Below are 54,211 nucleotides of genomic sequence, written 5' to 3'. Positions count from 1 at the left end.
ACAGCTGGTCGTCCACCGGGAACGCCCGGTGCGCCTTGACCGCCCCGAGGCCCTGCCAGCCCGGGCTCGCCAGCGCCGCCTCCTCGCCGGCCTTCTCCGGATCGCCGTAGGTCGCGTACAGCAGCAGGTCGCCGTCCGCCCTGCCGATCTGGTCGAGCGGGATCTCGAAGTCGGACTGGTCGACGTTCTGCGCGTCCGGCCGCCCCACCTCGGCGTCGGCCAGCACGCTGCCGGGGAAGCTCTGCCGCCCGAACAGCCGGATCCCGCCGCCCTCCGTGAACCGCACCAGGCTCACCTTGCGCCCGGACAGCTTCGCCGCCGCCAGCGCCCCCGCCACCTGCCCGGCGTGCTTCTGGTACGAGGCGACGAAGGCCGCCCCGGCCGCCACCCGGCTCAACGCCTGGGCGTGCAGCTGGAAGTTCGCCTTCCAGGGCGCCCCGGTGGTCTGGGTGAGCACGGTCGGGGCGATCGCCCGCAGCTGCTCGTACCGGTCGCCGTCGCGGGTCTGGTTGGAGAGGATCAGGTCCGGCCGCAGCGCCCGGAGGGCGGCGAGGTCGGGCGCGCCGGCCGGGCCGACCAGCCGGACGCCCGCCGTGCGGGAGGCCGGCCAGTAGGCGGGGAAGCCGGTGTCGGCGGCCGGGAGCGCGGCCCCGACCGGGGTGATGCCCAGGGTCAGCACGGAGTCGAGCACGTCGGTGTCCAGCACGACCACCCGCAGCGGCTCGCCCGGCACCTGCACCGGCCCGGTCGCGGCGTTCACCGTCACCGGGGGCGGCGGGGTGGGGGAGGGCGTGCCGCTCGCCTCGAAGTCCGCGGCCGGCGGCTGCGAGCCCCCGGAGCCGCTGCACGCCGTGAGCGCGGCGGCCCCGCCGAGTCCGCCGAGCCCGGCGAGGAACGTACGGCGGGAGATCCGGGGCATCGGCGGGTCCTCGGGCGGTGAGGCTGCGGTGGGCCCGTCGATTATGTCCGAAATGGTGGCTAAAAGGTCGTTAAGCGTCCACGGCACCGGCGGTTTCCGCCGCCACCGTCCACGGCGCCCCCGGCACGACCAGCGGAGTGCCCGTCACCGGGTCGGGCACCACCACCGAGTCCAGCCCGAACACCTCGCGCACCAGCTCCGCCGTCACCACCTCGCCCGGGGGGCCCTCGGCGACCACCCGGCCGTCCCGCATCGCCACCAGGTGGTCCGCGTACCGGGCCGCCTGGTTGAGGTCGTGCAGCACGGCGACGACCGTCCGGCCGCGCTCGACGTTCAGCCGGCGCACCAGGTCCAGCACCTCCACCTGGTGCGCGATGTCCAGGTAGGTGGTCGGCTCGTCCAGCAGCAGCACGTCGGTGCCCTGGGCGAGCGCCATCGCGATCCAGGCCCGCTGGCGCTGCCCGCCCGACAGCTCGTCCATGCTGCGCTCGGCCAGCTCCGCCGTCGAGGTGCGCTCCAGCGCCTCGGCGACGGCCGCCTCGTCCTCCGCCGACCACTGCTGCCACCAGCTCTGGTGCGGCTGGCGGCCGCGCGAGACCAGGTCCGCCACCGAGATGCCCTCCGGCGCGGTCGGCGACTGCGGCAGCAGGCCGAGCCGCTGGGCGATCCGCTTGGTCGGGATCCGGGCCAGCTCCTCGCCGTCGAGCAGCACCGCGCCGCGCACCGGCTTCAACAGCCGGCCCAGCGCCCGCAGCAGCGTCGACTTGCCGCAGGCGTTCGGGCCGACGATCACCGTCACCCGCCCGTCCGGGATGCCGACGTCCAGGCCCTCGACGACCGTGCGCGCCTCGTAGGCCAGGGTGAGGCCCCGGGCCTCCAGGCGGTGCGGGCCCGCCGTCGTACGGTGCGTGCTCGCGGTCATCGGGAACCTCCACGGCGGGATCGGATCAACAGCCACATCAGGTACGGCGCGCCGACCATGCCGGTCACCACGCCCACCGGCAGCTCGGTCGGGGCGAGCAGCCGCCGGGCGATCAGGTCCGCCAGGACCACCACCAGCGCCCCGGTCAGCGCCGAGCACAGCAGCGGCACCTGCGCCGAGCGGGCCAGCCGCAGCGCGATCTGCGGGGCCATCAGCGCCACGAAGTCCACCGGCCCGGCGGCGCCCGCCGCGCAGGAGGCCAGCACGATGCCCAGCAGCGCCATGCCCAGCCGGATCCGGTCCAGCCGCAGCCCGAGGCCCACGGCCGTCGCGTCGTCGAAGGAGATCGACCGCTGCGCCCGCGCCGCCCACAGCGCCACCGGCAGGGCCGCCAGCAGCACCCAGGCCAGCCATCCGGCCTGGTCGAAGCCGGTGCCGTTCAGGCTGCCCGTCATCCACACCTTCGCGGCCTGCGCCTGGAAGCCGTCGCCCTTGGTCAGGAAGACGGAGGTCAGCGAGGACAGCGCCACGCTGATCCCGATCCCGATCAGCACGAAGCGCTGGGCGTGCAGCCCCCGCCGCCAGGCCAGCGCGTACACCAGCAGCCCGGCCGCCAGCCCGCCGCCGACCGCCGCGTACGGCGCCTGCCCGGTCGAGCCGACCACCCCGTACGCCGTCAGCCCGACCACGGTGACGGTCGCGCCCCAGGTCACGCCCACCACGTCCGGGCTGGCCAGCGGATTGCGGGCCACCGTCTGCACCAGCGCCCCGGCCAGCCCGAGCGCCGCCCCGACCAGCAGCCCCACCACCACCCGCGGCAGCCGGAACTCCCCGACCACCAGCTCGTCCGGACTCGGCTGCCCCAGCACCACCTTGACCACCTCGCCCGGCGAGACGGTCGACTCACCCAGGCACAGCGAGGCCACCACCGTCGCCGCCAGCACGACCAGCAGCCCGGCGGCGGCCAGCGCCGACCGCCGGTGCAGCAGGAACGAGGCCCGCCCGGCCCGCACCACCGAGTAGCCCCGGAGCGAAACCGACGTCATGCGCCCACCTCGCTGCGCTCGGCAGGGGCATGCCCCAACGCGCGCCTCTCAACGGTTCCCTCGCTGCGCTCGCTCACGCCGCCACCACCTTCCGCCGCCGCACCAGGGCCACCAGCACCGGCACCCCCACCAGCGCCGTCATCACGCCCGCCGGGACCTCCGAGGGCGGGAACAGCACCCGGCCGAGGGTGTCCGCGAGCAGCAGCAGGGCCGGGCCGAGGACGGCCGAGAAGGCGAGGATCCAGCGGTGGTCGGCACCGGCCACCGCCCGGGCGGCGTGCGGCACGGCGAGGCCGATGAAGGCGATCGGGCCGGCCGCCGCGACCGCCGAGCCGGTCAGCACGGTGGCGCCCAGCGCGCCGACCGCCCGGACCAGGCCGGTCTTCGCGCCCAGCCCCTTCGCGGTGTCCTCGCCGAGCGCCAGCGCGTCCAGCCCGCGCGCCACCGCCACCACCAGCACGGTGCCGACGGCCAGGAACGGCAGCAGCTGCCAGGCCACGTCCGCCGTCCGGCCGGAGAGCGAGCCGACGTGCCAGAACCGGAACTGGTCCATGGTGGCCGCGTCGGTGGTCAGCACCAGGGTGTTCAAGGAGGCGATGAACGCGGACATCGCCGAGCCGGCCAGTGCCAGCTTGATCGGCGTCGCCCCGCCCCGGCCGCGCCCGGCCAGGCCGTACACCAGCACGGTGGCGATCACCGCGCCCGCGAAGCCGAACCAGACGTACCCGGTGAGGGTGGAGACCCCGAAGCCCGAGATGGCGACCACCACGCCCGCCGCCGCGCCCTGCGAGACCCCGAGGATGCCGGGGTCGGCGATCGGATTGCGGGTCAGGCCCTGCATCACCGCGCCGGCCAGCCCGAGCGCGGCGCCCACGGCCAGCCCGACCACCGTCCGGGGCACCCGCAGCTCGCGGATCACCACGGCGTCGGCGGAGCCGCCGCCGTGCAGCAGCGCGTCGACGGTCGCCGACAGCGGCACCGTGCGGCTGCCGACCGCCAGGCTCAGCAGCACCGCGACGGCCAGCACGGCCAGTGCGGCGGCGAGCCACAGTATTCGGTGACGGGGAGTCCGCCGTCTGCCCGGCGGTGCGGTGGTGGTGCCGGTCGGTGCGGTGGTGTCGGTCATGAGCCCTCTCCGCGGAAAACTCAGGTAAACCTAAGTTCCGCCTCGGAGGCGGGGCAAATCGCCTCGTCCCGGCCCGGGCCCGTTGGGTAGCCTGGCGGCATGCCCGCGACCCCGCCCGCCCCGCTCACCGTCGGCTTCGACCTGGACATGACGCTGCTGGACACCCGGCCCGGCATCCACGCCACCTACCGGGCGCTCTCCGCCGAGACCGGCGTCCCCGTCGACGCCGACCTGGTGGTCACCCGGCTCGGCCCGCCGCTGCTGGACGAGATCCGCAACTGGTTCCCGGCCGAGGAGGCCGAGCGGGCCGTCGCCCGCTACCGCGAGCTGTACCGCGAGCACGCCTTCGCCCCGACCGTGCCGCTGCCCGGCGCCCACGCCGCCGTCGAGGCGGTCCGCGCCCACGGCGGCCGGATCGCCGTGATCACCGGCAAGTACGAGCCGAACGCCCGCCTCCACCTGGAGCACGCCGGACTGGACGCGGACGTCCTGGTCGGCGACCTCTGGGCGGAGACCAAGGGCGAGGCGCTGCGCGCGCACGGCGCGAGCATCTACGTCGGCGACCACCTCGGCGACATCGTCGGCGCCCGGCACGCGGACGCCGTCGCGGTCGCCGTGGCCACCGGCCCGTACGACGCCGACCGGCTGCGCGAGGCCGGGGCGGACGTGGTGCTCACCGACCTCACCGGCTTCCCGGAGTGGCTCGACCGGCACCTCGGCCCGAACCAGGACTCCCGGGGCCAGGACTCCCGGGGCTAGGACTCCTGGGGCGCGATCCGGGCGCGCTGGGCCCGGGCGTTCAGGAACAGCCCGGTCAGCGCGGACAGGAAACCGGCCGGCATCAGCATGCTCAGCCAGTACATGGCCGTCGGCAGCGGCGTCAGGTGCAGGAACAGCGGGACGAAGGTGACCAGGGTGGCGAGCGCGCCGACGCCGAAGACCACCGTCCCGGCCTTGACGTACACGTCGCCGGGTTCGGCGCTCTGGCTGCTCACGTCCGCTCACTCCTCCGAGCCGCGCCGGGCCGCCCGTCCGGGGCCCGGTCCGCGCCCCAGTCTGGCAGAACCGCCCCCGCGGCGGCCCACCGGAGCGGCTCGGTCACGTTGCGCAGTTTCCCGGCAGCGATGCGTTTTGATCCCTGCTGGGCGAGGGTATGCAGGGGGTGCCGAGGGGCGCTACAGGTGCGTCCCGTGTCCTCAGACCCGGGGGTGTGAGCCGATGGACTGCGCAGAACCGCGCCCCGGCCGTGCCAGTACCGGGTCGTCCGTGACCGCGAGATCCCCGCGCGCCCGTCGGCCCCTCCGGCCCTCGGAACGCGGAGCGATCGCGGACCGCTGACGAGGCAGTGACGGACCATTAGTCTGCTCCTGACAACGCGCCGGCCGTGAGCGCCCACGGGCTCCGAGTCGAGGTCGGCCGTCTTTCTCCCCACACCACCCAGTGATTCCCGGCCAGGGCCGGGATCCCTCACACCCATTCGAGGACTGTTCGAGATGCCCACCGGCCAGGTCAAGTGGTTCAACGAGACGAAGGGCTTCGGCTTCCTGTCGCGCGACGACGGTGACGACGTCTTCGTCCACACCAAGGCGCTGCCCGCCGGTGTCACCGTGCTGAAGCCGGGCCAGCGGGTCGAGTTCGGCGTGGTCGCCGGGCACCGCGGGGACCAGGCGATGGCCGTGCAGCTGCTGGACGCGCTGCCGTCGGTGGCCGCCGCCCAGCGCCGCAGCGCCGACGACATGGCGCCGATCGTCCAGGACCTGATCACCACCCTGGACGCGGTGCTGCCCGGCCTCCAGCGCGGCCGCTACCCGGCCAAGCCGACCGGCCAGAAGCTGGCCGGCCTGCTGCGCGCGGTGGCCGACCAGTTCGACGTCTGAGGCCCCGAGGGGTCTAGAACGCGAGCGCACCCGGGTCGAGCGGGGGCACCAGCCCCTCCGCGGCGGCCCGGGTGAGCAGTGCGCGGACGGCCTGGTAGCCCTCCTCGCCGAGGTCGGCGGTGAACTCGTTGACGTACAGCCCGATGTGCTGGTCGGCCACGGCCGGGTCCATCTCCTGGGCGTGCGCCAGCACGTACTCCCGGCTGGCGGCCGGATCCGCCCAGGCCTGCCGGACGGACGCGCGGATCGTCGCGGCGAGCTCGCGCAGCCGCTCGGCGCCCAGCGAGCGCCGGGCCACGATCGCCCCCAGCGGGATCGGCAGGCCGGTCTCCGCCTCCCAGGCCTCGCCCATGTCGGCCAGGCTGTGCAGGCCGTACTGCTGGTACGTGAAGCGGGCCTCGTGGATCACCAGGCCGGCGTCCACCCGGCCGTCCCGGACGGCGGGCATGATCTCGTGGAACGGCAGGACGACGATCTCGCCGAAGCCGCCCGGCACCGCCTTCGCCGCCCAGAGCCGGAACAGCAGGTAGGCGGTGGAGCGCTCGGAGGGCACCGCGACGGTGCGCCCGGCCAGGTCCGCGGGCGAGGCCACGCCCGGCAGGGTGAGCACCAGCGGCCCGCAGCCGCGCCCCAGCGCTCCGCCGCAGGGCAGCAGGGCGTACTCCTCCAGGACCCACGGCAGCGCGCCGTAGCTGATCTTCAACACGTCCAGCTCGCCGCGCTCGGCCAGGCCGTTGGTGATGTCGATGTCGGCGAAGGTCACCTCGGGGGCGTCCGCCCCGGGGACGGCGCCGTGCGCCCAGGCGTGGAACACGAAGGTGTCGTTCGGGCAGGGCGAGTACGCGATGCTCAGCCGTTCAGCCACGGCCGGCCTCCTCGATCAGTTCTCGGACGGGAAGCGCGGCGAAGGCCCGCTCCAGGGCGGCCAGCGCCTCGCCGATCCGCCAGGCGGCCCGGTCGCGCGGGCCCACCGGGTTGGACACGGTGCGCAGCTCGAAGGCCGGCACGCCGAACCGGGCGGCGGCCTCGGCCACGCCGAAGCCCTCCATCGCCTCGGCCGCGGCCCCCGGGTGACGGGCGGCCAGCGCGGCGGCCCGCTCGGTGCTGCCGGTCACCGTGGAGACGGTCAGCACCGGGCCGGTCACGGCCCGGACGTCGCGGTCCGCCAGGGCCCGTTCGGCCAGGGCGACGACGGCCGGGGGAGGGGTGTGCCGGGTGGTGCCGAAGCCCAGCTCGGTGACGTCGGCGAAGCCCTCGGGGGTCTCGGCGCCGAGGTCGGCGGCCACGACCGCCGACGCCAGCACGGTCGCGCCGACCGGCGCGTGCGGGGCGAAGCCGCCGGCGATCCCGGCGGAGGCGACCAGGCCGTACGGGCCGGCCGCCAGCGCGGCGCCGGCGCCCGCCGCGGCTGCCGCCGGGCCGACGCCCGCGGCCAGCACGTCCACCGGCGCGCCCGCGCAGCGGTGCAGGGTGCCGCCGGGCAGCGGCAGGTCGGCGGCGCCGCCGGGCAGGCCGCGCAGCACCGCCTCGGCCTCGGCCGGCACCGCGACGACCACGAGCAGCCGGGCCCGTTCGGGGCCCGGCTGCCCGGGGTGCGCTTCGGAGACCTGTGCGGTCATCGCGGGGAGCGTCAGTCGTTCTTGGTGTTCAGCTGGAAGTACCACACCGCGATCGGGCTCTCCGACTTCTTGTCGATCTCGACCACGGTGATCACGGTCTTGCCGCTGGAGTTCAGCACCTTGCCCGCGGTCTGGGAGCCGGAGAAGCTCGGGCCCTGGGCGTAGGAGAACAGGCTGGTCTGCCCGCCCTGGCTGCTGGCGCCACCGTTGCTGGAGGCCCACCAGCCGGTCTTGGCCACGTTCGGGCTGACGCCGACGCCGATCCGGTCGCTCGCCCGCACGTCGGACTGCGGGAGGTCGCCGCTGGCCAGGGCCTGCTTGGCCGCGGTCTGGCACTGGTCCTGCTGGTCGTCGCTCAGCGGGCTGCCGCCGTTCCAGCACAGCGGGTCCGCGACGGTCGACGTGGTGCCGACCTGGAGGGTGGCCCGGTGGGTGTTGTGCTCGGTCTGCCCGGCGGCGATCGCGACGGAGGTGCCCACCGTGGCGGCGCCGACCACGACGACGGCGCCGAGGGCGGCGATGACACGGGTATTGAGGCTCATGCGACAGAATCTACCGGGCCCGGGCGATCACGCGACGCGGGGGTCGGCCACCGCGTGTTGCCCCGTCGTGGAAACCGACCGGTTCAGGCCGTTTCAGGCCACCCTGGGCGCGGCCGGGTGCCGCCGCAGGCCCAGCCGCAGCAGCGAGCGGGCCGTCCACAGCAGCACCAGGCCGACCACCGAGGCGGCGATCGACAGGCCCAGCACCCCGTTCAGCGGCAGCACGATCCCGACCCCGCCGCCGACCACCCAGGACATCTGCATCAGGGTCTCCGAACGGGCGAACGCCGAGGTCCGCACCGCCTCCGGGACGTCCCGCTGGATCAGCGCGTCCAGCGCCAGCTTGCCGAACGAGGCCGCCATCCCGGACACCGCGGCGACCAGAACCACCGTCACCACGCCGTACCAGAGCGCCGCCGCCGCCGTCACACAGGTCGCCAGCAGCAGCATCGCGGTGACCGTCGCCTCCGGGCCCCGGGTGCGCAGCCAGGAGCCCAGCACCGAGCCCAGCGCGTTGCCCGTCCCGGCGGCCAGCGCCACCAGGCCCAGCGCCAGGGTCGGCCGCAGGCCGCCGATCGGGTCGGTGCGCAGCAGGAAGGCCAGGAAGAACACCAGGAAGCCGACCAGCCAGCGCATCCCCGCCATCGCCCGCAGCGCCAGCACCACCGAGGGGCCGACGGTGCGCAGCGAGGCCTTGACCTTCGGGGGCTTGTGGTGGATCAGGTGCGAGCCGCCGCCCGGGGCCTCGGCGGACACCTCGGCGTGCAGCACGGCCCGCTGCTCGCCCTTCGCCGAGTCCACCGCGTGCGGCAGGTGGAAGGCCATCAGGGTGCCGATCACGAACACCAGGAAGGCGCCGCGCAGCGGCCAGCCGGGCCCGATCAGGTGCAGCAGCCCGCCCACCGCGGCCGCCACCCCGGTGGCCAGCAGCCCGGCCAGGGTGACCCGGGAGTTCGCCTTCACCAGCGACAGCCGGCTCGGCAGCAGCCGGGGCACCACCACGCTGCGCACCACCCCGTACGCCTTGGACGCCACCAGCACGCCCAGCGCCTCCGGGTAGAGCGCGATGCCGCCGCCGGAGATCACCCCGGCCATCGTCCAGGCCAGTACGGCCCGGGCCAGCATCGACATCGCCATGGCGGCCCGGCGGCCGTGCGGCAGCCGGTCCAGCAGCGGGCCGATCACCGGGGCGAGCAGGGCGAACGGGGCCATCGTGATCAGCAGGTAGAGCGCGACCCGGCCGCGGGCCTCGCCGGTGGGGACGGAGAAGAAGATGGTGGAGGCCAGCGCGATGGTGATCAGCATGTCGCCGAAGGAGTTCAGCGCGTGCAGCTCGATCAGCTTCGCCAGGCCGGACTCGCCCGCGCCCTCGGCCGAGGTGGCCCGGCGGATCCGGCGGCCGGTGCCGTGCACCAGCTTGCCGGTGCGCAGGCCGGCGGCGGAGGCGGTGCGGACCAGGAAGGGGCGGTGGGGCTCGGGGGCGTCCTCGTCGGCTTCCTCGGCGGCTCCCGCGACCGCTTCCGTGACGGTTTCCTCGTCGGCGCCCGTGACGGCTTCCGTGACGGCTCCTGTGACGGCTTCCGTGACGGGGCGGTCGGGCTTCTCCAGGTCGACCCGGTCGGCTGCGGACGGCCCGCCGCCCGCCACCGGCCGCGGTTCGCCCGCATCGGGGAGGGGAGACTGTTGTCGCGGCGCGGCCTGCGTCTCGTCGGGGCTGCCGGCCTGCGAGGGGCGCAGTGCGTGCTGCGACGGGTTTTCGTCCGCCACAAGCCCATCCTGCCCCAGATTCGCCGGGGTGACGCGGGATTCGGCTCCGCTCGGCGCGGCCTCCGGAAGGCTCGGCTCCGCCCCGGACTGTGCCGGGGCGCCGACCGGCGGGTAGCCTGCCCCAAGGTCCGCCCGCGTGGGCGCCGGGGCGCCGGCAGGCCGGACGGGCGGCGCGGTCGGTACCCGTGGCGGCCCCAGGTCGCGCAGAATGGACGCGGGACTACCGAGCCGCGACGGAGAAGGCAACACGCCGTGGGCGACAGAAGAACTGGGAGAGAATCGACGCCGTGAGTGCTGCGATGCGAAGCCGTACCCCCGACCGGCTCTGTGCCGACGCCGTCGAACTCGCCCGCCAGGCTGCCGAGGAGGCCGTCGGGCCCGAGGCCGTCGGCCCGCACCTCGGTGCGCAGGCGGACGCCGACCGCGTCGTCACCCACAGCTTCGAGTGCCTGGACGCGGCCTACCGCGGCTGGCACTGGGCGGTCACCGTCGCCCGGGCCCCGCGCGCGAAGAACGTGACCGTGGACGAGGTCGTGCTGCTGCCCGGCCCCGACGCGGTGCTCGCGCCGGAGTGGGTGCCGTGGAGCGAGCGGCTGCGCCCGGGCGACATGGGCCCCGGCGACCTGCTGCCCACCGGCGCCGACGACGCCCGGCTGGAGCCGGGCTGGACCGGCGAGGACGAGCCCGCGCCGAACTCCGCCGTCGCCCTGGCCGCGGAGGAGGACGTGGTCCTCAGCGACCCGCACGTCCAGCCCGCGCCGGCCCGCGCCCGGATCAACGCCGTCGCCGAGGAGCTCGGCCTGGGCCGCAGCAGGGTCCTCTCCCGGCTCGGCCTGCACCTGGCCGCCGACCGCTGGGAGAAGGCCCACGGCTCGCAGACCCCGATGGCGCAGGCCGCCCCGGCGGCGTGCGGCAGCTGCGGCTTCCTGATCACGATCGGCGGCTCGCTCGGACAGGCCTTCGGCGTGTGCGGCAACGAGTTCGGCCCGGCCGACGGCCAGATCGTCTCCTTCGCGTACGGCTGCGGCGGGCACTCCGAGGCGGCCGTCATCCCGGCCCCGCCGGCGCCGTCCGAGCTGATCCTGGACGAGCTGGTGGTCGAGCCGCTGCAGCTCCACCCGGACCGGACCTCCGGCTCGGTCGAGCCGGACGCCCCGGCCGAGGAGCTCGGCCACTCCTGACGTTCCCCGTCCGCGGCCCGTCCCACTGAACCGGTGGGGCGGGCCGCGACGTTGTTGCCGGTAGGGGCGCCCGCCGGTGGCGGGGCCCCGCCCGCCTGCCGTCCGTGGGGACTCCCCCCAGCCCACGGGCGGCAGCAGGGCGGGCCGTCGGGCCCCGGCAGTGGGGTGCCGGCCCGGCGGTTCCGCCCCCTCCGACCCCCTCGGCCTCCCTCCGGTCCCCTCGGCCTTTCTCCGCTTTCGCCGGCCCGCTCCGCCCTCCGCCGGCTCCCGTGGTGCTCCTGGTCCCCCTGGGACGGGAGTGGCGGACCGTGCGGCCGGACGGTCCGCCGCCGACCGGCCCCCGCCTGCGGATTCCCGCGCCCGGCCGGGCCCTGCGCCGCCCCCGGACCGGGCGGTGGTCGGGAGCAGTCGGTGGGGCAGGGAAGAATGCCCTACGACGTACAGGGCGGCGGAAGGTGGCAGGTCCCGTGGAACCTCGGATCATCGGCAGCGGCACGGACGAGCACCTCGCGGACCCGTTCGGGAGCGCCGCGCTGCGCCGGCGGGTGCTGGACGCCTGGGCCGCCTCCCCGGCCCGGTTCCGGGAGGACGCCAACGCCGAGGAGGAGCTGGCGCTCGGCGGCTACCGCGACCGCCTGGTGGTCGAGTTGGCGCAGAACGCGGCCGACGCCGCGGTCCGGGCCGGGCGCGGCCCCGGGCGGCTGCGGCTGACCCTGGCCGACGGCGTGCTCGCCGCCGCCAACACCGGCGCCCCGCTGGACGCGGCGGCCGTCGAGTCGCTGTCCACCCTGCGCGCCTCCTCCAAGCGCGGCGAGGAGCCCGCCGTCGGCCGGTTCGGGGTCGGCTTCGCCGCCGTCCTCGCCGTCACCGACGAGCCCGCCGTGCTCGGTGCTGCCGGCGGGGTGCGCTGGTCGCTGGGCGAGGCCCGCTCGCTCGCCGAGGCGCAGCCCGCGCTGGCCGACGAACTGCGCCGCCGGGACGGCCACGTGCCGCTGCTGCGGCTGCCCTTCGCCGCCGAGGGCCCGGCCCCGGACGGCTACGACACCGTGGTGGTGCTGCCGCTGCGCGACGCCGCCGCCGAAGACCTGACCCGCCGTCTGCTGACCGCCGTCGACGACGCCCTGCTGCTCACCCTGCCCGGCCTGTCCGAGGTCGTGGTGGAGACTCCGGAGGGCACCCGCACGCTCACCCGCAGCGCCGCCGAGCCCCGCCCGGACGGCGTCACCGAGGTGACCGTCACCGACGACGGGGGCGGCCGGCTGCGGCGCACCCTCTGGCAGACCGCCGGCGCCACCGGCCGGCTGGCCGCCGAACTGCTCACCGACCGGCCCACCGAGGAGCGCGCCCGCCCGTACTGGACGGTGACCTGGGCCGTCCCGGTCGAGGAGGACGGCACTCCGCAGCGGCCCGCCATCGCGCCGGTGCTGCACGCGCCCACCCCCAGCGACGAGCCGATCGGCCTGCCCGCGCTGCTGATCGCCTCCTACCCGCTGGACTCCACCCGCCGGCACATCGCCCCCGGCGCGCTCACCGACTTCCTCACCGAGCGCGCCGCCGACAGCTACACCGACCTGCTGCGCGCCCGCGGCGCCGACCTCGGCTCGCTCGGCCTCGTCCCCGGGCCGCTCGGGCAGGGCGCGCTGGACAACGCGCTGCGCGCGGCGGTGCTCTCCCGGCTGCCCGGCACGCCGTTCCTGCCGCACCCCGGCGGCGTCGAGGAGGGCACGCCCGCGCTGCGGCCGCGCGACGCCACGCTGCTGGAGGGCGCGGACGGCTCGGTGGTGGAGGCGCTCGCGCCGATCTTCCCCGGCCTGCTGCCGGCCGGACTGGAGCGCCGCACCGAGCTGCGGGTGCTGAACGTGCGCCGGGTGCCGCTGGCCGACGTGGTCGACCAGCTCGGCGGGCTGGACCGCGACCCGGCCTGGTGGCGCAACCTGTACGCGGCGCTCGGCGCGGCCGACCCGGAGGCGCTCGGCGCGCTGCCCGTGCCGCTCGCCGACGGACGGACCGTCACCGGGCCCCGGCGGGTCCTGCTGCCCTCCGAGGACGCCGACTGGGCGGCCTTCCCCGGCTACCCCGAGTCGCTGGCCGGGGCACTCGCCGCGCTCGACCTGCGGCTGGCCCACCCCGAGGCCGCCCACCCGCTGCTGGCCAAGCTGGGCGCCGGCACCGCCACCCCGGCCGGGGTGCTGGACACCCCCGAGGTGCGGGCCGCCGTCGCCCGCTCCTACGAGCTGGCCGACGACGACCTGGACGCCGCGCTGGAGCTGGCCGACGCCGTCCTGGCCCTGGTGAAGGCCGCCGCCCCGGCCGTCGGCGAGCACCCCTGGCTGGCCCGGCTGGCGCTGCTGGACGACGAGGGCGAGCCCGCCCGGGCGGGCGAACTGGTGCTGCCCGACAGCCCGTTCGCGGCGCTCGCCCGCGAGGAGGACGCCGGCTGGGTGGACGACGAGCTGCTGGAGCGCTGGGGCCCCGAGGTGCTGGCCGCCGTCGGGGTGCTGGCCGACTTCGTGCTGGTGCGCGCCGAGGACGTGGTGCTCGACCCGGACGACCTGGAGCGGCTCGACCCGACCGCGCCCGCCGACCGGGCGGCCGGCGGGCACCCCACCGGGCTGCTGGACGAGGCCCCCGACGGGCTCGCCGAGTGGGCCGAGGACGCCCTGGAGGCGCTGAACGCCGACGAGGTGCTCGGGGTCCCGCCGGTGGCCGCCGAACTGCTGGCCGTGCGCGACCTCGACCTGGTGGACGACGACGCCTGGCCCGAGGCGCTCGCCGCGCTCGCCCGCCCGCCGTACCGGGAGGCCGTGGTCAACCCGGTGCGCACCCTGCTGCCCGACGGCAGCTACGCCGACCTCCCGCCGTACACCGCGTGGTGGCTGCGCGACCACCCGGTGCTGGGCGGCCGCGAGCCCGCCGGGCTGCGCGCCGCCGGGGCCGACCCGCTGCTGCGCGGCCTGTACGACGAGGCCCGCACCACCCTGGACGACCAGTTCCTGCACGCGCTCGGGGTGCGCACCACGCTGGCCGCGCTGCTCGCCGAGCCGCACGGCCCGGACGAGGCGCTGGACCGGCTCACCGACCCGGCCGCCGAGGTCGGCCACCGCCAACTGCACGGCATCCACAGCGCGTTGGCCCGGGTCGACCGGGACCGGATCGAACCGCTCGACGTGGTACGGGCGTTGCCGCCGCTGGACCCGGCCACCGGGCGCCGCCCGGACCACACGGTGGTGGTGGACGCCACCGAGGCGGTCGTCGCGGACGCCCCCGACCTGGTCCAACTCCTGCACCCGTACCCGCTGCTGCCGGTCGCCCCGGCGCTCGCCGCGGACCTCGCCGAGCGGCTGCACGTGTCGCTGGCCAGCGAGGTGGCCGGCGGGCGGGTGCTCTCCGAGGGCGTGCTGCACCGGGTCCCCGCCGTGGTGCGGGAGCTGCTGCCCGGCTGCCCGGTCGCCTACGAGGAGCACGAGGAGCTGCTGGTGGTCGGCCCGGACGGCGGCGAGGCCTCCGTCGACTGGCGCTGGGACCACGCGGCGGACGCCCCGGAGCCGCCGTACGACCCGGAGCTGGCCGAAGCCGGCGACGAGGACGACGAGTTCGAGGTCCCGCCGGTGCCCGGGCTGCTGCACGCCGCCACCCCGGAGGGCCTGGCGGCCGGGCTCGCCTGGTCGGTCGGCCAGTGGCACCGGCGCTTCGAGGTGCTGGCCGCGCTCAGCGAGCCGGACCGGGCGTACGAGCTGTCCGCGGCCCGGGACTTCGAGGGCTGAGTTCAGCGGTCGCGCGGCCTGAGCCGCAGGTAGACGGTGGTGGTGACGGTCAGCCAGACCGCGCCGAGCGTCACCACCGCCGCCGTCTTCACCGCGGGCGTCGGCCGGACCGTCAGGCCGACGCCCGCCATCGCCAGCGCCGCCAGCCCGGCGGCCAGCAGCCCGCCCAGGAAGGCGATGAACGCCTCCAGATCCCCGCCCCTGCGTGCCATCGGGCACCCCCTCTCGGGGAAATGCTAAGGGTGCCGACGGGGGCGGGGCGGGCCGGTCACTCCATGCCGCGGCGCTTCATCCAGGCCCAGGCGCACTCCAGGACGATGCCGCAGACCACCGCGATGGCCACGCCCGTCCACGGGTCGCGCTGCCCGACCAGGGAGAGCTCGAAGAAGTTCGACAGGAACGGCACCAGCAGCACCAGCGCGAAGGCGAGGCCCATGGTGCCGATCAGCAGCAGGCGCCACCAGTTGTACGGGCGGGCGACGATGGCGAGCACCCAGATGGCGATCAGGAAGAGCGTCAGGGTGGCCACGCTGGTGTCGGCCCTGAGGTCGGTGGCGTGGTCGGAGCGGGCCAGCGCGTAGGCGACGAAGGTGCCGGTGCCGGCGATCGCGCCGCCCGGGATCGCCAGCCGCAGCACCCGCTTCACGAAGCCGGTGCGGGCCCGCTCGTTGTTGGGGGCGAGGGCGAGGAAGAAGGCCGGCACGCCGATGGTGAGGGTGGACAGCACGGTGGAGTGCCGGGGCAGGAACGGGTACGGCGAGTGGGTGAAGATCACCAGCAGCGCCAGCAGCACCGAGTAGACCGTCTTCACCAGGAACAGGCCCGCGACCCGCTCGATGTTGCCGATCACCCGGCGGCCCTCGGCGACCACCGAGGGCAGGGTCGCGAAGGAGTCGTTCAGCAGCACGATCTGGGCGACCGCCTTGGTGGCGTCCGAGCCGGTGCCCATCGCCACGCCGATGTCGGCATCCTTGAGCGCCAGCACGTCGTTGACGCCGTCGCCGGTCATCGCCACGGTGTGGCCGCGGGACTGCAGCGCCCCGACCAGCTCGCGCTTCTGCTGCGGGGTGACCCGGCCGAAGACGCTGGTCCGGTCGGCGGTCTCGGCGAGCTGCTCCGGGTCCTTCGGCAGGGTGCGGGCGTCCACCGGGCGGTCCGCGCCGGGCAGCCCGAGGTGGCCGGCCACCGCGCCGACCGAGACCGCCGCGTCGCCGGAGATCACCTTGGCCCGGACGTTCTGGCCCTCGAAGTAGCGCAGGGTCTCGGCGGCGTCCGCGCGCAGCCGCTGCTGGAGCACCACCAGGGCCAGCGGGGTGAGCCCGGCGGCCGGGTCGGGGGAGTCCAGCGGGACGGGCGTGCGGCCCAGCAGCAGCACCCGCAGGCCCTTGGCGCCCAGCTCGTCCACCTCGGCGAGCGCCGGGTGCCCGGCGGGCAGCAGCACGTCCGGGGCGCCGAGCAGCCAGCTGGCCTCGCCGCCCTGGGGCTCCAGCAGCTGCACGCCGCTCCACTTGCGGGCCGAGGAGAAGGGCATCGCCTCGATCACCCGCCAGCCGTGGCCGCCCGGGCCGGCGCCGTCGCCGCGCCCGTACGCGTCGATCACGGCCTGCATGGACGGGTTGGGGCGCGCGTCGGCCCCGGCCATCACGGCGAGCGCGTGCCGGACGGTGTCCCGCTCGGGCGGGGCGGAGCCGCCGTCGGCGATCAGCCGCAGGTCGACGACGTCCATGCCGCCCTCGGTGAGGGTGCCGGTCTTGTCCAGGCAGACGGTGTCCACCCGGGCCAGGCCCTCGATCGCCGGGAGCTCCTGGACCAGGCACTGCTGGCGGCCCAGCCGGATCACGCCGATCGCGAAGGCCACCGAGGTCAGCAGCACCAGGCCCTCGGGGACCATCGGCACGATGCCCGCCACCATCCGGCGCACCGCCTCGCGCCAGTCGCGGCCCTCCACGGCCAGCTGGCTGATGATCAGTCCGATCGCGGTGGGGATCAGCAGGTAGGTGATGAACCGCAGGATGCTGTTGATGCCGCTGCGCAGCTCCGACTTCACCAGGGTGAACTTGCTGGCCTCCTCGGCCAGCTGGGCCGCGTAGGCCTCCCGGCCGACCCTGGTGGCGGTGAACGCGCCCGCGCCGGCCACCACGAAGCTGCCGGACATCACCTGGTCGCCGGGCTGCTTGAGGACGGGGTCGGGCTCGCCGGTGAGCAGCGACTCGTCGATCTCCAGGCCGTCCGCCTCGGTCACCTCGCCGTCGACGATCACCTTGTCGCCGATGCCGAGCAGCACGGTGTCGTCCAGGACGATCCCGGAGACGGTGATCTGCTGGACGGCGCCGTCCCGGCGGACCTGCGGTCTGGCCTCGCCGATCAGGGCCAGGCTGTCCAGGGTCTTCTTGGCGCGCAGCTCCTGGAAGATGCCGATCGCCGTGTTGGCGACGATGACCAGCCCGAACAGGCCGTCCTGGATCGGTCCGACGACCAGGATGATCCCGAACATGATGCCGATGATGGCGTTGAAGCGGGTGAAGACGTTGGCCCGGACGATCTCCTCGGTCGACCGGCTGGACCGTACCGGGACGTCGTTGACCTGCCCGTTCGCCACCCGTTCGGCCACCTCGGCGGCCGTCAGGCCGCCGCGCCGGCCGGGCAGCAGCCCGAGCGGGTGCGCTCCGTCGGGATGGTCTCCGCCGGTCGGCTGCTGCTCTTCCGCGGGCTGGGCAGGCTGCGTCATGGCACCGACTCTACGGGCGCCTTATGTCCGGTGCGTGCTACTAAAGGACTATTCAGTCCGACTGGGTGGCAGGGCCGGTGCCGTCCCCGGTGCTGCCACCGGCGCCGCCGTCCGCCTGCGGTGCGGCGGCCTCGGCGGCGCGGCTGCGGGCGATCGCGTCCCGGCGGGCGCGGCAGTACCAGAGGCCGATCAGGCCGAGCAGGCCGCCGGAGAGGCAGATCCACGGCCAGGTGCCGTGGCCGTGGTCGGAGAGGGTGCCCTGGAAGGGGAGCAGGGCGACGAAGGCGACGAACCACAGCACCGTGCCCGCGCCGACGATGGCGACGTCATTGGCCTCCAGCGGAGGGGGCGAGGGGTGCAGCGGCGTCTTGGGCATGGGGCCTAGCGTACGGTGCGCGGGGGCTCCCGGGGCGGTGGGGGCTCCGAGGGGTGCGGCGGTGCGCCAGGTCGGCCAGGGGCGGGCTCTACGCGCGAAGATAGCGCGTGTGCGACCGGGAAACCATACTTGAGGGTCCACGCCCGGCCGCCGTCGCCACGGGCGTTCCCCCCCTCCTCAGCTCCCCCACAGAGGACGCACGCATGCCTGTGGTCCAGCCGACCACCGAGTCGCCCGAACCCGCGGAACCCGCGCCCCCCACCAGCGCCCTGGACCGCTACTTCAAGATCAGCGAGCGCGGCTCCAGCCTGCCGCGCGAGATCCGCGGCGGTGTCGCCACCTTCTTCACCATGGCGTACATCCTGGTGCTGAACCCGATCATCCTGGCCAGCGCCACGGACATGACCGGGGCCCACCTGGACAGCGCCCAGCTGGTCACCGCCACCGCCCTCACCGCGGGTCTCACCACCCTGCTGATGGGCGTGATCGGCAACGTGCCGATCGGCCTGGCCGCCGGACTCGGCGTCAACACCATCGTGGCGCTCCAGCTCGCGCCCAGGATGACCTGGCCGGACGCCATGGGCATGGTGGTGCTGGCCGGCTTCGCGATCATGCTGCTGGTCGCCACCGGCCTGCGCGAGCGGGTCATGAACGCCGTGCCGCTCGGCCTGCGCAAGGCCATCGCGATCGGCATCGGCCTGTTCATCAGCCTGGTCGGCCTGGTCGACTCCGGCTTCGTCAGCCGCATCCCGGACGCCGCCCACACCACCGTCCCGCTGCAGCTCGGCGGCAACGGCCACCTGCTCGGCTTCCCCGTGCTGGTCTTCGTCTTCGGCCTGCTGCTGACCCTGGTCCTGGTCATCCGCAAGGTGCCCGGTGCCATCCTGATCAGCATCGCGGCCTCCACCGTGCTCGCCCTGGTGCTCGACAAGGTCGCCGACGTGCCGGCGCTCAAGTGGGGCCTCACCGTCCCCACCTGGCCCGGCAACCCGGTGGCCGCCCCCGACTTCGGGCTGGTGGGCAAGGTCAGCCTGTTCGGCGGGTTCGAGAAGGTCGGCGTGCTCACCGGCGTGCTGTTCGTCTTCACCGTGCTGATGTCCTGCTTCTTCGACGCGATGGGCACCATCCTCGGCGTCGCCGACGAGGCCCACCTGCTGGACGAGAAGGGCGACCTGCCGGGCATCAACAAGATCCTGATGGTCGACGGCATCGCCACCGCGGCCGGCGGCGCCACCTCCGCCTCCGCCAACACCTGCTTCGTCGAGTCCACGGCCGGCGTCGGCGAGGGCGCCCGCACCGGCTTCGCCTCGATCGTCACCGGCCTGCTCTTCGTGGTGGCGCTGTTCCTCACCCCGCTCGCCACCATGGTCCCCGCCCAGGCCGCCACCCCGGCCCTGGTCACGGTCGGCTTCCTGATCCTGGCCAACTCGATCAAGGAGATCGACTGGGCGGACTACACCATCGCGATCCCGGCCTTCCTGACCATCGTGATGATGCCGTTCACCTACTCCATCACCAACGGCATCGGCTTCGGCTTCATCGCCTTCTGCGTGCTGCGCCTGGCCGCCGGCCGCGGCCGCAGCGTCCCGGTGCCGCTCTACGCGGTGGCGGCGGTCTTCGCCTTCTACTACCTGATGCCGGCCTTCGGCCTGCTCTGACGGCCGCCCGGCCCGTAGGGCCCTCCCCGCCACGTGCGGGGAGGGCCCTACGGCTTTCTCAGTGCACGCAGAACTCGTTGCCCTCCGGATCGTGCATGACCGTCCAGGCGCCGCCGGGCTCGGCGACCTCGTGCAGGACGGCGGCGCCGAGGGCTTCGAGGCGGGTGACGGTGGCCGCGCGTTCGCCCGGGCCGGGGTGGACGTCGAGGTGGAGGCGGTTCTTGCCCTCCTTGGGCTCCGGGACGGCCTGGAACAGGATCCGGCGGCCGAGGCCGGTGTCCGAGGCGGGGTCGTACGGGTCGTCCGGGTGGCGGACGGCGGCGAGGGTGCGCCAGGCGGGGCGGCCGTCGGCCTCGGTGAGGGCGTCCGGGGTGATCGCGCCGGCCTCCAGCAGGCGGGCGATCAGGGCGGTGTGGTCCTCGACGGTGTAGTCGAGGGCGGCGCCCCAGAAGGCGGCCTGGCGGTGCGGGTCGGTGCAGTCGATGACGAGCTTCCAGTGCAGCGGCATGTAACCGGTTCTACCGGTTACCGGCCGGGGGTAGCAATCACCGGCGGTCGGAAGGTGTCAAAAAGGCGACCGTGTAGGGCAGTTGGCGGCGGGAATACTGGCTGGACGGAGACGGGGAGGGGACTCAACCGATGGTGCAACAGGATCCGCCCGGGGGCGTCGAGGCGCGACTGCTGCCGGAACTGTTCTGGCGGGCGGACAAGGCCTCGCTGGACGGACAGCGCGAGACGCTCCGCTGGCACCGTGGACTGATCGCCATGCTGGTGGTCGCCGCGCTGATCGGCTCGCTCCCGGGCCCGGACCACAAGGGCGACGGCGATATCAAGCCACTGTTCTCGGTGGCCGCCTTCCTGATCGCCGGCTACTTCTGGTCCCGGCTGCGCCGCGGCAACCCGCAGGGCCGGTGGTACGAGGCGCGGGCGGCGGCCGAGTCGGTCAAGACGCTCGCCTGGAAGTACAGCGTGCGGGCCCGGCCGTTCGGCGGCGAGGCCGACTCGCCGGACGCCGACCGCGGCTACCTGCTCCAGGTCGAGGACGTGCTGCGGGCCTTCGAGGACCCGGAGATCGTGCCGCCCGGCAGCGTCCCGGAGATCACCGAGGAGATGCGCCGCTCCCGGGCCGGCAGCCTCACCGCCCGGCGCACCCTCTACCTGCGCACCCGGGTCGAGAGCCAGCGGACCTGGTACCGCTCCCGGGCCGAGTCCTGCGAGTCCCAGGCGGTCTCCTGGGGGCTCGGCATCGCGACGCTGATCATCATCGGTGCCGCCGCGGCGATCGCCCAGGCCACCGGCGCCCTGGAGGTGCACATCTTCGGGGCCAGCTCGGCCGCGGCCGCCGCGATCATCGCCTGGACCCAGCTCAAGCAGCTGCGCCCGCTGGCCGCCGCCTACCAACTGGCCGCGCGCGAGCTGGAGAACGTCGGCAACCAGCTCTCCGACCTCGACCTCAAGACGCCGGACGCCGAGGAGCGCTGGGCCCGGCTGGCCGCCGAGGCCGAGGACGCCGTCTCCCGCGAGCACACCACCTGGCGGGCCCGCCGGGCCTTCCCCCGGTAGCTCCGGCCGGACGGCGCGCCAGTCCAACTCCGGGGAGGGGCTGGGGAGATCCGGCGAAGCGGGGCCACGCCGGGGGCACAGGTGTGCGGGGAGGGTGAGAGTGGGGCGCCGAGGCACGGAACGTGACCATTACGTGTCCATGCCGTGGTTTCATCGCCTCCGCGCGACCCGCAGTCCCTGCCCGGAGGCCCCCTGTGCGCATTCTCCTGATCGCCACCGCGTTCAACAGCCTGACCCAGCGCGTCCACACCGAGCTGCGCGAGCGCGGCCACCAGGTCGCCGTCCAACTCGCCCTCGGCGACGAGCAGATGCGAGAGGCGGTGGCCCGGGTCGACCCGGAGCTGATCGTCTGCCCGATGCTCACCAAGGCCGTCCCGGCGGACATCTGGTCCACCCGGACGGTCCTGATCGTGCACCCGGGCCCGAAGGGCGACCGCGGCCCCTCCTCGCTCGACTGGGCGATCACCGGGTCCGCCCGGCACTGGGGCGTCACCGTGCTGCAGGCCGTCGAGGAGATGGACGCCGGCGACATCTGGGCCTGCGTCGAGTTCCCCGTCCCCGACCGCGGCAAGAGCGAGCTGTACCGGGGCGAGGTCGCGGACGCCGCCGTCGAGGCCGTCCTGCTGGCCGTCCAGCGGTACGAGGGCGGGCTGTTCACCCCCGAACCGCTCGACTACGCCCGCCCCGACGTACGCGGCGAACTGCGGCCCCTGCTGCGCCAGGAGACGCGTCGGATCGACTGGCAGCAGGACGACACCGCCACCGTGCTGCGCAAGCTGCGCGCCGCCGACTCCCAGCCCGGCGTGCTGGACGAGCTGTACGGGCGGGAGTTCTTCCTGCACGGCGGCCACCCCGAGGACGAACTGCGCGGCCCCGAGCCCGGCGCCGTGCTCGCCACCCGGGATGGCGCGATCTGCCGGGCCACCGTGGACGGCGCGGTCTGGATCCCCCAACTGCGCCCGCGCCGCACCCCGGGCGGGCCGGTCACCTTCAAGCTGCCCGCCGCCACGGTGCTCGCCGACGAGCTGCACCGGGTCCGCGAGGTGCCGGTGACCCCGGAGCAGGCCGCCCGCCGGGACACCTGGTCGGAGCTGCGCTACCACGAGGACGGCGAGGTCGGCTTCCTCGAATTCGCCTACGCCGGCGGGGCGATGGGCACCGAGCAGTGCCGCCGGCTGCTGGCCGCCTACCGCGCGGCCGCCGACCGGCCCACCTCGGTGCTGGTGCTGGGCGCGCCCCGGGACTTCTACTCCAACGGGATCCACCTCAACGTCATCGAGGGCTCGGCCTTCCCGGCGCTGGAGTCCTGGGAGAACATCAACGCGATGGACGACCTGGTCGAGGCGGTCCTGACCACCGACGACAAGCTGACCGTCGCCGCGCTGGCCGGCAACGCGGCGGCCGGCGGACTGATGCTGGCCCTGGCCGCCGACGAGGTGTGGTGCCGGGAGTCGGCGGTGCTCAACCCGCACTACCGGCTGATGGGCCTGTACGGCTCCGAGTACTGGACGTACACCCTGCCCGCCCGGGTCGGCGCCGAGCAGGCCGAGCGGCTCACCACCGAGGCGCTGCCGGTCGGGGCCGCGCACGCCCGCCGGATCGGCCTGGTGGACCGCACGGCCGGCGGGGACGCGGCGGAGTTCCGCCGCTGGACGGCCCGGGAGGCCGCCCGGCTGGCCGGCTCGCCGGAGCTCACCGGGCGGCTGGTGGACAAGAAGCGCCGCCGCGCCGAGGACGAGGAGGCGAAGCCGCTGGCCGCGTACCGGGCGGAGGAACTGCGCCGGATGCACGGCAACTTCTACCGGGCGGGCGAGCCGTACCACGCGCTGCGGCGGGACTTCGTGCGCAAGGCCTGCCCGGCGGCCACGCCGGAGCACCTGACGGGGCTGCTCGGTCGGCCCTGAACCCCGGTGCGGCGGTGGGGCGGTGGCCGCCGGCGCGGCGGTGAAGCGGTGACGCCCGGCCGGGGTGGGGGACCCGGCCGGACGTCCGTCGTGGGGCCGCCCGCGACTCGGCGCGGCGGCCCGGCTCGGCGCCGGGCGGCGGTGCCGCTCAGCGGCGGCTGCCGGCGGTGCGGCTCAGCGGCTGCCGCTGCGGCGGGACGCGGGGCGTCCGCGGGGGCAGCGGGGCGGCCGGGCCGACCAGCAGCGGCTGGATGCTGGGCTTGCTCGGGGAGACGGCGAAGGCCAGCGAGCCGAAGAACACGTAGCAGCCGAGCCCGACCCCGAGCGGGAAGATGAACTGCAGTGCCATCACCCCGCCCTGGGTCGAGTGCGAGGCGTCGAGGCGGACCGAGAGCGCCGCCATGCCGGTGTAGTGCATCGCGCAGACCGCCACGCCCATCACCGGCGCCGCCGCCAGCACCGCGAGGGTGCCGCGGATGTTCAGCGCGGCCCAGAGCGCGGCCGTGGCGGCGAACACCGCGATGCCGATCGAGAGCCCGACGGTGACGTGGTCGTAGCCGAGCCGGCCGGGCAGCACCATCGCGGCCATGCCCAGGTAGTGCATCGCGGCGACCCCGAGCCCGGTGGTCAGTCCGCCGACCAGCAGGGACAGCACGGGGTGGCCCCGCCAGTACCCGACGGTGAACAGCCCGATGCCGACCACCGCGACCGCGACCAGCAGGCTGAGCACGGTGAGCCCCGGCTGGTAGGTGATCTCGGCGCCGGTGACGGAGAAGCCGAGCATCGCGATGAAGTGCATGGACCAGATGCCGGCGCCGAGCGAGGTCGAGGCGAAGAGCAGCCAGACGGCGCGGCTGCGGCCCGTCGAGACCAGTGCCCAGCGGGCGCTGCGCAGGGCGACGAAGGCACCGAGGCAGGCGACGAAGTACGAGACCGCCGGTGTCACCCAGCCGTGGTCGGCATGATGGATCTCACCCAATTGAGCTCCCTGGACGAGGGGTTGAGGGCGCCAGGGTTCGGGCGGAGGCGGCCGACGGGGGACCGGGAACGGGTGGGACGCGCGCGCAGACGGGCACGGAGGGGGCTCCGCCGAGGGGAGACCTGGCGTGGTGATGCCCCTGACAACCCGGGACAGTAACCACTGCCCGGTGGTCGCACAAGGTTCGCGCTTTTCGTGAAGTCCCAGGTCAGGAAGGACCTTTACGCGGTCTGCAAGATCTCGGCACCAAGCCCTGACACCGCCTGCGCACGGCCTCCGGGCGGCTTGGTGCGTTACTCCAGCGGGGCCAGCCCGAACGGGTGCCCGGCCGGGTCGATCAGCACCTTGAGCGTGCGGCCGTGCTGGTAGCTCGGCTCGGTCGCGCCGAGCGCGAGGGCCTTCGCGGTGGACTCCTCCAGGTCGTCCACGTAGAAGTCGAGGTGGAAGTGCTTGCTGCCGTCCGGCTCGGTCCACGGCTCCGGGCGGTAGCCCGCCACCCGGCCGAAGCCCAGCGGGCTGCCGCCCTCCGGGTTGTCCAGGATCGCGAAGCGCTCGTCCACGTGACGGGTCTCCCAGCCCAGCAGCTCGCCGTAGAACGAGGCCAGCGCGACCGGGTCGGCGCAGTCGATGGTGACCATGGCGAGCCGGGCGAAGCCGGAGTCGTCCGGCGCGGACTGCACGGACTGCGCCGATCGCTCGGACTGCGCCGGCCGCACGGACTGTGCGGATTGCGCGGGTTGCTCGGAGGCGAGGTCGGACATGTCTGGTCGGCCCTTCCGGGAGGCGGGAACGATCACCCCTCACCAATATGGCACCGGGCCGATCCTCCGGCGCGGTGGGAACCCGTTTTTCTTTAGCGAGAGTAATGACGTAAGCTAAAGAGATGCCCGAGATGTCCGAGCCGGACCTCGCAGCGATCTCACAGCTGCGGTCGTCCACGATGCGCCTCTCCCGACGACTCAAACACCAACGGGTGGAGGAGTCGCTGAGTCCCACCGAGATGGGAGTGCTGGGCACCCTCGCCCGGTGCGGGAAGGCGACGCCGGGTGAGCTCGCCCGGAAGGAGCACGTGCAGCCTCCTTCGATGACCAGGATCGTCGCGATGCTGGAGGAGAAGGGGCTGGTGCGGCGCGAGCCGCACCCCGAGGACCGCCGCCAGGTGGTCGTCAGCAGCACCGAGCAGGCCGAGACGATCCTCGCGGAGAGTCGTCGGCGCCGAAACGTCTGGCTCGCCGAGCTCGCCCAAGGGCTCGACGACGAGGAATGGGCCGTCCTCAGGGAGGCCGCGCCCGTGCTCTACAAGCTCGCCCACCTGTAACTCGTACAGATCGAGGCACACCGACCCCGGCCGGCCGCCGGGAGGAGAAGGAGCCCGCATCACCGCAGGACCGACCACCGTTACCAGGAGCGCGACGGCCCCCGCCAGGGCCGTCGCGCCGCGAGGGGAGACCACCGTGACACCGCCGGCCGCAGCCAGCGCCGCCGCCCGTACCGACGACCCGACCAACGACCCCGCCGCGGACCGCACCGCGGCCGCCGACGCCCAGGCCCCCGCCCCCAGCGGGCTGCCCGGCAGCGGCGACGACGACCCCGACGAACGCACCGCGGCGCACCCCGCCGCTCAGCGCCGGACCCACCCGGCCGCATCTCCCACAGGAGCCCGCTTCACCAGGCCCGGGGGGATGTTCTCCTCCCTGCGCGTTCGCAACTACCGCTACTACTTCGCCGGCCAGGTGGTGTCCAACACCGGCACCTGGATGCAGCGGATCGCCCAGGACTGGCTGGTCCTGAGCCTCACCGGCAGCCCGCTCGCGGTCGGCATCACCACCGCCATGCAGTTCCTGCCGATGCTGCTGCTCGGCCTGTTCGGCGGTGTGCTCGCCGACCGGATGCCCAAGCGCCGACTGCTGATCTGCACCCAGGGCGCGATGGGCCTGCTCGCCGCCGGCCTGGCCGTGCTGACCGTCGGCGGCGTGGTGACGCCGTACTACGTGTACGCCTTCGCCCTGCTGCTCGGCCTGGTCACCGTGGTCGACAACCCGACCCGGCAGGCCTTCGTGTCCGAGATGGTCGGCCCCAAGGACCTGGCCAACGCCGTCAGCCTGAACGCCGCCAACTTCCAGACCGCCCGGCTGGTCGGCCCCGCCGTCGCGGGCCTGCTGATCGCCGCGGTCGGCAGCGGCTGGGCGTTCGCCGTCAACGCGCTGTCCTTCGCCGCCGTGATCGGCGGACTGCTCGCGATGCGCGAGTCCGAACTGCGCCCGACCGAGCCGATCGCCCGCGAGAAGGGCCAGCTGCGCGAGGGCCTGCGCTACGTGAAGGAGCGGCCCGAGCTGCTCTGGCCGATGGTGCTGGCCGGCTTCATCGGCACCTTCGGGTTCAACTTCCCGACGCTGCTCGCCGGATTCGCCCACGACACCTTCAAGGTCGGCGCCGGGCAGTACGGCCTGCTGAACACCATGATGGCCGTCGGCTCGCTGGCCGGCGCGCTGCTCGCCGCCCGCCGCGGCGCGCCCCGGCTGCGCCGGCTGGTCGGCGCGGCCCTGGCCTTCGGCGTCCTGGAGGTGGTCGCGGCCCTCGCGCCCGACTACTGGACCTTCGCGCTGCTGCTGACGCTGATCGGGGTGTTCGGGCTGAGCTTCAACACCTCGGTCAACTCCATGCTGCAGCTGTCCACCGACCCCGAGATGCGCGGTCGGGTGATGGGCCTGCTGGTGCTGGTCTTCACCGGCGGCACGCCGATCGGCGCCCCGGTCGTCGGCTGGGTCACCGCCTCGTACGGGCCCCGGCTGGGCCTGCTGGCCTGCGGCGTGGTGTCCGCGCTGGCGGCCGGCGCGGTCGGCCTGGTACTGGCCCGCAGCGCGGACCTGCGGGTGCGGTTCGACCTGCACCCCGGTCGCGGCGGGCGCGTGGTGGCCGTCGTGCCGCGGCACGTCCCGGCCCGCACGTCGGAGCTGGCCACGGCCTGCTGACGGCTCGTCAGGACGCCTCGGGGCTCGACCCCCGGGCGTCCTGACGCTGTGTCAGGATCGGATTCAGAGCCGGATCTCCAGCACCTGGCCGAGCCAGGTGCCGGTCGGCTGCTCGACCTCGAAGCCCGCGGTCTCGGTGAAGCCGAGCGCCCGGTACTGGCCGACCAGCTTGCGGTCGTCGCCCGCGTAGCAGTCCACCCGCAGCAGGTCGAGGCCGCGCCGGCGGGTCTCCTCGACCGCGTCGGCGATCAGCGCCGCGCCGATGCCGGAGCCCTTGAGGCTGCGGTCGGTGACCAGCAGGCGGACGAACAGCTCGGGCTCCTCCGAGACCGGGACGAACTTGCCCCGCTGCTCGGCCAGCACGCAGCAGCCGATCGTGCGGCCCTCGTCGTCCACCGCGATGCGGACCAGGAACGACTCCCCGGTGTACGAGGCGACCTGGTCGACCCGGGCCTGGTCGGTGCTGAACGGCCGGTCGCCCCACTGGCCGGTGCGTTCCCCGGCGGCCAGCCAGGAGACGGCGCCGTCGAGCAGGGACAGGATGTCGGGGACGTCCGCGGGCCCTCCGTTGCGGATCTTCATGGAAAACCGTTCTACACCGAACGGCCGGGCGAGGGAAGCTTGGATCATGAGACTGTTCGTCGCGGTCCTGCCGCCCGCCGAGGCACTCCAGGGGCTCTCCGACGCGGTCGCGCCGCTGCACGGGCTGCCCGGGGCGGACCGGCTGCGCTGGACCGCCGTCGAGGGCTGGCACCTGACCCTGGCCTTCCTCGGCCAGGTACCGGCCGAGCGGCTGCCGGAGCTGGAGACCGCCCTGGCGGCCGTCGCCGGGGCGCACCCGGCCCACCCGCTGCGGATCGCCGGCGCCGGCCGGTTCGGCGACCGGGTGCTCTGGGCCGGGGTCGAGGGGCGGACCCGGGCGCTGCGCGGGCTCGCGGAGGCCGTGGCCGGGGCCACCGCCGAGTTCACCGGGGAGGCCGACGCCCTCGCCTTCCACCCCCACCTCACCCTGGCCCGGGCCGGCTCCTCGCGCGGCCACCGGCGGGCCGCCCAGCGGGTCGCGGCGGCCGAGCTGGAGGGGCCGGCGGCGGCGCTGGCCGGCTACCGGGGGCCGGAGTGGGAGGCCGCCGGGCTGCACCTGATGAGGAGCGACCTGGCCGGGGGGTTCGCCCACTACGAGTCGCTGCGCTCCTGGGCGCTGGCCGACTCGGGCTGAGGGGGTCGAGGGGTGAGCTCTGAACAGGGCCTCGGATTCGCGCGGGTGCGAGCCGGAGGTACGCTCGTTGACCGTGGATCCCAAGACTCGAATGCGCATCGTCTCCGGCACCCTGGTGCTGCTGCTGGTCGTCGTGCTGATCAGCTCGTTGTCCGGCAAGTAGCCCGGGCCCGAACGGCCCGAGTGGACTGAACGGTCCGAGCAGCCCGAACGGCCCCGGAAAGGCGAGAGGGCCACCGCCCGCAGGCGGTGGCCCTCAGCCGTGTCCCTCGGGGCGGCTCAGCCGGCCAGCTGCTCGACCACGTGGTCGATGCAGTGGGTGAGCGCCTCGACGTCCGCCGGGTCGATCGCCGGGAACATCGCGACGCGCAGCTGGTTGCGGCCCAGCTTGCGGTACGGCTCGGTGTCCACGATGCCGTTGGCACGCAGTGCCTTCGCGACCGCGGCGGCGTCCACCGACTCGTCGAAGTCGATGGTGCCGACCACCTGGGAGCGCTCGGCCGGGTTCGCCACGAACGGGTTCGCGAAGGAGGACTTCTCGGCCCAGGCGTACAGCCGGGACGAGGAATCAGCCGTACGGGCGACGGCCCAGTCCAGCCCGCCGTTGCCGTTGATCCACTCCAGCTGGTCGGCCAGCAGGAAGAGGGTGGCGAGCGACGGGGTGTTGTACGTCTGGTCCTTCGACGAGTTGTCGATGGCCGTCGGCAGCGAGAAGAACGGCGGGATGTAACGGCCGGAGCCGGCGATCTCGGCGGCGCGCTCCAGGGCGGCCGGGGAGAAGGTGGCCAGCCACAGGCCGCCCTCGGAGGCGAAGGACTTCTGCGGGGCGAAGTAGTAGACGTCGGTCTCGGTGATGTCCACCGGCAGGCCGCCGGCGCCCGAGGTGGCGTCCACCAGCACCAGCGAGCCCTCGTCCGCGCCCGCCGGACGCCGGATCGGCATCGCGACGCCGGTCGAGGTCTCGTTGTGGGTGAGGCCGTAGACGTCCACGCCGGCCTCGGCGACCGGCAGCGGGTGGGTGCCCGGGGCGGTCTTGATCACCGTCGGCTCGGCCAGCCACGGGGCGGCCTTGACCGAGGAGGCGAACTTCGAGGAGAACTCGCCGAAGTCCAGGTGCTGGGACTTCTCCCGCACCAGGCCGAAGGCGGCGATGTCCCAGAAGGCGGTGGAGCCGCCGTTGCCGAGGACGACTTCGTAGCCCTCCGGCAGCGAGAACAGGCTGCTCACGCCCTCGCGCACGCGCTTGACCAGGTTCTTCACCGGGGCCTGGCGGTGCGAGGTGCCGAGCAGGGAGGTCTGGGTGGCGGCGAGGGCACTCAGGGCCTCGGGGCGCACCTTGGACGGTCCGCAGCCGAAACGGCCGTCTGCGGGCTTGATGTCAGCGGGGATCTGGATCTGAGCCACGCGCGCAGCCTACCGGCGCGGGACTCGCCCGGGATACGGTCGTCCGCCCGCTGAGACTGTGATCTCCGTTGCTCGGGGGACGCCGACAGCGGGCCCGGACGGAGCCGGACCCGCTGGTCAGAGGCGTTTGTTCGGGTGTGCCGGCGCGGGGTCAGTGCGCGATGGCGTCCCAGCCCTCGATCTCCTCGGGGCGGCGCGGGCCGGGGCCGATGTAGCGCGCGGAGGGGCGCACGAGGCGACCGGTGCGCTTCTGCTCCAGGATGTGCGCCGACCAGCCGGCGGTGCGCGCACAGGTGAACATCGAGGTGAACATGTGCGCGGGGACCTCGGCGAAGTCCAGCATGATCGCGGCCCAGAACTCGACGTTGGTGGCCAGCACACGGTCGGGGCGGCGGTTGTGCAGCTCCTCCAGCGCGGCCTTCTCCAGCGCCTCGGCGACCTCGAAGCGCGGCGCGCCGAGCTCCTTGGCGGTGCGGCGCAGCACGCGGGCGCGCGGGTCCTCGGCGCGGTAGACGCGGTGGCCGAAGCCCATCAGGCGCTCGCCCTTGTCCAGCGCGTTCTTGACCCAGGCGGTCGCGTCGCCGGTGCGCTCGATCTCCTCGATCATGCCGAGCACGCGGGACGGGGCGCCGCCGTGCAGCGGGCCGGACATCGCGCCGACCGCGCCGGAGAGCGCGGCCGCGACGTCGGCGCCGGTGGAGGCGATGACCCGGGCGGTGAAGGTGGAGGCGTTCATGCCGTGCTCGGCGGCCGAGGTCCAGTAGGCGTCGACGGCCTTGACGTGCTTCGGGTCCGGCTCGCCCCGCCAGCGGATCATGAAGCGCTCGACGACCGTCTCGGCCTTGTCGATCTCGCTCTGCGGGACCATCGGCAGGCCCTGGCCGCGGGCGGACTGGGCGACGTAGGACAGCGCCATCACGGCGGCCCGGGCCAGGTCGTCGCGGGCCCGCTCGGCGGAGATGTCGAGGAGCGGCTTGAGGCCCCAGACCGGGGCGAGCATGGCGAGCGCGGACTGGACGTCGACCCGGATGTCACCGGAGTGCACGGGGATCGGGAAGGGCTCGGCGGCGGGCAGGCCGGGGTTGAACTTGCCGTCCACCAGCAGGCCCCAGACGTGGCCGAAGGAGACGTGGCCGACCAGGTCGTCGATGTCGACACCGCGGTACCGCAGGGCGCCGCCCTCGCGGTCGGGTTCGGCGATCTCGCTCTCGAACGCGACGACTCCCTCAAGCCCGGGTACGAAATCGGACATGCGACGGCTCCTTCAGTTCTGCGATCGGCGCTCCGCCGTGGTGGGGCGGCGCTCCAGTGACCGAATCGTGGTTGGCACTCGGTGCCAGAGTGACAGGCACGGGGTGCATTGCGCCATACACCACCGCGGTGATGTTTCCCGTGGGACCACTTGACTTCCCCGTCGAGGGTCGGTCGTGCCCGGGGGACTCCCGGAACCAAACGTCAAGTTCCGGACAATTCCCCGTACGGCGGGCAGTCAAGCGGTGGCGAGTCACCATATCTCCGACCGGGGTTTGTCCGGAGGTAGCGGTGCCGGTTGCTTGTCGTACGGGATGATGTTGGCGTGCAGACCCCGGAACGCGCCCAGTCGACGCCCCTGAGCCCCGCCACCCGGACCCCGGCCGACGAGCCCCGCCCCGGTCCGGACCCCACCGTGATGCGCAAGCACTACGTCCACGAGGGCCTGGCCGAGGACCAGCTCGCGCCCGAGCCGGTCGGGCAGTTCGCCCGCTGGTTCCACGAGGCGGACGACGCCGGGGTGGCGGAACCCAACGCCATGGTGCTCTCCACCGCCGACGAGCGGGGCCGGCCCAGCTCGCGCACCGTCCTGCTCAAGGGCTTCGACGTCCGCGGCTTCGTGTTCTTCACCAACTACGGCTCCCGCAAGGGCTCCGAGCTCGCCGCCAACCCGTACGCCGCGCTGCTGTTCCCGTGGATCGTGCTGGGCCGCCAGGTGATCGTCCAGGGCCCGGTGGAGAAGGTCGGCCGGGACGAGACCGCCGCCTACTTCCGCACCCGCCCGCACGGCTCCCAACTCGGCGCCTGGGCCAGCGAACAGTCCAGCCCGGTCGAGAGCCGCGCCGTCCTCGAACAGCGCTACGCCGACCTGGAGCGCCGCTACCCCGAGGGCGAGGGCGTCCCCGTCCCGCCGTTCTGGGGCGGCTACCGGGTCGTCCCGGAGGCGGTCGAGTTCTGGCAGGGCCGCGAGAACCGGCTGCACGACCGCCTCCGCTACCTCGCCGACCCGACGGCCCCCGGCGGCTGGCGGGTGGAGCGCCTCTGCCCGTGACCGCCGCGGCGCGGGGCGGGGCGGGTTCCTCGGCCGACTCCCTGCACAATCCGTCAACTCGTCGGTACTGTAGGCGAGATCGACGTATCAGGGGTTGTGGCCGGGGGTGCAGTGAGGCCGTTCTTCTTCTTCAGCTACGCGCACCGGGACCAGCTCGCCGGCGGTAGTTTCGTGGACCAGTTCTTCAGTGATCTCAGGGACGAACTGGCCCTCCTGGAGCCGGCGGCCGGTCCGGACGTGCTCGGCTACCGGGACACCGAACGGCTGCGGCTCGGCGACGACTGGGAGAAGCAGCTCTCCGGAACGGTCGCCACCTGCCGCACCCTGGTCGCGTTGTACAGCCCCGCGTACTTCGCCAGCGCGTACTGCGGCAAGGAATGGGCGGCGTTCAACGAACGGATGATCAGGCACCGCGACTTGACCGGCAGATCGGTGCCCGCCCTGATCCCGGTGATCTGGGAGCCGCCGTCCGCCGAACTGCCGGCCGAGGTGCTGCGGATCCAGTACCTCCAGCACGACCTCGGCGAGGCCTACGCCGCGGACGGGCTGCGGGCCCTGCTGCGCGCCGATCCGCGCGGGCCGGACTACCTCCGGGTGGTCCGGGTGATCGCCGAGCGGGTGCGGGAGTCGGCCGCCCAGTGCCTCGCCGAGTTGCCGTCGCTGGACCTCGGCAGGGTGGACGGCTGGTCCCGGGCGCCCGTCGAGGAGCAGCTGTCGGCCAGGCCCGGGCTGGTCCGGCTGTTCGTCGCGGCCGGGCGAGCGACGAGGGGTGACGGTCCGTCCGCGGAGCCCGCGGGCGGCGGATGGTACGGCCCGGAGCCCTGGGACTGGGCGCCGTACCACCCGCCGACCCTGCCCTCGCTGGTGGCCCGGGCCCAGCAGGTGATCACCCGGGCCGGGCACATCACGACCATGGACGAGATCGGCCCTGGCCTGGCCGGGGAGCTCGACCGGGCCCGGGAGGGCAATCAGGTCAGCGTGCTGCTGGTGGATCCGTGGTCGGCGGGGCAGGAACCGTACCGGCAGGCCCTGCGTGAGTTCGACGACCAGAACCACCCGGTGACCGGGGTCCTGCTGCCGGTCGGGACCGACGACCCGCCGGACGGGCCGGCCCGCGCACGGCTCTGGGAGGGGGTGCGCACGGTGTTCCCGCGCAACTGGTTGCACCGGTCCGGGCCGGAACCACTCTTCCGGGTGAAGGTGACCCGGGAACGTTTCGAAAGCGAACTCCTGCGGGCGGTGACGGTCGCCCAGAACCGCCTGTTGGACGAGGAGGACAACGGCGGTGACCCGCACACCGTCCGGGCTTCGTTCGGGCTGGAACCGGATGCGCCGAAACTGCCCGGCCTGGCCATTCCGGCCGGGCCGGTGCCCGCGGCCCGGCGACTGCCGGCGATCGAGACGCGGACGCCCGCCCTCCATCCGTTGCCCGTGGCCGACCGGCCGAGCCGAGGAGAGCTGCAATCGTGAACGCCGAACAGGCCTGGCCGACGACCGTCGAGCTCGCCGCCCCGCCCGTGACCGGGTCGATCGTGACCTTCTACTCCTTCAAGGGCGGCACCGGCCGGACCATGGCCCTGGCCAACCTCGGCTGGATCCTGGCCAGTCAGGGCCTGCGCGTCCTCGTGGTGGACTGGGACCTCGAAGCCCCCGGCCTGCACCGCTACTACCACCCGCTGCTGATCGACCCCGAACTGCGCGGGACACCCGGTCTGATCGACCTGCTCCGCGCCTACGTCGACCAGGCCCTCCCGCGTGTCACCGAGGCACCGGGCCTCGGGCCGCGCGAGTGGCTCTCCGCGCCCGGCCGGCTCGACGCCCACCTGTGCGGCCTGGCCCTCGACCTGCCGGCCGGCGGCCGCCTCGACCTGATGCCCGCGGGGCGGCAGGACGGCGCCTACTCGGCAGCCGTCACCAGCTTCAACTGGCGCAGCTTCTACACCCGGAGCGACATCCGGGGGGCCGAGTTCCTGGCCGCACTGCGCGAACAGTGGACCACCACGTACGACTACGTACTGATCGACAGCAGGACCGGTGTCAGCGACACCTCCGGGATCTGCACCGTCGTGCTGCCCGACACCGTGGTCGACTGCTTCACCCTGAGCGCCCAGAGCATCCGCGGCGGAGTCGACGCCGCACACGCCATCGTCGACGCCGACGTGCGGGACATCCGGGTGTTCCCGGTGCCGATGCGGGTCGAGGAGACCGAACGGTCCGGGCTCGCGGCCGGGCGCGACTTCGTCCGGGACGCGTTCGCGCCCTACCTGGGCCGCTGGCTCGGCAGTGAACGCGCGGACGCGTACTGGCGCGACGTGGAGGTGCCGTACAAGCCCTTCTACGCCTACGAGGAGGTGCCCGCCACCGTCGCCGACCGGCCCCGGCAGCACCGGAGTCTGCTCGGCGCGTACGAGCGGCTGGCGAGGTGGCTCACCGACGACCGGGTGCGGGAGCTGCGGCCCGTCCCGGACCGGGTCCGTCGCCGGCTCTACGCGGCCTACCTGCGGCCGGGGAGGACCAGGTCCCGTCAGCTGTACGTGAGTTACGCCCCGGGGGACCGGATGTGGGCGGAGTGGGCCGCCGCGGTGCTGACCGGGTGCGGCTATCTGGTCACGCTGCACGGTGCGGCCGTCCCGGCGGACGCCTCCGGCGCGCTTCCGGAGGCCGACGGGCCGCTGGAGGGGGACGGCCGGATGCTGGCGCTGCTGTCGCCCGAGTACCTGGCGCTGCCGCGGGCGGCGGAGCTGTGGCGCCGGTTCGGGGAGGGGGAGGACGGCGCGCTCGCGGTGGCGTCGGTGGCCGCCGAACCGCTGCCGGAGCCCTTCGGCGGGCGGGCCGTCCTCGAACTGGCCGGCCTCCGGGCCGGAGCCGCGGAGTCCGCGCTGTTCGAACTGCTCGGGCCGCCGCCCGGAGCGGGCCGCTGGGTGGAGGCCGAGGAGGCGCCCGCGCCGCCCGCCCGCTTCCCCGACGTCCGTCCGGTGGTGCAGGCGCTGCCACCGCGCGATCCCGCGTTCACCGGCCGCAGCGCACTGCTCGACCGGCTGCGCGACCGCTTCACCGGGCGGACCGGGCCGGCCCCGGTCCAGGTGCTCTACGGCATGGGCGGGGTCGGCAAGTCGCAGACGGCCACCGAGTACGCGCACCGCTTCGCCGCCGGCTACGACGTGACCTGGTGGATCCGGGCCGAGGAGCCGGCCGACGTTCCGCAGCAGCTCGCCGACCTCGCCGCCGCCCTCGGGGTGCCCGTCGGGGAGGACCTGGGCCGGGCGGCCCGCGCGGTGCTGGCGGCACTCGACGAGGGGCGGCCGTACGAGCGCTGGCTGCTGGTCTACGACAACGCCGAGGACCCGGACCGCCTCGCGCCCTGGCTGCCCGCCGGAACGGCCACCGGCCACGTGCTGGTGACCTCGCGCAATCGGCGCTGGGCGCGGCACCCCGGTCGCACCGAGGTCGACGTGTTCGACCGGACGGAGAGCGTGCGGCTGCTACGACGGTTCAACCCCGCGATCCGGCCGGACGAGGCGGAGCCGATCGCCGAACGGCTGGGGGACCTGCCGCTCGCCGTCGACCAGGCGGCGCGTTGGCTCCAGGAGACCCCGATGCCGGCAGCGACCTACCTGCACCTGCTGGACGGGGCGCTCGCCGAGGTGCTGGACCGGCCCGTCCCGGGAGGCGGCCCGGCGGCGATCGCCGCCACCGCCCGGATCGCCGGCGCCGACCTGCGCCGGATCAACGCGCCGGCGATGCGGCTGCTGGAACTCTGCGGTTTCCTCGGGCCGGACGCCATCCCGATCGAGCTGTTCTACACCGAACCGGCCGTCCGGGCGATCCGGCCGGCGCCCGGCGGGGACGGACAGTTGGTGATCGGGGAGATCCTGCGCGCCGTCACCCAGTACGGCCTCGTCCGCCACGACGCGGAGGGCGGCGGAACGCTCGCCGTGCACCGGATCGTCCAGGCGCTGCTGCGCGACCAGGTGGCCGAGGCCGACCGGTCCGCCGTCCGGGCCGTCGTGCACGCGGCGCTGGCGACCGTCGGCCGCGGCGACGTGGACCGGGCGGAGGACTGGCCCCGGTTCGCCGCGGTGCTACCGCACCTGGGACCGTCCGGAGCGGTGGAGAGTACGGACCCGCAGGTGCGGCGGTGGGTCACCGCCTCGGTCCGCTACCAGCGCCACCGGGGCCTGCTGGACGATGCCCGCGAGCTCGCCGAGCGGGCACTGGCGGTCTGGGGCGCCGAGGATCTGACGGGACTGATGCTGCGCGTCGAGCTCGCCAACGTGCTGCGGATCGCGGGCGCCGGAGCGGAGGCCTACCGGACCGACCGGGAGGCGTGGGAACGGCTGACCGAACTGCTCGGGCCCGACCACGCCCACACCCTCGCCGCGGCCGGCGGCCTCGGCGGCGACCTGCGCCAACTCGGCCGCTACGACGAGGCGCAGGCGCTCGACCGCGCGACGGAGGAGACCGCGGAGCGGGTCCTCGGGCCGAACCATCCGCGCACCATGATGAGCCTCAACAACCTGGGTGTCTCCGACTTCCTGTCCGGGGACCTCGAAGCTGCCCTGGAGCACCACTCGACCGCGATGGCACGACAACGGGCGGCCTTCGGCGAGGACGACCTGTACCCCCTCCAGTCCGAGATCAACCGGGCCCGCGTCCTGCGCGAGGCGGGCCGGTACGAGGAGGCGAGGGCGGCGCTCTCGAGCGTCGTCGAGCGCTCCCGGGCGCGCTACGGCGACGACCACGACGACACCCTCAAGGCCCTGCGCCTCCTCGGCGGCGCCCTGCTGCGGCTCGGCCGGCACGAGGAGGCCCTGGCCGCCGACGAGGAGGCCCACCGGAGGCTGACGGCCCGGCACGGTGCGGATCACCCGGAGACCGCGGCCGCCGCCGGGAACCTCGCCGCCGACCTCGCCGCGTCGGGCCGGACCGGGCGGGCGGTGGAGCTGGCCCGGTCCGTGTTCGAACACCACCGCGCCCGCCTCGGCGAGGACCACCCGACCACCCTGGTCGCCGCCGGGAACCTCGCGGCCCTGCTGCTGCGGGACGGCAGCGCCGACGAGGCGGCGGCGCTGTCCGGGCAGGTGCTGGACGGACTGCGGGCACGGCTGGGAGAACGGCACCGCTACGTGGGGGCGGCCCTGCTGAACCGGGCCAACGCGCTGCTGGCCACCGGCGACCAGGTGGGCGCCCGGGAACTGGACGAGCTCGCGGTGGAGGCGCTCACGGAGTCGTTGGGGCCGGACCACCCCGACACCCGGGCGGCCAGGGGCAACCTGACCCTGAGTCGGGCGGGCGCCGGGGCACCGGGCGGCGGGCGGGCGGACGTTTTCACGGAGGCGCCGCCGGCGTGATCGGCGTCCGACCTGGTGAACGGGCTGTGCGCCGGTCAGGTGTCTGCGCGCGACCGCCGAACGGATGAACTTTTGGCGAGACGCCGCAGCGTGATGCGGGTATGGGGCAGTTAGAGCGGTGTAAGGACGCATCGGGACTTGCAAGCGAGCAGTACCCTTGCGACCAAGCCGAGGTATATACCCGGCGGTGCTTCTCTCTAACCCCCATCGTGGAAGAGAATCGAACATGACACCCGCACTGGACACCATGCCCCACGCCGAACTGATGGACCTTCAGGCGACGTGGGAGGACGGGCGGCCTTCATTGGCCGATCTTGCCGAACTCGGCGCCGAGGAGATCTCTGCCAGGATCCGACGAGCCCTTCCCGACGCCGGGGCGGGTGTGCCGGTCGCGGCCTTCAACTCCTCGATCTGACCCGCTCCGGAACCTCGAAACGGACCCCAGGCCGAGCTGAACCCGCCACACCCATGATGACGCGAATTCCGGTGCCACTGACGCAATTCGTGGTCAAGATGCACAGCCGGTGCGATCTCGCCTGCGACCACTGCTACGTCTACGAGCACGCGGACAGCAGCTGGCGCTCCCGCCCCAAGGTGATCGGGGAGGGGATCCTGGCCAAGGCCGCCGAGCGGATCGGTGAGCATGCGGTCGCCCACCGGTTGTCCGCCGTCCGGGTCGTCCTGCACGGGGGAGAACCCCTGCTCGCCGGCCCGGACCGGTTGCGCCGCGCGGCCGAAGCGCTGCGGGCGGCGCTCCCGCCCGGCTGTGCCCTCGACCTGCGCATCCACACCAACGGCGTGCTGCTCAGCCGTGCGTTCTGCGAGCTGTTCGCGGAGCTGGACCTCAGGGTCGGCATCTCGCTGGACGGGGACCGGGCCGCCAACGACCGGCACCGGCGCTTCGCCGACGGGCGGAGCAGCCATCCACAGGTGCTGCGGGCGGTCGGGCTGCTGAACGAGCCCGAGTTCCGGCACCTGTTCGCCGGGCTGCTGTGCACCATCGACATCGAGAACGACCCGGTGGCCGTGTACCGGGCGCTGGTCGAACTGCGGCCCCCCGCCGTCGACTTCCTGCTTCCGCACGCGACCTGGGAGGACCCGCCGAAGCGGCTCGCGGGCGGCCCGGAGGACCCGTACGCGGACTGGCTGCTGGTTGTCCACAGGCTGTGGGAAACGGACGCGCGGCCGTTCGCCGTGCGCACCTTCGAATCCGTGCACCGGACGGTGCGCGGACTGTCCAGCCTCACCGAGTCGCTCGGGCTGGAGCCCTCGGACCTCGCCGTGCTGGAGACGGACGGGACCTTCGAGCAGGCGGACAGCCTCAAGACCGCGTACGACGGGGCGCCCGTCACCGGCATGAACGTTTTCGCGCACAGCCTCGACGACCTCGCCCGCCACCCCGGCATCGCCGCCCGCCAGTCCGGCCTGGACGGGCTGAGCGCGACCTGCCGGGCCTGCCCGGTGGTCCGCGCCTGCGGCGGCGGACTGTACGCCCACCGCTACCGGGCGGACAATGGCTTCGACAATCCCTCCGTCTACTGCGGTGACCTCATGACGCTCATCAACGGCATTGCGGGAAAGGGGGGTTCGGCCTCCGCGCCGGCGCCCGTGCCCGCCCAGGGCGGCCGTCCGCTGCTGCCGGCCGCACTCACCCCGGCCCAACTCGACGAGCTGGCAAGGGGATACGGCGGCACCGACACCATCGCCGCCCTCGGCGCCGCCCAACTCTCCCTCACCCGGGCGATGCTGGCCGCCGCCTGGGACGCCTCCGGGCAGGGCCGGGCGGCCGCCTGGGAGCTGCTGTCGGAGCTCGACGGGGCGGCGGCCGGGGCCGTGGACACGGTGCTGGCCCACCCGTACGCCCGGGCCTGGGCCGCGCGGCGGCTCGCCGGGGACCTCACGGTCGGCCTCGGGCCGATGGCGGCACTGGCCGCCGCGGCCGCGGTGCGGGCCGGGCGCGGGGACTCCGTCACGGTGCCCGCCCGGGGCGGCCGGCTGCACCTGCCGACGCTGGGGCGGATCGCGGTGCCGGACGGCGAGGCGGTGGTCACCGGGCACGCCGACGGCTTCGAGGTGCGGGCCGCCGACGGGACGGTGTTCACGGAGCTGGACGACCCGCTGCGACGGATCCGGCTGGCCGGCGGCTGGACGGTCGCCCTGGAGGACCTCGACCCGCTGCGCGACAGCCACGACCACCCGGTGGCCGACCGGCTGCCCGAAGCCGAACTCCTCGGCTGGACGGGCGCGTTGCGCGAGGCCTGGGAGCTGCTCGGACGCGACCTGCCCGACTACGCGGAGGGCATCCGGGCCGGGCTGACGACGATCACCCCGCTGCGGCCCGGCCCCGCCGGGCGCGACGTCAGCTCGGCGGCGCGGCAGGCGTACGGCGCGGTCGGCATCGCCCGGCCCGCCACCGCGCCCACGCTGGCGCTGCTGCTCGCCCACGAGTTCCAGCACGTGAAGCTCGGCGCGGTGCTCGACCTGTACGACCTGTACGACCGGTCCGACGACCGGCTGTACTTCGCCCCCTGGCGGCCCGACCCGCGCCCGCTGGAGGGGCTGCTCCAGGGCACGTACGCCCACCTGGCGGTCACCGAGTACTGGGGCACCCGCACCGCCGCGTACGACGGCCTGGCGGGGGAGGCCGCCGACCGGGCGCGGGCGCAGTTCGCGCTCTGGCGGCAGTACACCGCCGAGGCCGTCGAGCGGCTGGCCGGATCCGGGGCGCTGACCGGGCTGGGGGCCCGGTTCGCCGCAGGGATGGGGGAGAGCGTCGCGCCGTGGCTCGCCGTACCGCTGCCGGCGGCGGCGGAACGGGACGCGGAGAAGGCGCGGGAGGAGCGGAGTCGGCTCCGGTACGTCGAGGCCTGAAACGAAGTGGTGTTGAACGAAGGGGTGTCGGATGATCTCCACCGCTGAACTGGCCGACGGCTTCGCCCGGTTGGGCGTGCGGCCGGGCACGGTGCTGCACGTCCAGGCGTCGCTGCGGACGCTCGGGCCGGTCGAGGGCGGGGCGGCCGGGGTGGTCGACGCCCTGCTCGAAGTCCTGGGGGAGGAAGGGACGTTGGTGGCGTTCACCAGCACCCCCGAGAACTCCTCGACCTCACGGATCCACCAGGCCGCGACCGCCGGGCTGACCCCGGCCGAGATCGCGGAGCACCGGGCGCGGATGCCGCGCTTCGACCCGGCCACCACCCCGGCCTCCCCGACCCTGGGCGCGCTCTCCGAAGCCGTCCGCACCCGGCCCGGCGCCCTGCGCAGCAGCCATCCGCAGACCTCCTGGGCGGCCCTGGGCCCCCGGGCGGAGGAGATCACCTCCCGGCACCCGCTCACCTCCCACCTCGGCCCCGACTCCCCGCTCGGGCGGCTGTACGAGCTGGACGCCCGGGTGCTGATGCTCGGCGTCGACATGGCCCGCTTCACCGCCTTCCACCTCGCCGACCTGCGCCAGGCCGACGTACGGCACCGCGAGTACGGCTGCGTCACGACGGACGGCTGGATGTCCTTCCAGGCGCCCGACCTGGACGACCTGCACTTCGCCGAGCTCGGCGCGGAGGTGCTCGCCGCGGCCGAGGGCGTCACCACCGGGCGGATCGGCGACGCGGACTGCCGGCTCGTCCCCGTCCAGGAGGCGGTCGACCTCGCCGACGGGCTGCTCCGGGCGCGGGCGCGGGCCCGGGCTTCGGGCTGAGGGCGCCGGGCTGGGTCCAGGGCCGTCGGGTCCTGGGTCGTCGGGTCCTGGGTCGAGGCCGTCGGGTCGGGCTCCTGGATCGCCGGTTCGGGCGGTCCGGGGGCCTCCCAGGGTGTCGGGGCCGGCACCGCGCTCCCGGTCGGGCGACCATCGCGCCGAGAGCGGTGCCGAGCGGTGCCGAGCGGTGCCGAGCGGCGCCGAGCGGCGCCGAGCGGGCGTTCGGACGGGAGAGGTGCGGAATGCGTGGACTGAGGCGTGGTCAGGCCGTTGCAGCGGCGGTCGCGGTCGTGGTGGCGGCAGGGGCGGTGCCGGCGCTGCCCGGCGGCGCGTCGGCCGTCGAGCCGGTGGCCCCGAGGGCCGGGGTGTTCGCCCCGAAGACCGACTACCCGGTGGGACACAACCCGCGCGCGGTGGCCGCCGGGGACTTCACCGGCAGCGGCCGGGCCGACCTGGCGGTGGCGAACGCCGCCGACGGGACGGTGTCGATCCTGCTGAACGACGGCCACGGCGGGTTCGGCCCGCAGCGGACCTTCCCGGCCGGCCCCGGGCCGACCTCCGTCGCGGTCGGGGACCTCCGGGGCATCGGCGTGCAGGACCTGGTGGTCGCCGACCAGGACGACAGCGGGGTCTCGGTGCTGCTCGGCAACGGGGACGGCACCTTCCGGGCGCCCACCCGCTTCGCCACCGGCTCGCACCCGGACGCCGTCGCGATCGGCGACTTCCGGGGCACCGGCACGCTCGACCTGGCCGTCGCCAACCTGGGCGACTTCGGCGACGGCAGCGTCTCGCTGCTGCTGGGCAACGGGGACGGCACGTTCCAGGCGCCGCGCACGTACTCCACCGGCACCGACTCCAACCCGGCCTCGATCGCGCTCGCCGACCTCGGCGGCAGCGGGCACCTGGACCTGGCGGTCGCCCTCGACGGCGTCGGCGAGGTGGCCGTCTTCCCCGGCAACGGGGACGGCACGCTCGGCGCCCTGACGGACTACCGGGTCGGGGGTGTCCCGTACTCGCTGGCCGCCGGAGACCTGCGCGGTGACGGCCGGTACGACCTGGTGGTCGCGGACGGGGAGCACTCCGCCGTGGTCCTGCTGGGCAACGGGGACGGCACGTTCCAGCCGGCGCGGGCGTACCCGGCGGGCGGCGGGCCGGTCTCGGTCGTGGTGGGCGACTTCACCGGCCACGGCACCCCCGACCTGGCGCTGGCGACCGACGACAGCTCGGTGGCCCTGCTGCGCGGGAACGGCGACGGGACCTTCCGGGCACCGGAGTCCTACCCCACCGGGTCCGGCGACGGCTCCATCCCGGACACCGTGGTGGCCGGCCGGTTCCGGCAGCGCGGGCGGCTCGACCTGGCGGTCACCAACGCCCAGGACAACAGCGTCTCGGTGCTGCTGAACTCCCACGGCCACCGCACGACGCGGGCGGCGGCTCCGTCCGGTGCGGACCGGCTCCGGTAGCGCCTGCTGCCTGCTGTCCGCCGCAACGCCTGTGCATAGCGTTCACCCCCAGTCCATTGCAATAGATGGGCTGGGGGTCGTTGCATTCCCGGCAGAGTTGTTGCAATGATATATAGGCGTTCACCTGCAACTATTGGTTCTCCGTGGGGGCTGTCGGTTGCCTGAACTGCGAACGCAACGTAGCGTTTCTCTTGCCAGAAAGCGGCGGGCCACCGGGCCCGCGCCGCAGAAGCGAAGGAGAGCACGATGCAGAAGTTCGCCACCCCCGCCCCGGTCTCGGCCGTCCTGGACATCCCCGCCGGCCGCATCCGGCTCATCGCCGCCGACCGTGCCGACACCGTGGTCGAGGTCCGGCCCGCCGACGCCGGGAAGAGCCGCGACGTGAAGGCCGCCGAGCGGGTCGAGGTCGCCTACGTCGACGGCGTGCTGCGGGTCGAGGCCCCGGAGGCCGGGAACCGCCTCCTCGGCAGCTCCGGCTCCGTCGAGGTCACCGTCCAACTGCCCACCGGCTCCCGGGTCGACGCGACGGCCGCGCTGGCCGAGTTCCGGGGTGTCGGCCGCCTCGGCGACGTCACCATCGAGGCCGCGCAGGGCACCGTCAAGCTCGACGAGACCGCCGGCGCCCGCCTCGACCTCCAGGCCGGCGACATCGCCGTCGGCCGACTCGGCGGCCCCGCCGAGATCCGCACCCAGAAGGGCGACCTGCGGATCACCGAGGCCGTGCAGGGCACCGTCGCCCTGCGCACCGAGTACGGGCAGATCGAGGTCGGCGCCGCCCGCGGGGTCTCCGCCGCCCTCGACGCCGGAACGGCGCACGGCCGGATCCACAACGCGCTGCGGAACGCCGACGGCACCCCCGGCCTGACCATCCACGCCACCACCGCCTACGGCGACATCACCGCCCGCAGCCTTTGATCCGCCCGCGGCCTCTGAGCCGCACTCCACGACCCGCGAGAGAAGGAACGACGATGAACGCCGCCACCACCACCCAGGACCGTCCCGAACTCCACAAGGCCGCCCAGGACTTCGTCGACGCCGGCTTCGCGGGCGTCCAGCTGCGGGTCCGCGACGAACGCGGCGCGTGGACCGGCAGCGCCGGGGTGCACGAGCTCGGCGGGAGCGCGAAGCCCGCCACCGACGGGCAGTTCTGGATCGGCAGCACCACCAAGACCTTCGTCGCCGCCCTGGTGCTTCGCCTGGTCGCCGACGGGCTGATCGACCTGGACGCCCCCGTCGCCGAACACCTGCCCCGGTTCGGCGGCCTGGACGGGCGGATCACCGTACGGATGCTGCTCCGGCACACCAGCGGCGTCCACAACTGCACCGGCGAGCTCGACGAGAAGGGCGAGTTCGTGCCCGGGCTGCCCTCGATCGGCAAGGCGTGGGTGGACAACCGCTTCCACGACTACCGGCCCGACGAGCTGGTCGAGTTCGCGCTGACGAAGCCGGCCCGGTTCGAGCCGGGCGCGGACCAGGGCTACTCCAACACCAACTACACGCTGGCCGTGCTGCTGGTCGAGGCGCTCACCGGGCACGCCTACGCCGAGGAGATGCAGCGCCGGATCCTGCAGCCGCTCGGCCTGACCGACACCCTCGTGCCGGGCAGCCTCTCGGAGATACCCGGCCCGCACGCCCACGGCTACTACCGCTACCAGGACGGCGAGGAGTGGAAGGTCGTCGACGTCTCCCGGCAGAACCTCTCGCTGCTGTGCGGCTCCGGGGACATGATCTCCACCACCCGCGACCTCCAGGTGTTCTTCGCGGCCCTGCTCGGCGGCCGGTTGCTGCCCGGCGAGCTGCTGGAGCAGATGCGGACCCCGCACGGGATGCTCGGCTACGGACTCGGCCTGTTCGTCCAGGAGTTGGGCCCGGACAGCGGCGACGTCACCATCGTCCACCACAACGGCGGCGCCCCCGGCGGCTACGGCGCCCTGATGATCGCCACCCCGGACGGCGCCAGGGTCCTCACCGCGGGCCTCACCACCGGCGACTCCGACCAGGACCCGGCCCAGACCTTCCCGCCCGCCCTGGAGCGACTGATCAAGGCGGTCTTCTGCTGATCCGCTCTGTTACCCGGTGCTTCGAGTCCCTCAAGCGCAGGAAGTCGGCCACGCCGACTTCCTGCGCAGCTGCGCTGCCTCGGAGGTGGAGGATGAGGGCGCGCAGGGCGAGCGGAGGAGGCGGCGATGGCGAGTGAGCCGGCGGCGGCCGTACGGGTTCTCACCGGGCGGTACCGGGCGGTGCGGCCGCGGGTGGGCAACGGGCCTGGGCATCCTCCGGCGGAGGACGTCGAGACGGTCATGGGGTTCGCCTTCCGGGCGCCGTCGCTGTGGCGGCACGAGTACGGTGGCCGCGTCGCCGTGGCCGAGACCAATTTCCCCCCGTGGGTGGAGCCGGGCCTCTCCTTCCCCGGCGACGGCTGGCCGTGGAGGTTCGGCCCGGACCCTGCCCGGCTGGTCGTTCCCGCGCTGCGGGAGCTTCCGGCCGGTCGTCCGACGGAGCATGACGGCCGGGCGGCGGTGCGGACCGAGATGGCCGGGCCCGAGGGGATGACGCTGGAGCTGGTGGTCGACAGTGGGACCGGCATGGTGCTGCGGGCCTCCGCGCCGGGAACGGCCTACGTCGAGGAGCTGTCCGAGCTCGCGTTTCCCGAGGCCCTGCCGGACGACCGGTTCGTCCGGCCCGAGGACGACGGCAGCGCCGACCGGGCCGAGCAGCTGCGGTGGGAGCGGATCCGGGAGCACTACCGGACCCGGCCACTGCCGGTGCCCGCGTCCTGGCCCGGCCCGCTCGGCCGCCCGAGCCCGATCGACGGCGATCCCGACACCGGGTACGTGGTCGTGGACCTCGACAACGAGCCCTCCCCGGGCACCCCGACGGCCGCCCAACTGGTGCGCCAGCCCCTGGGGGAGCCGCCGTACTTCGAAGGATGGGCCAGGGATCCTGGGCACCACCTCCAGCGGTGGCGGGACGCCCGGTGGCAGTGGACGCTGGTGCTGTCCGACCACCCGCTCACGGTCGAGCAGTTGGAGCGGGTCCGCCGGGAACTGGCCGGCGGTGAGTAGGAGTTGCGCGCAGGAAGTCGGCCCATCCGACTTCCTGCGCACGAGGATGACGTGCTCAGAGCCGTCGAGGGTATGTCGCGGGCATGCCGCGGGCGTCAGGAAGCGAGGGCGGCGGCCTCCAGGGTCCGGCGGATCACCCGGATTCCCTGGTCGACCATCGCGCTGATGGGCTCCGCCAGGCCGTGCGGCTGCACGTCGGTGACCCAGACGAAGCGGCTGCGACCGCCGGGTTCGGCGAACACCTGCATGGAGGCGTGGTGGTGGGCGACGTCCATGGAGCCGCCGACCACCGAGTAGGCGATGCGCCGGAGGTCGTCGTCGAGCGAGACGATCAGCTCGTGCACCACCGTGCCGTCCGCGAAGGTCACCACCCGGACATCCCCCTCGACCCGGGTGTCGACCACGAACGCGGGGGCGAGCCGGTGATGGACCTCGCCCCAGTCGCGGATCGCCGCCCAGATCCCCGCGGGGTCGGCCTCGATCAGGACCTCTCGGTGCACGGTTGCCATGGGGGTACTCCTTGTCTGGGGGGACAGTCAGTTGGCGGTGGGCGCGGTGGCCGTCACGGCCGGGACCAGGCAGAAGGGGTGGCCCTGGGGGTCGGTGAGGACGACCCACCGGCCCTCGCCCGGCTGGAACTCCGGCCGGGACGCGCCGAGGGCGAGCAGCGCCTCGACCGCGCCCTCCAGGTCGGCGACGGCGAAGTCGAGGTGCAGGTGCTTGCTCCCCTCGGGCCACTGCGGCGCCTGGTAGCCCTCGACGCGGACGAAGGCCAGGCCGGACCCTGTGCTGCCCGCGCCGATGGAGGCGAAGTCCTGGTCGCTGTAGGTGAGTTCCCAGTCGGTGGCGTGCTGGTAGAAGGCGGCGAGCGCCACCGGGTCGGCGCAGTCGACGACCACGGTGGTGAGCTGTGCGAGAACGGGCATGTGCGGACTCCAGAATCGTGAACGACCGGAAGCCTTACGGGCTTCGATGAGGAGCCTCGCCCAGCAGCCCCGCCCCGGTCTTGAACATCCTTGCGCGGCTGTCAGACCCGGTGCGTAGCGTTCGAAGGGTGCTCACCGCCGACCCTGTCGCCACCCGCCCCGGCTTCGCCATCAGCGCGGTGTCCTGCCGGTCCGACCACACCCGCTGGTCCGCGCCGGAGGTACGGGCCGACTACCGGGTGGTGCTGGTACGCCGTGGAAGGTTCCGCAGAACGGCCGGCGGCGCGCCCGCCGACATCGACACGGCCCTCGGTTACGTGGGCGTCCCGGGCGAGGAGGAGAGCTTCGCCCACCCCGCCGGGGGCGACACCTGCACGTCGATCAGCGTGGCGCCGCACCTGTGGCGCTCCCTGGCCGGGGACGGGGCGGAACCGACCGCACAGACGCTCTATACGGACCCGAAGCTCGACCTGGCCCACCGGCGCCTGCTCGCCGCCGGTCGGTCGGAGGACATCGACTACGCGCTCGCCGAGGAGCTGGTGGGGCTGCTGTCGACGGCCATCGGCCGCACCGTCGGAGGGCGAACCCCGGCAGGAGACGCGGCGGCCGAGCGCGACCGGAGCCTCGTCGCGGCCGCCCGCGAGGCGATCACCGAAGCGGACCCGGCCGCGGGGACGCTGTTCGGACTGGCCGAGTCGCTCGGAGTGTCCCCCTACCGCCTGAGCCGGGCCTTCCCGCGCCACCTCGGGGTCTCGGTGACCCACTACCGCCACCGCGTCCGCATCGGCCACGCCCTCGACCGCCTGGAGGCCGGCGAGACCAGCATCAGCACCCTCGCCGCCGAGCTTGGTTATGCCGACCAGGCCCACCTCACCCGCACCGTGCGCCAGCACCTCGGCCACACGCCGACCGCCCTGCGGCGGCTGCTGAGCCCCGAGACTGGGCTTAGTTAGACGGTGAAGTGGTCGAACTCGCCGGCCTTGGCGCCCTGGATCCAGGCATTGAGCTTGGTGCGGGTGGTGGTGACGACGATGGTGGGGTCGTCCGATTCACGGAGGTAGACCAGCTCGCCGGCAGAAGCGATCTCGACGCAGTTGGTCTGGTCGTTGCTGTAGCTGGACTTCTGCCAGTTGAGCTGGTGCATGGCTATCTTCCCTGGACCTTGTAGCGGACGTGCTGGAGCAAACCCAGCGAGTCCCGCTGAGCTGGCGATGACTCGGATGTTGCCGCTGACAGGGGTGGTAGCGCCAAGCCCCTGAGCCGGTCGAACTTCCGATCAAATGTTGTCACGATCTCAGGGTCACCGATGAAGTCGCCGCCGTGCGGGTGGTCGAGTAGAACGGTGTCGAGGCGGGAGTGTGCTCCTCGGATGAGGAGGAAGGAGCTGTCGTTCGAAGCGTACGTGGTGCAGTCGAACGGGAGGATCTGGATCGTCACGTTCGGCAGTCTGCTCATCTCGATCAGATGGTTCAGCTGGTCCCGCATGACCGCTGCCCCTCCGTACATCATGTGCAGGGCTGCCTCGTGAATCACGGCGCGGTACGGGGGCGCGTTCTTGCCCGTGAGTACCCTGCTGCGCTCGCCGCGGAACTCGACCATCTTCTCGTTGTACCCCTGGATGACCTCGCTGTAGGCCTTGGTCTGCAAGAGCCCGGGGATCAGAAGGGATTCGTAGGTATCCAGGGCCGTTGCGCAGCTCTCCGCTTCGGCCAGGTCGAGCGCACTGCGCGTTGTGTGGTGCTTGAACTCGGTCCACCAGCCCTTGCCCGAGCTCTCGCTCATGGCGATGAGGCCAGCCCGGTACTCGGGGTCCGTGACCTTGCAGATGTCGAACCAGGCTTTCAAACGTTCAGTGTTGAGGCCGAGCCTGCCAGCCTCGGTGTGGCTGATGTTCGGACCTTTCACTCCCAAGGCCTCGCCGATCTCCAAGGCTGAGAGGCCTGCGGCGTCTCGAAGTCGGCGAAGTTCCTCGCCGAAGCGACGTTGGCGCTCGCTGATGCCAGTCCTGAATCCCATGAGCATGTCCTTCCCGCAACATGTGGCTACGGAAAGTGTAGAGGCATGTGCGGAGTGTGTTGCAGAGTTGAGGCAGATTCACCTACAGTTCAAAGCATGCCGTCGATCAGACGGTTCGTCAGTAGTGTTTGGGAGACTCCCCATGTGTGACCCCAACCTCAACTCCCCCTCCCTCCTCGTGTCCCGCGAGCTGTTGCGCGAGGCCATGGCGCGCGCCGGGTACGACCTCTCGGCGATCGCGGACGCCGAAGTCGCCCTCGCCGAACTGATCGTGAACGCCTGGAGGCACGGCCGGACCCCCTCGCCGGCCGTCGTCATCTCCGTCGAGTCCCGCACCCTCCGGGTCGACGTGGCCGACCTCAGCCCCCTCCTCCCCGCCCGCCGCAAGCCCACCGAACTCTCCGAGTCCGGCCGTGGGTTGCAGCTGGTGGAAGGCCTCACTCACCGGTGGGGCGCCGAGCCGCAGAAGACGGGCAAGCGGGTCTGGTTCGAGCTGTCGCAGGACGGTGGTGCCGCGTGAATGCCCTCCACCCCATCCATCCGGCCGATCCGGCGATCCACCACCTCACCGGCCCGCAGCTCACCGAACTCATCGTGGAACTCCGGACCGAGGGGCGCGAGTTCGGCATCCTCTGGCCGTCCGCCAAGCCGGGCGAGACCGTCCTGAACGGCCGGGTGCTCGTCGACCTGGGCAACGTTCCCGCCAGTACCGTGATCAACCTCCTGGCGCTGCTGCGCGAGTTCAAGCGACACCGGAGCTGAGTGCCAAGTTTGCTACCACCGGAAAGGAGCTTGACCTCAAGTCGGCTTCACCTCCTAGCGTCGGTCCTGCCGAAGTGATCGACGCGAAGGGGAGGGGTCGGCCGTGGAGTACTCGCACAGCGATGCCGAATTGATCAAGCAGCCCATCGGCTACTGGAGTTGGGCCGCGTACAAGGCCGTCGTCAACCGCACCCGTGGGGCGCTGGCCGAGTTCGGCACCACGCAGCCGCAGTGGTGGGTGCTCGCCCAGCTCGCCCGGGCCGAGGAGCCGAGGACCCGCGACGAGGTCTCCGCCGTGCTGCGCGACTACCTCGACACCGGACAGGACGCTCTCGGTGCCGAGATCGACGCGACCGTCGAGCGCGGCTGGGTCGCCGAGTCCGCCGGGGGCCGGCTCGTACTGACCTCCGAGGGGCGGGAGTTCTTCGACCGGCTCGCCGCTCTCCAGGACGAGCTGTGGGCCGAGCGCCACGCGGACATCTCCGACGAGGAGTACCTGACCACGCTGAAAGTCCTGCAGCGGTTCGTCCACAACACGGGCGGGCAGGCCTGGCACCACTGAGCGCAGGGGGGTCGGACTGTCCGACCCCGTTCCTAGGATCGGCGCCATGCCCGATGCCTTCACCGTCCTGTGGACCCACGACACCTGCCGTTCCCTCCGCAAGGGGGGCCGGGTGGGTGAGCGGCCGCCCGTCGCCTACAGCGGGGTGCACCAGTCGCTGCCCGCCTGGTCGACGGCCAAGGCCGGGGACGAGGTGTACGCGCTGCACGTCAACCGGTGCGAGGTGTTCGTCGTCAGCCGGATGCGGATCGTCGACCGGGAGCGCGGCGAGTGCTGCGGCGCCGCCCGAGCGACCTGGCAGGACCCGGCCTTCCCGGGGCACGACGCCTGGTGGATGCTCGGTGCGGGCGGCTGCGGGGCCGAGGCCGTCCACGTGGACGGGACGCCCGTGCGCTTCGACCAGCGGATACCGGGGGAACTCCTCGGGCAGCTCACCTGGCGCAACCAGCGGGGAAAGGTGCGGGGGTTGAAGCATCTGGTGGACGGGCGCCTCGAACGCTCCGTCAGCCTCCAGGGCTTCTACCGGCTGACCCCCGAGTCGGCCGACGAGCTCGCGGAGCTCGTCGGCCCGTGAGCCGGACCGCTGTGCACAGGAAGTCGGACCGGCCGACTTCCCGCGCACAGCGGCGATCAGGGGCCGACCCGCCCGGCGAGGTTCAGGGCCACCGCGATGTGGCTGTACCCGGGGAGGGACGACCCGACGGCCTTCTCGAAGCGGACGACGTCCGCGAGCCCGAGCTTCTCCCCGCCGGGGAGGGTCCGGTTCGAGGTCCACAGAAGCAGCCGCAGCTGCTCGTTCTCCGCGCCGAGCATCGCCGCCGAGGGCTCCAACGGCTTGCCGTTGGCGGCCCGCCACTCGGCCACCTCGGCCCAGGAGGCGGCCACGGTGTCCCAGCAGACCGCGGCCCGGGGGCCGAGCAGGAGCCGGGTCTCCGCAGGAGAGCGGAACGCGTCCAGGCCGTGGGAGGCGAGGTTCTGGAGATCCTCCAGGAAGGTGACGGCGAACGCGTACTCGGCCTCGTCCGCCAGCAGCTCCTCGATCAGCGCCAGGACCTCGGCCGTCCGGGCGTGATCCCGCCGGGCGACCCGGAAGGCGACCTGCCGGCAGACGTCCAGGTCCTCGTCGTCGTCCACCGAACGCGGGTCGACACCCGCGAGGTCGAGCAGTCGTGCCGACCGCCCGACCGGCCGTCGGCGCCAGGGGAAACGCATGGTGTTCCTCTCCGCCGAGGCGGTGGTGGGCATGATCGTCAGTGCCGGGGAAGCATGGCACGGTGTTCCACGCGGGCTGCGGGCGGGCGGGCCCAGGGGGAGTCGTCAGCGGCGCTGCTGCCACTCGGCGCGAGTGAGCTCGTACTCGACCTCGCCGTGTTCGGAGCCGGGGATCGCGTCCGGCCAGTCGCCGGTGAAGTTCCGCAGGAACGTCAGGCCGGACTTCTCCATCACGCGCCGGGAGCGGGAGTTGACCGTCATGGTGTTCGCGGTGACCCGCTCCACGCCGAGCTCGGTGAAGCCCTTGTCGATCAGCGCCCGTGAGCCCTCGGTGGCGTAACCCTTGCCCCAGGAGGCCTGGTTGAGCCGGTAGCCGAGCTCGACGACGGCGGGGTCGTGGTCGTCGAGCGGGCGGAACTCGAACCAGCCGAGGAAGGTGCCGGTGGCCTTCTCCTCGGCGGCCCAGAAGCCGCGGGTGCCGGAGCACGGGTGGTCGTGGAGGAGCCGGGGGAGGACCTTCGCCTCGACCGTCTCCCGGCGGGTCGGCTCGCCGCCGTTGATGAAGCGCATGACCTCGGGGTCGTTGTCCAGCGCGAGGAGGTGGTCGGCGTCGGCTTCGGTGAACGGGCGCAGGACGAGCCGTTCGGTCTCAAGGAATACATGCATGGCGCGATCCTGTCCGCCCGCGAACGAGTGTGCCACCGGATATCCGGCGGCCCACCGGCCGGCGCAGGAAGTCGGACGGGCCGACTTCCTGCGTGCAGCCGCCAGCGGTCAGCTGCTAGCCGGTCACCGGGGCCAGACGGAGGTGGTGGTGGGGCCAGGGGGGCGGCTCCGCCGCCGGGCCGAACCAGACCCGGACGTCCTCGCCGGTGCGGACGGGGAGGGCGGGGAAGTCGTTCTCGGCGTGTTCGGTGCGGTGCAGGGCGTGTTCCGGGGCGAGGTGCCGGGCGGCGTACGCGTCGAAGACCTCGAAGGCGGCCGGGTCGGGGTGGCAGACGGTGGCGAGCACCTCGCGGGCGCCGGGCGGCGGCAGGAACCCCGGGCCGCGCAGCAGCAGGACGTCGTCGCTGTCGACCATCGTCGCGTTGGCCGCGTCGCGGTGGGCCCGCCAGACCGGGCCGAAGTAGAAGGCCTCCAGGGCCCGGCGGCGCGCGGCCATGTCGGGGAAGGCGCGCAGCCAGACGAAGCGGTCCGGGTGGTCCAGGTCGCGGAAGCGGCCGCCGAGGGTGATGCCGACGGCCTCCTGCCCGGTCACGAACTCCCGCTCGAAGAGCTCGATCAGGGTGTCCCGGGCGCCGGGGTGCAGGGTGTACCGGCGCAGTTCGACGACGAGGCTCATGCGGCGAGCCCCTTGAACGCCCCGCCGGTACGGGTGAAGTCCATCGTCCAGTTGAGCTCCCAGCTGCGGCCGCCGTCGGCGGAGAACTCCTGCTCCCAGCGGGCGGCGTCCGGGCCGAGGCGGTACCAGGTGAAGTGCACCCGGATCGGGCGGCCGCCGTAGGTGTCGTCGCCGTGGAAGTCGCCGCGGTCGCCGGTGAAGCCGCCGGTCACCGGCGGGTCGAGCCGGCCGGTGCGGCTGTCGGACCAGAAGATCGACCACTGCCGCGCCTCCCGGTCGTACAGGCGCAGGGTGGCGCCCCGGCGGCCGAGGGTGGGGAAGGCGATCTCGTCGATGTTGCCCGCGCCCCCGAACAGTGGCCGGACCACGGACTCGCCGGGGAACTCCTCCCAGCCGATGCCGCTGCCGATGTCGCTGCCGATGTCGCTGTCGCCACCGCTGAGCGGGGCGGTGAGGCGGCGGTTGGCCACCTGCCAGGTGCCGTGCAGGAAGTCGAAGTCGTTCGTGCCGTTCATGTGCCGCAGGCTAGGAGCGGTCCACTGACATCCACTGTCAGTGGATACTGCTGGGTATGCGCGCGAGCCGACTGGTCACCCTGCTCCTGCTGCTCCAGAACCGGGGCCGGATGACCGCCCGGGAGTTGGCGCAGGAGCTGGAGGTGTCCGTCCGGACGGTCTACCGGGACGTGGAGGCGCTGGCCGCCGCCGGGATCCCGCTGTACGGCGAGGCCGGGCACGAGGGCGGCTACCGGCTGGTCGACGGCTACCGGACCCGCCTCACCGGGCTGACCGCCGAGGAGGCCCAGGCCGCGTTCCTCGCCGCGCTCCCGGGCACCGCCGCCGACCTCGGCCTCGGCGGGGCCCTCGCCACCGCCCAGCTCAAGCTGCGGGCCGCGCTGCCCGCGGAGCTGCGCGAGCACGCCGGGCGGATCCAGGAGCGCTTCCTGCTGGACGCGCCCGGCTGGTACGGCCGCGCGGACGAGACCCCGCACCTGGCGGCCGTCGCCGCGGCGGTGTGGGCGCGCCGGGCGGTGGTGCTGCGGTACCGGCGGTGGCGGGCGCCGGAGGAGATCGAGCGGCGGGTGGAGCCGTACGGGCTGGTGCTCAAGGCGGGCCGCTGGTACCTGGTGGCCGGCGGGCCGTCCGGGACGCGGACCTACCGGGTCGACCAGGTCATCGAAATGCGGCCGCTGCCGGAGGAGTTCTCCGTGCCGGAGGGCTTCGACCTGCCGGCGTACTGGCAGGCCCACCTGGCGGACTTCCGGGCCCGGCTGCACACCGGGGAGGCGTTGGTGCGGCTGACCCCGGAGGGTGCCAGGCGGCTCGGCGTGCCGCCGGGGGAGGGCGGCTGGACGCAGGCCCGGGTGCCGATCGAGTCGGTCGACCACGCGCACGGGGAGTTCCTGCGGCTGGGCGCCGACATCGAGGTGCTGGAACCGGCCGAACTGCGCGAGCGGATCGCGGGGACGGTCCGGGCGCTGGCCGCCCGCTACGGGAGCGCCGATTCCGGGAGGTGAGGGCCCAGGGCCGCCCGGAGCCGCCCGGAACCGCTCAGGGCCGCCCGTAGCCGCTCAGAGCTGCTCAGAGCCCGACGAAGTGGTCGAACTCGCCGTCCTTGGCGCCCAGGATCCAGGCGTTGAGCTTGACCCGGGTGGTGGTGACGACCAGGTCGGGGCGGTCGGACTCGCGGATGTAGACGAGCTCCCCGGCGGAGGCGATCTCCAGGTACCTGGCCTCCCCGGCGCTGAAACTCGACCGCTGCCAGTTGAGCTGGTCCATGCGTGCTCCTCCTGATCGTTCACCACAGCCGCAACGAGGGTACTGCTCCACGCAAGAGGGCAGCGGCACCGTTTCGGTCATGTCAATTCGTGCGGGTCGCTGTGCTATTCCATTGGGGTGTCAGTCGTTCCTACACTGAGACCCCGCCGCACGGGGGCTGCGGGAGCCAGGTTGCCGACGG

The 54,211-nt window shown here is 73.8% G+C and carries 53 protein-coding genes (1 of these 53 cut by a window edge); 26 read left to right on the top strand and 27 right to left on the bottom strand.

The window, feature by feature from the left end; genetic code table 11:
* From ACFXPX_RS00785 to ACFXPX_RS00770, 4 genes are all read right to left on the bottom strand, one after another.
* Positions 1-919, bottom strand: partial view of an ABC transporter substrate-binding protein gene (locus ACFXPX_RS00785; RefSeq protein ID WP_380526282.1) — the 5' portion only. Its footprint begins 71 nt before the window's first position; 919 of the gene's 990 nt are visible here — the first part of the coding sequence; the start codon lies at positions 917-919; the stop codon falls past the left edge of the window.
* Between the two features lie 70 nt (positions 920-989).
* Positions 990-1,841 (bottom strand): ABC transporter ATP-binding protein, encoded by an 852-nt coding sequence (locus ACFXPX_RS00780; protein WP_375888600.1) that lies wholly within the window; start codon positions 1,839-1,841, stop codon positions 990-992.
* A complete protein-coding gene (locus ACFXPX_RS00775) occupies positions 1,838-2,887 on the bottom strand; it encodes a FecCD family ABC transporter permease (protein WP_380593378.1) in 1,050 nt (349 codons plus the stop codon). Before ACFXPX_RS00775 ends, ACFXPX_RS00780 begins: the two co-directional genes overlap by 4 nt.
* A gap of 73 nt (positions 2,888-2,960) precedes the next feature.
* A complete protein-coding gene (locus ACFXPX_RS00770; protein ID WP_375888596.1) occupies positions 2,961-4,013 on the bottom strand; it encodes a FecCD family ABC transporter permease in 1,053 nt (350 codons plus the stop codon).
* A gap of 99 nt (positions 4,014-4,112) precedes the next feature.
* Here ACFXPX_RS00770 and ACFXPX_RS00765 point away from each other — a divergent pair, with 99 nt between their 5' ends.
* On the top strand, positions 4,113-4,772 hold the full coding sequence (locus ACFXPX_RS00765) for an HAD family hydrolase (RefSeq protein WP_380593379.1): 660 nt from the start codon (positions 4,113-4,115) through the stop codon (positions 4,770-4,772).
* Here the strand turns inward: ACFXPX_RS00765 and ACFXPX_RS00760 are convergent.
* The gene (locus tag ACFXPX_RS00760; protein WP_380399235.1) at positions 4,769-5,008 is read right to left on the bottom strand and encodes a hypothetical protein; all 240 of its coding nucleotides are present in this window, start codon (positions 5,006-5,008) and stop codon (positions 4,769-4,771) included. The two genes, ACFXPX_RS00765 and ACFXPX_RS00760, sit on opposite strands and share 4 nt — an antisense overlap.
* Before the next feature lie 498 nt (positions 5,009-5,506).
* Here ACFXPX_RS00760 and ACFXPX_RS00755 point away from each other — a divergent pair, with 498 nt between their 5' ends.
* A complete protein-coding gene (locus ACFXPX_RS00755; RefSeq protein WP_350504961.1) occupies positions 5,507-5,890 on the top strand; it encodes a cold-shock protein in 384 nt (127 codons plus the stop codon).
* Positions 5,891-5,903: 13 nt separating this feature from the next.
* Here ACFXPX_RS00755 and ACFXPX_RS00750 read toward each other — a convergent pair whose 3' ends face one another.
* The 4 genes from ACFXPX_RS00750 to ACFXPX_RS00735 form a co-directional block, all read right to left on the bottom strand.
* Complete coding sequence (locus ACFXPX_RS00750) at positions 5,904-6,755, bottom strand: menaquinone biosynthesis family protein (protein ID WP_380593380.1); 852 nt, start codon at positions 6,753-6,755, stop codon at positions 5,904-5,906.
* A complete protein-coding gene (locus tag ACFXPX_RS00745; RefSeq protein ID WP_380638924.1) occupies positions 6,748-7,509 on the bottom strand; it encodes a futalosine hydrolase in 762 nt (253 codons plus the stop codon). Before ACFXPX_RS00745 ends, ACFXPX_RS00750 begins: the two co-directional genes overlap by 8 nt.
* A gap of 11 nt (positions 7,510-7,520) precedes the next feature.
* On the bottom strand, positions 7,521-8,051 hold the full coding sequence (locus ACFXPX_RS00740) for a hypothetical protein (protein WP_375888585.1): 531 nt from the start codon (positions 8,049-8,051) through the stop codon (positions 7,521-7,523).
* Between the two features lie 93 nt (positions 8,052-8,144).
* Positions 8,145-9,509 (bottom strand): MFS transporter, encoded by a 1,365-nt coding sequence (locus ACFXPX_RS00735; protein ID WP_375888857.1) that lies wholly within the window; start codon positions 9,507-9,509, stop codon positions 8,145-8,147.
* A gap of 608 nt (positions 9,510-10,117) precedes the next feature.
* Here ACFXPX_RS00735 and ACFXPX_RS00730 point away from each other — a divergent pair.
* Both ACFXPX_RS00730 and ACFXPX_RS00725 read left to right on the top strand, forming a co-directional pair.
* Complete coding sequence (locus ACFXPX_RS00730) at positions 10,118-10,999, top strand: DUF3027 domain-containing protein (protein WP_375888854.1); 882 nt, start codon at positions 10,118-10,120, stop codon at positions 10,997-10,999.
* A 467-nt stretch (positions 11,000-11,466) separates the two neighbouring features.
* Positions 11,467-14,763 carry a sacsin N-terminal ATP-binding-like domain-containing protein gene (locus ACFXPX_RS00725; RefSeq protein WP_380526272.1) on the top strand — a complete coding sequence of 1,099 codons (3,297 nt, stop codon included), beginning with the start codon at positions 11,467-11,469 and terminating at the stop codon, positions 14,761-14,763.
* Positions 14,764-14,765: 2 nt separating this feature from the next.
* Here the strand turns inward: ACFXPX_RS00725 and ACFXPX_RS00720 are convergent, their stop codons facing one another.
* From ACFXPX_RS00720 to ACFXPX_RS00710, 3 genes are read right to left on the bottom strand one after another with little or no spacing between them, the layout of a single operon-like run.
* Positions 14,766-14,975, bottom strand: coding sequence for a hypothetical protein (locus ACFXPX_RS00720; RefSeq protein WP_380526270.1), 210 nt, complete (start codon positions 14,973-14,975; stop codon positions 14,766-14,768).
* A 56-nt stretch (positions 14,976-15,031) separates the two neighbouring features.
* A complete protein-coding gene (locus ACFXPX_RS00715; RefSeq protein ID WP_380638922.1) occupies positions 15,032-17,491 on the bottom strand; it encodes an HAD-IC family P-type ATPase in 2,460 nt (819 codons plus the stop codon).
* Positions 17,492-17,543: 52 nt separating this feature from the next.
* On the bottom strand, positions 17,544-17,867 hold the full coding sequence (locus tag ACFXPX_RS00710) for a DUF2530 domain-containing protein (protein WP_375888574.1): 324 nt from the start codon (positions 17,865-17,867) through the stop codon (positions 17,544-17,546).
* Between the two features lie 203 nt (positions 17,868-18,070).
* Here ACFXPX_RS00710 and ACFXPX_RS00705 point away from each other — a divergent pair, with 203 nt between their 5' ends.
* Positions 18,071-19,525: an NCS2 family permease gene (locus ACFXPX_RS00705; RefSeq protein ID WP_380526266.1), complete on the top strand. Its 1,455-nt coding sequence runs from the start codon at positions 18,071-18,073 to the stop codon at positions 19,523-19,525.
* A gap of 58 nt (positions 19,526-19,583) precedes the next feature.
* Here ACFXPX_RS00705 and ACFXPX_RS00700 read toward each other — a convergent pair whose 3' ends face one another.
* The gene (locus tag ACFXPX_RS00700; protein WP_380526264.1) at positions 19,584-20,033 is read right to left on the bottom strand and encodes a VOC family protein; all 450 of its coding nucleotides are present in this window, start codon (positions 20,031-20,033) and stop codon (positions 19,584-19,586) included.
* A gap of 131 nt (positions 20,034-20,164) precedes the next feature.
* Between ACFXPX_RS00700 and ACFXPX_RS00695 the strand changes: the two genes are divergently transcribed.
* Entirely contained in the window at positions 20,165-21,088 is a 924-nt protein-coding gene (locus ACFXPX_RS00695) for a DUF4231 domain-containing protein (protein ID WP_375888566.1), read from the top strand.
* A 194-nt stretch (positions 21,089-21,282) separates the two neighbouring features.
* On the top strand, positions 21,283-22,992 hold the full coding sequence (locus tag ACFXPX_RS00690) for a hydrogenase maturation protein (protein ID WP_380638920.1): 1,710 nt from the start codon (positions 21,283-21,285) through the stop codon (positions 22,990-22,992).
* Positions 22,993-23,140: 148 nt separating this feature from the next.
* Here ACFXPX_RS00690 and ACFXPX_RS00685 read toward each other — a convergent pair whose 3' ends face one another.
* Together ACFXPX_RS00685 and ACFXPX_RS00680 are read right to left on the bottom strand one after the other, a co-directional pair.
* On the bottom strand, positions 23,141-23,971 hold the full coding sequence (locus ACFXPX_RS00685; RefSeq protein ID WP_380638918.1) for an MHYT domain-containing protein: 831 nt from the start codon (positions 23,969-23,971) through the stop codon (positions 23,141-23,143).
* Between the two features lie 293 nt (positions 23,972-24,264).
* Positions 24,265-24,732: a VOC family protein gene (locus ACFXPX_RS00680; protein ID WP_380638916.1), complete on the bottom strand. Its 468-nt coding sequence runs from the start codon at positions 24,730-24,732 to the stop codon at positions 24,265-24,267.
* Positions 24,733-24,854: 122 nt separating this feature from the next.
* On the opposite strand from ACFXPX_RS00680, the gene ACFXPX_RS00675 reads away from it, so the two are divergent.
* Complete coding sequence (locus tag ACFXPX_RS00675; protein WP_375888556.1) at positions 24,855-25,289, top strand: MarR family winged helix-turn-helix transcriptional regulator; 435 nt, start codon at positions 24,855-24,857, stop codon at positions 25,287-25,289.
* Between the two features lie 364 nt (positions 25,290-25,653).
* Positions 25,654-26,943, top strand: coding sequence for an MFS transporter (locus ACFXPX_RS00670; RefSeq protein WP_380638951.1), 1,290 nt, complete (start codon positions 25,654-25,656; stop codon positions 26,941-26,943).
* Between the two features lie 63 nt (positions 26,944-27,006).
* On the opposite strand, the gene ACFXPX_RS00665 is transcribed toward ACFXPX_RS00670, so the two are convergent.
* Positions 27,007-27,525, bottom strand: a complete 519-nt coding sequence (locus ACFXPX_RS00665; protein WP_375888550.1) for a GNAT family N-acetyltransferase — start codon at positions 27,523-27,525, stop codon at positions 27,007-27,009.
* A 46-nt stretch (positions 27,526-27,571) separates the two neighbouring features.
* Between ACFXPX_RS00665 and thpR the strand changes: the two genes are divergently transcribed.
* Complete coding sequence (gene thpR / locus ACFXPX_RS00660; RefSeq protein WP_380521907.1) at positions 27,572-28,159, top strand: RNA 2',3'-cyclic phosphodiesterase; 588 nt, start codon at positions 27,572-27,574, stop codon at positions 28,157-28,159.
* 279 nt (positions 28,160-28,438) lie between these two features.
* Here the strand turns inward: thpR and serC are convergent, their stop codons facing one another.
* Positions 28,439-29,563: a phosphoserine transaminase gene (gene serC, locus ACFXPX_RS00655; RefSeq protein WP_380399203.1), complete on the bottom strand. Its 1,125-nt coding sequence runs from the start codon at positions 29,561-29,563 to the stop codon at positions 28,439-28,441.
* A 151-nt stretch (positions 29,564-29,714) separates the two neighbouring features.
* Complete coding sequence (locus ACFXPX_RS00650) at positions 29,715-30,815, bottom strand: citrate synthase 2 (RefSeq protein ID WP_375888543.1); 1,101 nt, start codon at positions 30,813-30,815, stop codon at positions 29,715-29,717.
* A gap of 417 nt (positions 30,816-31,232) precedes the next feature.
* Between ACFXPX_RS00650 and pdxH the strand changes: the two genes are divergently transcribed.
* The 10 genes from pdxH (at position 31,233) to ACFXPX_RS00600 (ending at position 45,432) form a co-directional block, all read left to right on the top strand.
* Complete coding sequence (gene pdxH, locus ACFXPX_RS00645) at positions 31,233-31,865, top strand: pyridoxamine 5'-phosphate oxidase (RefSeq protein ID WP_375888851.1); 633 nt, start codon at positions 31,233-31,235, stop codon at positions 31,863-31,865.
* A 111-nt stretch (positions 31,866-31,976) separates the two neighbouring features.
* On the top strand, positions 31,977-33,335 hold the full coding sequence (locus ACFXPX_RS00640) for a TIR-like protein FxsC (RefSeq protein WP_380638914.1): 1,359 nt from the start codon (positions 31,977-31,979) through the stop codon (positions 33,333-33,335).
* Positions 33,332-37,216: an FxSxx-COOH system tetratricopeptide repeat protein gene (fxsT, locus tag ACFXPX_RS00635; RefSeq protein ID WP_380638912.1), complete on the top strand. Its 3,885-nt coding sequence runs from the start codon at positions 33,332-33,334 to the stop codon at positions 37,214-37,216. The genes ACFXPX_RS00640 and fxsT overlap by 4 nt, the downstream gene beginning before the upstream one ends.
* A gap of 226 nt (positions 37,217-37,442) precedes the next feature.
* A complete protein-coding gene (locus ACFXPX_RS00630) occupies positions 37,443-37,631 on the top strand; it encodes a hypothetical protein (RefSeq protein ID WP_380638910.1) in 189 nt (62 codons plus the stop codon).
* A 56-nt stretch (positions 37,632-37,687) separates the two neighbouring features.
* Positions 37,688-40,087: an FxsB family cyclophane-forming radical SAM/SPASM peptide maturase gene (locus tag ACFXPX_RS00625; protein ID WP_380638908.1), complete on the top strand. Its 2,400-nt coding sequence runs from the start codon at positions 37,688-37,690 to the stop codon at positions 40,085-40,087.
* A 31-nt stretch (positions 40,088-40,118) separates the two neighbouring features.
* Positions 40,119-40,907: an aminoglycoside N(3)-acetyltransferase gene (locus ACFXPX_RS00620; protein ID WP_380638906.1), complete on the top strand. Its 789-nt coding sequence runs from the start codon at positions 40,119-40,121 to the stop codon at positions 40,905-40,907.
* Between the two features lie 239 nt (positions 40,908-41,146).
* Positions 41,147-42,367, top strand: coding sequence for an FG-GAP repeat domain-containing protein (locus ACFXPX_RS00615; RefSeq protein WP_380638904.1), 1,221 nt, complete (start codon positions 41,147-41,149; stop codon positions 42,365-42,367).
* A 246-nt stretch (positions 42,368-42,613) separates the two neighbouring features.
* Entirely contained in the window at positions 42,614-43,282 is a 669-nt protein-coding gene (locus tag ACFXPX_RS00610; RefSeq protein WP_380593339.1) for a DUF4097 family beta strand repeat-containing protein, read from the top strand.
* 53 nt (positions 43,283-43,335) lie between these two features.
* Entirely contained in the window at positions 43,336-44,427 is a 1,092-nt protein-coding gene (locus ACFXPX_RS00605; RefSeq protein ID WP_380638902.1) for a serine hydrolase domain-containing protein, read from the top strand.
* A 126-nt stretch (positions 44,428-44,553) separates the two neighbouring features.
* Positions 44,554-45,432: a hypothetical protein gene (locus tag ACFXPX_RS00600; RefSeq protein WP_380638900.1), complete on the top strand. Its 879-nt coding sequence runs from the start codon at positions 44,554-44,556 to the stop codon at positions 45,430-45,432.
* 95 nt (positions 45,433-45,527) lie between these two features.
* Here ACFXPX_RS00600 and ACFXPX_RS00595 read toward each other — a convergent pair whose 3' ends face one another.
* Together ACFXPX_RS00595 and ACFXPX_RS00590 are read right to left on the bottom strand one after the other, a co-directional pair.
* Positions 45,528-45,941, bottom strand: coding sequence for an SRPBCC family protein (locus ACFXPX_RS00595; protein ID WP_380638898.1), 414 nt, complete (start codon positions 45,939-45,941; stop codon positions 45,528-45,530).
* A 27-nt stretch (positions 45,942-45,968) separates the two neighbouring features.
* Positions 45,969-46,358 (bottom strand): VOC family protein, encoded by a 390-nt coding sequence (locus ACFXPX_RS00590; protein ID WP_380521882.1) that lies wholly within the window; start codon positions 46,356-46,358, stop codon positions 45,969-45,971.
* A gap of 128 nt (positions 46,359-46,486) precedes the next feature.
* On the opposite strand from ACFXPX_RS00590, the gene ACFXPX_RS00585 reads away from it, so the two are divergent.
* Positions 46,487-47,311 (top strand): helix-turn-helix domain-containing protein, encoded by an 825-nt coding sequence (locus tag ACFXPX_RS00585; RefSeq protein ID WP_380638896.1) that lies wholly within the window; start codon positions 46,487-46,489, stop codon positions 47,309-47,311.
* On the opposite strand, the gene ACFXPX_RS00580 is transcribed toward ACFXPX_RS00585, so the two are convergent.
* Together ACFXPX_RS00580 and ACFXPX_RS00575 are read right to left on the bottom strand one after the other, a co-directional pair.
* The gene (locus ACFXPX_RS00580; RefSeq protein WP_380590698.1) at positions 47,308-47,502 is read right to left on the bottom strand and encodes a DUF397 domain-containing protein; all 195 of its coding nucleotides are present in this window, start codon (positions 47,500-47,502) and stop codon (positions 47,308-47,310) included. The genes ACFXPX_RS00585 and ACFXPX_RS00580 overlap by 4 nt on opposite strands.
* 2 nt (positions 47,503-47,504) lie before the next feature.
* On the bottom strand, positions 47,505-48,374 hold the full coding sequence (locus ACFXPX_RS00575) for a helix-turn-helix domain-containing protein (RefSeq protein WP_380521876.1): 870 nt from the start codon (positions 48,372-48,374) through the stop codon (positions 47,505-47,507).
* Positions 48,375-48,516: 142 nt separating this feature from the next.
* On the opposite strand from ACFXPX_RS00575, the gene ACFXPX_RS00570 reads away from it, so the two are divergent.
* The 4 genes from ACFXPX_RS00570 to ACFXPX_RS00555 all read left to right on the top strand — a co-directional run bounded on the left by ACFXPX_RS00570 (position 48,517) and on the right by ACFXPX_RS00555 (position 50,272).
* Positions 48,517-48,894, top strand: coding sequence for an ATP-binding protein (locus tag ACFXPX_RS00570; protein ID WP_375888510.1), 378 nt, complete (start codon positions 48,517-48,519; stop codon positions 48,892-48,894).
* Positions 48,891-49,136, top strand: a complete 246-nt coding sequence (locus tag ACFXPX_RS00565; protein WP_375888509.1) for a hypothetical protein — start codon at positions 48,891-48,893, stop codon at positions 49,134-49,136. Before ACFXPX_RS00570 ends, ACFXPX_RS00565 begins: the two co-directional genes overlap by 4 nt.
* Positions 49,137-49,239: 103 nt before the next feature.
* Positions 49,240-49,698, top strand: coding sequence for a MarR family winged helix-turn-helix transcriptional regulator (locus tag ACFXPX_RS00560; RefSeq protein WP_380638894.1), 459 nt, complete (start codon positions 49,240-49,242; stop codon positions 49,696-49,698).
* 46 nt (positions 49,699-49,744) lie between these two features.
* On the top strand, positions 49,745-50,272 hold the full coding sequence (locus ACFXPX_RS00555; protein WP_380590707.1) for a hypothetical protein: 528 nt from the start codon (positions 49,745-49,747) through the stop codon (positions 50,270-50,272).
* Between the two features lie 56 nt (positions 50,273-50,328).
* Here the strand turns inward: ACFXPX_RS00555 and ACFXPX_RS00550 are convergent, their stop codons facing one another.
* The 4 genes from ACFXPX_RS00550 to ACFXPX_RS00535 form a co-directional block, all read right to left on the bottom strand.
* Positions 50,329-50,943 carry a hypothetical protein gene (locus ACFXPX_RS00550; RefSeq protein ID WP_380638892.1) on the bottom strand — a complete coding sequence of 205 codons (615 nt, stop codon included), beginning with the start codon at positions 50,941-50,943 and terminating at the stop codon, positions 50,329-50,331.
* 72 nt (positions 50,944-51,015) lie between these two features.
* Positions 51,016-51,576 (bottom strand): GNAT family N-acetyltransferase, encoded by a 561-nt coding sequence (locus tag ACFXPX_RS00545; protein ID WP_380638890.1) that lies wholly within the window; start codon positions 51,574-51,576, stop codon positions 51,016-51,018.
* Positions 51,577-51,691: 115 nt separating this feature from the next.
* The gene (locus tag ACFXPX_RS00540; protein WP_380521866.1) at positions 51,692-52,252 is read right to left on the bottom strand and encodes an NIPSNAP family protein; all 561 of its coding nucleotides are present in this window, start codon (positions 52,250-52,252) and stop codon (positions 51,692-51,694) included.
* Positions 52,249-52,767: a hypothetical protein gene (locus ACFXPX_RS00535; protein WP_380638888.1), complete on the bottom strand. Its 519-nt coding sequence runs from the start codon at positions 52,765-52,767 to the stop codon at positions 52,249-52,251. The genes ACFXPX_RS00540 and ACFXPX_RS00535 overlap by 4 nt, the downstream gene beginning before the upstream one ends.
* A 56-nt stretch (positions 52,768-52,823) precedes the next feature.
* Here ACFXPX_RS00535 and ACFXPX_RS00530 point away from each other — a divergent pair, with 56 nt between their 5' ends.
* On the top strand, positions 52,824-53,768 hold the full coding sequence (locus ACFXPX_RS00530; RefSeq protein ID WP_380638886.1) for a helix-turn-helix transcriptional regulator: 945 nt from the start codon (positions 52,824-52,826) through the stop codon (positions 53,766-53,768).
* A gap of 64 nt (positions 53,769-53,832) precedes the next feature.
* Here ACFXPX_RS00530 and ACFXPX_RS00525 read toward each other — a convergent pair whose 3' ends face one another.
* Positions 53,833-54,030 (bottom strand): DUF397 domain-containing protein, encoded by a 198-nt coding sequence (locus ACFXPX_RS00525; protein WP_375888879.1) that lies wholly within the window; start codon positions 54,028-54,030, stop codon positions 53,833-53,835.
* Positions 54,031-54,211 lie beyond the last annotated feature (181 nt).

It is taken from the genome of Kitasatospora sp. NPDC059146 (genome assembly GCF_042786665.1).
Lineage (GTDB): Bacteria > Actinomycetota > Actinomycetes > Streptomycetales > Streptomycetaceae > Kitasatospora.
The sequence above is the reverse complement of the archived record's forward strand: the minus strand, read 5'-3'. Positions and strand labels throughout refer to the sequence as shown.

What these genes read in the sequence shown, in the direction of transcription:
- ACFXPX_RS00780 (WP_375888600.1), bottom strand. Translation starts at nt 1,841, where the DNA reads ATGACCGCGAGCACGCACCGTACGACGGCGGGCCCGCACCGCCTGGAG.
- ACFXPX_RS00775 (WP_380593378.1), bottom strand. Translation starts at nt 2,887, where the DNA reads ATGACGTCGGTTTCGCTCCGGGGCTACTCGGTGGTGCGGGCCGGGCGG.
- ACFXPX_RS00770 (WP_375888596.1), bottom strand. Translation starts at nt 4,013, where the DNA reads ATGACCGACACCACCGCACCGACCGGCACCACCACCGCACCGCCGGGC.
- ACFXPX_RS00765 (WP_380593379.1), top strand. Translation starts at nt 4,113, where the DNA reads ATGCCCGCGACCCCGCCCGCCCCGCTCACCGTCGGCTTCGACCTGGAC.
- ACFXPX_RS00755 (WP_350504961.1), top strand. Translation starts at nt 5,507, where the DNA reads ATGCCCACCGGCCAGGTCAAGTGGTTCAACGAGACGAAGGGCTTCGGC.
- ACFXPX_RS00745 (WP_380638924.1), bottom strand. Translation starts at nt 7,509, where the DNA reads ATGACCGCACAGGTCTCCGAAGCGCACCCCGGGCAGCCGGGCCCCGAA.
- ACFXPX_RS00740 (WP_375888585.1), bottom strand. Translation starts at nt 8,051, where the DNA reads ATGAGCCTCAATACCCGTGTCATCGCCGCCCTCGGCGCCGTCGTCGTG.
- ACFXPX_RS00730 (WP_375888854.1), top strand. Translation starts at nt 10,118, where the DNA reads ATGCGAAGCCGTACCCCCGACCGGCTCTGTGCCGACGCCGTCGAACTC.
- ACFXPX_RS00720 (WP_380526270.1), bottom strand. Translation starts at nt 14,975, where the DNA reads ATGGCACGCAGGGGCGGGGATCTGGAGGCGTTCATCGCCTTCCTGGGC.
- ACFXPX_RS00715 (WP_380638922.1), bottom strand. Translation starts at nt 17,491, where the DNA reads ATGACGCAGCCTGCCCAGCCCGCGGAAGAGCAGCAGCCGACCGGCGGA.
- ACFXPX_RS00710 (WP_375888574.1), bottom strand. Translation starts at nt 17,867, where the DNA reads ATGCCCAAGACGCCGCTGCACCCCTCGCCCCCTCCGCTGGAGGCCAAT.
- ACFXPX_RS00705 (WP_380526266.1), top strand. Translation starts at nt 18,071, where the DNA reads ATGCCTGTGGTCCAGCCGACCACCGAGTCGCCCGAACCCGCGGAACCC.
- ACFXPX_RS00700 (WP_380526264.1), bottom strand. Translation starts at nt 20,033, where the DNA reads ATGCCGCTGCACTGGAAGCTCGTCATCGACTGCACCGACCCGCACCGC.
- ACFXPX_RS00695 (WP_375888566.1), top strand. Translation starts at nt 20,165, where the DNA reads ATGGTGCAACAGGATCCGCCCGGGGGCGTCGAGGCGCGACTGCTGCCG.
- ACFXPX_RS00680 (WP_380638916.1), bottom strand. Translation starts at nt 24,732, where the DNA reads ATGTCCGACCTCGCCTCCGAGCAACCCGCGCAATCCGCACAGTCCGTG.
- ACFXPX_RS00675 (WP_375888556.1), top strand. Translation starts at nt 24,855, where the DNA reads ATGCCCGAGATGTCCGAGCCGGACCTCGCAGCGATCTCACAGCTGCGG.
- ACFXPX_RS00670 (WP_380638951.1), top strand. Translation starts at nt 25,654, where the DNA reads ATGTTCTCCTCCCTGCGCGTTCGCAACTACCGCTACTACTTCGCCGGC.
- ACFXPX_RS00665 (WP_375888550.1), bottom strand. Translation starts at nt 27,525, where the DNA reads ATGAAGATCCGCAACGGAGGGCCCGCGGACGTCCCCGACATCCTGTCC.
- thpR (WP_380521907.1), top strand. Translation starts at nt 27,572, where the DNA reads ATGAGACTGTTCGTCGCGGTCCTGCCGCCCGCCGAGGCACTCCAGGGG.
- ACFXPX_RS00650 (WP_375888543.1), bottom strand. Translation starts at nt 30,815, where the DNA reads ATGTCCGATTTCGTACCCGGGCTTGAGGGAGTCGTCGCGTTCGAGAGC.
- pdxH (WP_375888851.1), top strand. Translation starts at nt 31,233, where the DNA reads ATGCGCAAGCACTACGTCCACGAGGGCCTGGCCGAGGACCAGCTCGCG.
- ACFXPX_RS00630 (WP_380638910.1), top strand. Translation starts at nt 37,443, where the DNA reads ATGACACCCGCACTGGACACCATGCCCCACGCCGAACTGATGGACCTT.
- ACFXPX_RS00625 (WP_380638908.1), top strand. Translation starts at nt 37,688, where the DNA reads ATGACGCGAATTCCGGTGCCACTGACGCAATTCGTGGTCAAGATGCAC.
- ACFXPX_RS00620 (WP_380638906.1), top strand. Translation starts at nt 40,119, where the DNA reads ATGATCTCCACCGCTGAACTGGCCGACGGCTTCGCCCGGTTGGGCGTG.
- ACFXPX_RS00615 (WP_380638904.1), top strand. Translation starts at nt 41,147, where the DNA reads ATGCGTGGACTGAGGCGTGGTCAGGCCGTTGCAGCGGCGGTCGCGGTC.
- ACFXPX_RS00610 (WP_380593339.1), top strand. Translation starts at nt 42,614, where the DNA reads ATGCAGAAGTTCGCCACCCCCGCCCCGGTCTCGGCCGTCCTGGACATC.
- ACFXPX_RS00605 (WP_380638902.1), top strand. Translation starts at nt 43,336, where the DNA reads ATGAACGCCGCCACCACCACCCAGGACCGTCCCGAACTCCACAAGGCC.
- ACFXPX_RS00600 (WP_380638900.1), top strand. Translation starts at nt 44,554, where the DNA reads ATGGCGAGTGAGCCGGCGGCGGCCGTACGGGTTCTCACCGGGCGGTAC.
- ACFXPX_RS00595 (WP_380638898.1), bottom strand. Translation starts at nt 45,941, where the DNA reads ATGGCAACCGTGCACCGAGAGGTCCTGATCGAGGCCGACCCCGCGGGG.
- ACFXPX_RS00590 (WP_380521882.1), bottom strand. Translation starts at nt 46,358, where the DNA reads ATGCCCGTTCTCGCACAGCTCACCACCGTGGTCGTCGACTGCGCCGAC.
- ACFXPX_RS00580 (WP_380590698.1), bottom strand. Translation starts at nt 47,502, where the DNA reads ATGCACCAGCTCAACTGGCAGAAGTCCAGCTACAGCAACGACCAGACC.
- ACFXPX_RS00575 (WP_380521876.1), bottom strand. Translation starts at nt 48,374, where the DNA reads ATGGGATTCAGGACTGGCATCAGCGAGCGCCAACGTCGCTTCGGCGAG.
- ACFXPX_RS00570 (WP_375888510.1), top strand. Translation starts at nt 48,517, where the DNA reads ATGTGTGACCCCAACCTCAACTCCCCCTCCCTCCTCGTGTCCCGCGAG.
- ACFXPX_RS00555 (WP_380590707.1), top strand. Translation starts at nt 49,745, where the DNA reads ATGCCCGATGCCTTCACCGTCCTGTGGACCCACGACACCTGCCGTTCC.
- ACFXPX_RS00550 (WP_380638892.1), bottom strand. Translation starts at nt 50,943, where the DNA reads ATGCCCACCACCGCCTCGGCGGAGAGGAACACCATGCGTTTCCCCTGG.
- ACFXPX_RS00545 (WP_380638890.1), bottom strand. Translation starts at nt 51,576, where the DNA reads ATGCATGTATTCCTTGAGACCGAACGGCTCGTCCTGCGCCCGTTCACC.
- ACFXPX_RS00540 (WP_380521866.1), bottom strand. Translation starts at nt 52,252, where the DNA reads ATGAGCCTCGTCGTCGAACTGCGCCGGTACACCCTGCACCCCGGCGCC.
- ACFXPX_RS00535 (WP_380638888.1), bottom strand. Translation starts at nt 52,767, where the DNA reads ATGAACGGCACGAACGACTTCGACTTCCTGCACGGCACCTGGCAGGTG.
- ACFXPX_RS00530 (WP_380638886.1), top strand. Translation starts at nt 52,824, where the DNA reads ATGCGCGCGAGCCGACTGGTCACCCTGCTCCTGCTGCTCCAGAACCGG.
- ACFXPX_RS00525 (WP_375888879.1), bottom strand. Translation starts at nt 54,030, where the DNA reads ATGGACCAGCTCAACTGGCAGCGGTCGAGTTTCAGCGCCGGGGAGGCC.